Origin of the sequence: Streptomyces sp. NPDC046860 (assembly GCF_040645115.1) — a bacterium.
Taxonomy (GTDB): Bacteria; Actinomycetota; Actinomycetes; order Streptomycetales; family Streptomycetaceae; genus Streptomyces.
The window spans coordinates 294,020-337,557 of the sequence record NZ_JBEYXQ010000006.1; the positions used below are offsets into that span (position 1 = coordinate 294,020).

Genomic DNA, 43,538 nt, shown 5'->3' on the forward strand with positions numbered 1-43,538 from the left:
CACCGCCCGCCGCACCATCGGGTACGACCCCCATTTCCGTGACCCCCGACCCCTAGGGCAGACCCGGATGGGTGCCCCCACGGATGGCGCTCCGCCCCCTCCCCGCACACGCTGGAGCTGACGGGCCCGACGGCCCCCGGCGCCAGGAGGTGAAGGCGCGGTGCCCCTGTTCTGGCGGATCTTCCTGCTCAACGCCGTCGTCCTGGTCGCGGCCGCCGCCCTGCTGCTCGGCCCGGTGACCGTCTCCACCCCGGTCCTGCTCACCGAGGCCGCGATCCTCACCGCCGGGCTGGCCGCCATGCTCGTCGCCAACGCCGTCCTCCTCCGCGTCAACCTCGCCCCGCTGCACCGCCTGAGCCGCGCGATGACCGACGCCGACCTGCTCCGGCCCGGCGTGCGCCCGCCCGTATCCGGCCACGGCGAGATCGCCGAGCTGATCACCGTCTTCAACGCCATGCTCGACCGGCTGGAGGAGGAACGCGCCACCAGCAGCGCCCGCGCCCTCTCCGCACAGGAGGCCGAACGCCACCGCGTCGCCCGCGAACTCCACGACGAGGTCGGCCAGACCCTCACCGCCGTCCTCCTCGAACTGGGCCGCGCCGCGGGCCAGGCCCCGCCCGGACTGCGCGAGGAACTCCACCAGGTGCAGGAGACCACCCGCGCCGGACTCGACGAGGTCCGCCGCATCGCCCGCCGCCTGCGCCCCGGCGTCCTGGACGAACTCGGCCTGCTCAGCGCCCTCAAGGCCCTCACCGCCGAGTTCTCCGGCCCCGGACTGGCCGTCCGCCACCGCCTCGGCACCGACCTGCCCCCGCTCGGCCACGGGACGGAACTCGTCCTCTACCGCGTGGCCCAGGAAGGACTCACCAACATCGCCCGCCACGCCCGCGCCCGGAACGCCGAACTCGCCCTCGCCCGCACCCCGGCCGGGGTCGAACTCCGGCTCGCCGACGACGGCCGGGGCATCGGGGGCGCCCCCGAGGGGTCGGGCCTGCGGGGCATGCGCGAACGCGCCCTGCTCATCGGAGCCGGCCTCACCGTGGGCACCCGGCCCGAGGGCGGCACCGAGATCCGTCTCACCGTCCCCGTCCGGAGCGAGAGCCCATGACCGAGCCGGCCCCCGCCCGTATCCTCCTCGCCGACGACCACGCCCTCGTACGGCGCGGAGTCCGCCTCATCCTGGAGGGCGAACCCGGCCTCACCGTGGTCGCCGAGGCCGACGACGGCGCCGAGGCCCTCGCCCTGGCCCGCGCCCACCGCCCCGACCTGGCCGTCCTCGACATCGCCATGCCCCGGCTCACCGGACTCCAGGCCGCCCGCGAGCTCTCCCGCACCCAGCCCGAGACCCGCATCCTCATCCTGACCATGTACGACAACGAACAGTTCTTCTTCGAGGCCCTCGCCGCCGGAGCCTCCGGCTACGTCCTGAAGTCCGTCGCCGACCGCGACCTCGTCGAAGCCTGCCGCGCCACCCTGCGCGGCGAACCCTTCCTCTACCCCGGTGCCGTGGGCGCCCTCGTCCGCGACTACCTCGACCGGGTGCGCGACGGCCGCGCGCTGCCCTCCCGGCTCATCACCGGCCGCGAGGAGGAGATCCTCAAGCTGGTCGCCGAGGGCCACACCTCGCAGCAGATCGCCGGCCTGCTCGTCATCAGCCCCAAGACGGTCGAACGTCACCGCGCGAACCTCCTGCAGAAACTCGGTCTGAAGGACCGTCTGGAACTCACGCGGTACGCCATCCGGGTGGGGCTGATCGAACCCTGACCTACCGCTTCGCGGGAACCGGCGCCTCCTCGGCGGGAGCCGGAGCCGGGGGCGCCCGGCGGGCCGCCCGCATCACGCGGGCCAGCAGATCGGCACGCTTCGCGATGACCGGCCCGAGGACCGCCAGGACCAGCACGTACCCGGCGACGAACGCGGCGAGCCGCCCGTCCAGCCCCGCGCTCGCCGCCATCGCGCCCAGGATCAGCGCGAACTCCCCGCGCGCCACGAGCGTGGTGGCGATGTCGGCGGCGGGCTCGGGGCCATAGCCGTAGCTGCGGGCGACCAGCAGGCCGGCGACCACGTTCATCACGACGGTCAGCGCCGCCGCCGCGGCCACGGGACCCGCCACCGAGGCGAGCCCCGCCGGGTCCAGCGCCAGCCCGAACGCGAAGAAGAAGATCGCCGCGAACGCGTCGCGCAGCGGATGCACCAGCTCGCGCACGCGCGGCCCCGACGGCGTGCCCGCCAGGATCAGGCCCACCATGAACGCGCCGATCGCGTCCGCCACGCCCAGCAGCTCCGACACCCCGGCCACCAGCACGGCCGCGCCCAGGAAACTGATCACCAGCAGTTCGTCGTCGCGGACCCGGATCAGCCGCCCCACCAGCCGGGTGCCGTACCGGGCGGCGGCGGCCAGCACCAGCAGGAACCCGAACGCCTTCGCCGCCTGCAGCACCGTCTCACCGGCCCCCTCGGCGCCGCCGATCACCGGCTGGAGCGCGGCCAGGTACAGCGCGAGGAACAGGTCCTCCACCACGATCACGCCGAGGATCAGCCGGGTCTCCGGACGGCTGATCCGGCCCAGGTCGATGAGGATCTTGGTGACGATCGCGGAGGAGGAGATGCCGAGGACACCGGCCAGCACCAGCGCCTCCCGCGCGCCCCAGTCCAGGGCGAACCCGAACCCGAGGCCCGCGCCGACGTTCAGCAGCAGATAGATCCCGCCCGCCGTCAGCAGCCGCCGCCCGCCGCTCCTGAGGTCGTCCAGCTTGAACTCCAGGCCCAGGCAGAACAGCAGCAGCACGAGTCCGAGCGCGGACAGCATCTCGAAGTCCCCCGGGTCCGACACCAGGACCAGGCCGGGGGTGTGCGGGCCGAGCAGCAGCCCGGCCAGGATGAACAGCGGGATCGTCGGCACCCCGATCCGGGCGCCGAGGCGGGCGAGGAGAGCGGCGGCCAGGAAGGCGCCGCCCAGGGCGAGCAGGGTGTCGGCATGTCCCACGGGCCACCTTCGCCTTCCTCGCGGACGGGCGAAGAGCCTTCCTCCCGGAGCGGCGCCGGGCGTGAGGCCCCGTGCCGTCGACTGTCCCGGTCCGGTCGCGGGGTTCCCGACACCGTCGCACGCCCGCGCTCCGCCCCGCCATGGAGGCCGGCACCCATTCCGGACGGGGTGCGGCACCCATGCGCGGGCGCGCGGGCCGTACGGCGAACGAACCGTGACGAATTGCCGACCGCCGCCCGCCGTGTTTCGTTGGGTGCTGAGCCGCCCCCGCCCCGGTGGCGGCGCCCGTGCCGGCTGGAGGAACCGTGGCCGAGAAGTTCGTGCAGATCATCGCCTTCGAGACCGACCGCATCGACGAGATGCGCACCCTGGCGATGGACATCGACCGGCGTTTCGGGGGCATCGAGCACGGCCCCACCTACCAGGCCGTCCTCAAGGACAAGAACCAGGACGACCGGTACTACGAGGTGCTGGAGTTCTCCTCCCTGGAGGCGGCCGCCCGCAGCCGCCACGACCCCGAGGCCCGCGCCTTCGCCGAACGCATGGCGGCCCTGTGCACCAGCCCGCCCTCCTTCATCGAGTGCGACCTGCTGGAGGCGTCCCGGCCGAACTGACCGGGACGCCTCGGACGGGCTAGCCGATCCGCCACAGGTGGTCGTCGGTGCCGTTGTCCGCGAACTGCACGACCTGCGCGCTGTTCGCCGTGGACATCCCGTCCACGCCCAGCACCTTGCCGCTGTGCTTGTTCTGCAGCCGGAACCAGCCGTCACCGCTGTCCAGACGCCGCCACAGGTGGTCGTCGGTGCCGTTGTCCTCGTACTGGACGACCAGCGCGCTGTCGGCCGTCGACATGCCGTCCACGCCCAGCACCTTGCCGCTGTGACCGTTGCGGACCAGGAACCAGCCGTCCCCCCGGTCCAGCAGCTGCCACGCGTGGTCGCCGGTCGGCGTGTCGTCGAACTGCACCACGCGGGCGCTGTTGGCCGTGGACATGTTGTCCACGGCGAGCACCTTGCCGCTGTGCTTGTTGCGCACCCTGCGGAACGGCGGCTCCGGGGTCCAGGCCCGCCCGTCCGGCGCCGCGGTCGGGAAGCTGCTGATCCGCAGCCGGGCCGCCCCCATCGGGACCAGAGTGACGGTCTCGACCGGGGCGGCGGACCGGGCCGGGCTCTGCTGGAGCGGCGCGACCACGTGCTCGTCGTCCGCGACCCACTCGGCGATGCGGCGGGCCCGCGCCGTCATCCGTACGGGCGTGTTCTCCAGGGTGAACGGATTGGCGGGCACCGAGCCCGCCGACCGGACGAACTCGGGCACCGCGCCCGGCACCAGCCCGTAGTTCCACGCGGTGGTCGCGTGCACCTCGTACTCGGGGAAGGCGTCGTCGCCCGCGTACCGGACGTAGCGCTCGCCGATCCTCAGCGCGTACGTCAGCGGGCCGTGCGCGACGCTGACCGCGTTCCTGCCGCCCGTCCAGGGGCGTACCGTCGTGCGCTGGGGGAGCTTCAGGGCGATGACGTCGCCGTTCGCCCAGGTGCGGTCCACGGTGACGAAGGCGGGGCCCGGGCGAGCGGCCACCGCCCGGCCGTTGACCGTGAGCACCGGGTCCGTGCACCAGCCCGGCACGCGCAGCCGCAGCGGGAAGCGGACCGCGCGAGGTGCGGACAGGGTGAGCCGGACCGTGTCGCCGAAGGGGTAGTCGGTCTCCTCGGTCAGAGTGACCCGGGTGCCCCCGGCCACGGTGGCCGTCACCTGGCTCGGCGCGTAGAGGGCGGCCGCCAGACCCTGGTCCGGGGTTGCCAGCCACAGTTCCTCGGTGAAACAGGGCCAGCCCATGCCGTAGTTGTGCGGACAGCACCGGTAGTTGTCGATGCCCGGCTGGAACGACTGCATGGCGAAGCCGTTCTGGAACTGCCCCTGCGTCTTCGCCGCGTTGTCCAGGTCGACGCTGTTGGCGCTGGTGATGTAGTGCACCGCCTTGCCCTGCGGATCGAGGGCGGCGGGCAGCATGTTGAACGCCAGCTCCTCGCAGCGGTCCGCCCACACCGGGTCCCCGGTGACCCGGGTCAGCAGCTCGTGGCTGGCCATGAACTCGACGATCCCGCACGTCTCGAAACCCTGCCGGGGATCACCGAATCCGGGCCGCAGGTTCTCGTCACCGGCGAACCCACCACCGGGGAACTGGCCGTAGGAGCCGAGGACTTGGTCGTACGTGCGGTATGTGGCGCCCGTGTCGGAGGCCGAGCCGGAGCGCCGGGCGTACTGGGCCGGCTCCCTGAAGCCCTGGGCGATGTTGACGTTGTGCCCGGTGGGCAGCGGGCCCGTCCAGTCGGCGCCCCAGGTGTGCATCTTGTCGGCGAGGTCCAGCAGGAAGGCGTCGCCGGTCCGGTCGTGCAGCCACAGCGCGATGTCGAGACCGTCGCCCCAGCGGGTGGTGATCCAGCTGTGGTCGAAGGCGCCCTTGCCCTGGGCGTTCATGAAGGTCAGGAAGCGGGTCAGGAACGGGATGATCCGCTGGTCGCCCGCGTACTCCTGCCAGGTGCGCAGCGCCATCAGCAGCGGCAGGAACGGCCAGAAGTCGGGGCCGTCGTCCAGCGAGGTGCGCAAGGACCGCGGGCCGAAGAACCCGTCGGACTGCTGGGTGGCCAGCACCGCGTCGATCCAGCGGCGGGCCCTGGCCAGCGCGTCGGCGTCTCTGGTGGCGATGGCCAGCGGGACGAACCCCCGCAGCCAGTAGGGCAGTTCCTCCCAGCCGGGCTTCTCGGGATGCACCCAGCCGGAGTTGTCGAAGTCCAGGAAGTGCGAGCGCCGGTCATAGTGCCCGCACAATCCGTCGAGCTGAAGCTTGAGTTGGCCGGCCAGCCAGCCGCGTGCGGTGATGCTGCCCGGTGCCAGCCGGGTGAAGGCGTCCGGGGCGAGCGCGCGGGCGGCGCGGCCCGCCGAAGGCGCGGCGTGGGCCAGGGGGCCGGGGAGTGCGGCCGTACCCAGCGCCAGCGCGCCGCCGGCCAGGAAGTGACGTCGGTCGAGGGACATGCGGGCGCTCCTGGGGGTGAGTCCGGCATGGGACACGCGGCCCGCCCCGGCAGGGAGCGGGCCGCGCGGTACTTCAGGAGGTGCAGGTGAGCGTGCCGTTCTCGGCGCCCTTGATCAGCGCCTCGTGCGCGGCGCGCAGCCGCTTCGTGTCGGCCTTGAGCACCTTGCGGTCGTAGGTGAGCAGACCGTTCAGCTCGCCCTCGACGTCCGTGATCTGGGTGTACACGGCGCCGTTGCCGCCCTTGCAGGCCGCGAGCTGCTCGACCTCCTTCAGCCGGTCGAGATAGACGTCGGTGTACGTCTCCGGGGTGACGCCCACGTAGGTCATCTGGACCGGGAAGGCGTGTCCGGGCACGCCCAGACCGAGCCCGCCGTACTCGCCGCTGACCAGCGCCCTGCGGCCGTCGGCCTGCGGGACCTGGGGGCTGGGGTAGCCGTGGGCGTCGGCGATGTCGCCGTTGCCGCCGTCCACCGCGCCGCAGCAGTTCAGGCCGCTCATGTTGTTCACCAGCCGGGTCGGGTCGAGGGACTTGGCATAGTCCGCGATCCGGGCCTGGTCGTACTGGCCCCAGCCCTCGTTGAAGGTGACCCACATGACCACCGAGGGGTGGCTGTCGTGCTGGAGGATCATCTCCTTCAGCTCGTGCTCGTACTCGGTACGGGCCGCCGCCGACGGGTTGACCGTGTTCATCGCCGGCATGTCCTGCCAGACCATCAGGCCCAGCTTGTCCGCCCAGTAGTACCAGCGGTCGGGCTCCACCTTGATGTGCTTGCGCACCGAGTTGTAGCCGAGTTGCTTGTGCACCTTCAGGTCGTAGGCGAGCGCCTCGTCGGTCGGCGCGGTGTGCAGGCCGTCGGGCCAGAAACCCTGGTCCAGCGTGGCCATCAGGTACACCGGCTTGCCGTTGAGCATGGTGCGCTGCTTGCCGTTCACCGTCTTGACCTCGACCGAGCGCATACCGAAGTAGCTCTCCACCCGGTCGGCGCCCGCGCCCCGGCCGACGGTGACCTTCACCTGGTACAGGTGCGGGTCGTCTGGGGTCCACAGATGCGGACGGGGGACGGGGACGGAGAACGCGGCGGCGCCGGTGCCGCTCGCCCGGCCGACCTCGCGGCCGCCGTCGTAGGCGACGGCGGTGACGGGCACGCCGTCGCGCACCCCGCGCACGCTCACCGACACCGAGCGGTTCGCCAGGTCCGGGGTGGTCTTGACGTCCTCGGCACGGTCACGGGCCACCGGCTCCATCCACACCGTCTGCCAGATGCCGGAGCTGGGCGTGTACCAGATGCCACTGGGGTCCAGCCGCTGCTTGCCGATCGGCGGGTTCTCGCCGTCCGACGAGTCGGTCGGGTCGTAGACGCCGACGATCAGCTCCTGAAGGCCGCCGTTCTTCTTCAGCGCGTCGGTGACGTCCAGGCTGAACCGGTCGTAACCGCCCTTGTGCTCACCGACCTTGCGGCCGTTGACGTAGACCACGGCCTGCCAGTCCACCGCGTCGAAGTTGAGCTGGAGGCGGCGCGTGCCGTGCACCTGCCAGTCGGCGGGGACGGTGAAGGTCCGCTTGTACCACATGCGGTCCTCGTGCCGTTCGACCCCCGAGAGCTGGGACTCGACGGGGTAGGGCACCAGGATCTTCTCGCCCAGCTTCTTGCCCGTGGGCGGCTGCTCGCCCGCCTCGGCGCCCGCGAACTCCCAGGTGCCGTTGAGGTTCTTCCACTTGTCGCGGGTCAACTGCGGCCGCGGGTACTCGGGATGGGCGTTGGAGGGACCCACCTTGTCGGCCCAGGGGGTGCGGAGCTGGTAGGTGGAGTGGTTGCTGCCCGTGCTCCAGAAGTCGGAGACCGCGGCGCCGTCGGTGCCGGTCAGGCCGCCCTTGCCGTCGTAGCGCAGGTCCGCGTAGCCGCCGTGGCCGCCGACCACCGGCTCCGTCAGCGGGACGACCAGCTTGCTCGGGTCGGAGGCGTCCAGATGCGCGGCGCCGCGCGGCCAGGCGGAGCCGCCGACATCGATGTCGAGGTGGTCGTCGAACCCGGCCGGGGGAGCCTTGAGCTCCTGGGCGAAGTCCAGCACCAGGGTCTTGCCGTCCGGCTGGATCGCCGAGTCCTGCGGGCCGTTGTAGGTGAACCCGTCCGGCAGGCTGAACGCCGACTGCGGGATCGCCTGCTTGGCACCGCCGGGCGGCGTCCAGCGCACACGCAGGTTGGAGCCGCCGTAATGCTCGAAGTACTCCACCTTGATGTCGTAGGCGTGGCCCGCCTCCAGGGTGACGGGCGCCGAGTTCTGCTCGCGGTCCCAGTCGTCCACCCAGTGGTCGATGACGGCCTTGCCGTCGATCCACAGCCGGAAGCCGTTGTCGCCGGTGATCGAGAAGGTGTGGGCGCCGGTCGTGGCCGGGGTGAGCCGGCCGGTCCAGCGCACGCTCACGTCGTCCTGCTGGCCGGTACGGGCCTTCAGGCGCGGTTCGAGGTCGGCGAAGTCGAGCGAGGGATCGAAGGCGGTCGCCTTCAGTGCGGCGAAGTCGAAGGCGCCGGACGCCGACTGGGTGTAGTACTCACCCTTGAGGCCGTGGGCCTCCGCCTGGCCGTCGGCCACGGGAGATGCCGGGGACGCCTGGGACGCGGCGGCTCCCGAGACGACGAGCGTGAGAGCGGTGAACGCGGAGGCCAGCCAGCGGTGCGGGCCGGACCTGCGGCGAGGGGATGGTGGCACGAGTACCTCCGGGGGAAACGGAGTTGCGGGTGCGTGCTCTGCCCGTGCTCCAGCACATCTTGTATAACGTTGGAAACAAGGGCAGTTGGCATGAGAACACGCCTCCTGCGCTCTGTCCAGGTGTCTGACACGAGGCGTGGGAGGACTGAGGATGCGCGTGAGTCTGAAGGACGTGGCCGAACGTGCGGGGGTCTCGGTGAAGACCGTCTCGAACGTGGTCAACGACTATCCGCACGTCACCCCGGCCATGCGGGCCCGCGTCCAGTCGGCCATCGACGAGCTGGGCTACCGGCCGAATCTGACCGCCCGTCACCTGCGCAAGGGCCGCACCGGAATCATCGGCCTTGCCGTACCCGAACTCGGCAACTCCTACTTCGCCGAACTGGCCGGCGCCGTCATCGACGCCGCCGCCCAGCACGAGTACACCGTCCTGCTCGACCACACCCAGGGCCGGCGCGAACAGGAGATCCTGGTCTGCCAGGGCTTCCGCGCCCGGGTCATGGACGGCCTGATCCTGAGCCCCCTGGAGCTGGAGACCGAGGACCTGGCCGCCCGCCGCGACGACGCACCGCTGGTCCTGCTCGGCGAACGCCGCTACGACCTGCCCTACGACCACATCGTCATCGACAACATCGCCGCCGCCCGCGCCGCCGTACGCCATCTGCTCTCCCTCGGCAGGCGCCGCATCGCCTTCCTCGGCGCCCGCCAGGACCGCTCCCACCAGCCCGCCCACCTGCGGTTCATCGGCTGGCAGGCCGAACTGGCCGCCTCCGGGGTAGTCGTGGACGAACGGCTCGTCGGCACTACGCGCGGCTGGGGCCACGAGGACGGCGCGCGCGCCATGGCCGAGCTGCTGGACTCCGGCGAGCGGCCGGACGCGGTGTTCGCCTACAACGACCTGGTCGCGCTCGGCGCGATGCGGGTGATGTTCGAACGCGGGCTCAGGGTGCCCGAGGACATCGCCGTGGTCGGCTTCGACGACGTCACCGAGTCCCGGTACGCCGCCGTCACCCTGACCACCGTCTCCCCGGACAAGGAGGCCATCGCCCGTCTCGCCGTCGAGTCCGTCGTCGGCCGGCTCAAGGGCGACCAGAACCACGAGACTCCCCGCGCCGCGCGCCTGCTCCAGCCCGGCTTCACCCTCGTGGAGCGCGAGAGCACCCTCGGACGGCGTCCGCACTCGTTCTGACCAGCGTAAATCCCCTTGCGCAAGCCCTAGTTGGTGTCGATATCGGTTCGGAGACGTCCCGCGCGAGGTGTTTACACGGCACTTCCAACGATGTAAAAAGCATCCTGATCTGGTCACCGCCGGACCGGCCTTCCGCAGTCCCGAAGTGGGGTAAATCGCATGAAGCCGCACTCCCGCACCACCACCAGAAACATCCTCGCCGTGGGGCTCGTCGCCGGGCTGGCGCTCGTCACCGGCTGCACCAAGTCCGAGAGCGACAACACCGCCCCCGCGCAGACGAACAGAGCGGGCGACGACGCGGGCAAGCAGGTCGCCGAGAGCGGCGGCGGCAAGACCTGCGCCATCGGCGACTACGGCGCCGACAAGCTCGACCTGAAGAACGCCGTCGTCGGCTTCTCCCAGTCGGAGAAGGAGGCCAACCCGTTCCGCATCGCGGAGACCGCCTCCATCAAGGCCGAGGCGTCCAAGCGGGGCATCAAGCTGCTCACCGCCAACGCCCAGTCGCAGTTCTCCAAGCAGATCAGCGACGTGCAGGACCTCATCGCCAAGGGCGCCAAGCTCCTCGTCATCGCCCCGCTGAACTCCGACGGCTGGGAGCCGGTGCTCCGCTCCGCCCAGGCCAAGAAGATCCCGATCATCACCATCGACCGGCAGATCAACGCCACCCCCTGCAAGGACTACGTCAGCTTCATCGGCTCCGACTTCGTCGCCCAGGGGCGGCGCGCCGCCGACCAGCTGATCGAGGCCACCGGCGGCAAGGGCGAGATCGCCATCCTGCTCGGCGCGGCCGGCAACAACGTCACCACCGAGCGGACCAAGGGCTTCGAGGACCGCGTCAAGGAGAAGGCCCCCGGACTCAAGATCGTCTTCAAGCAGACCGGCGAGTTCACCCGCGAGAAGGGCCAGTCGGTCACCGAGCAGCTCATCCAGTCCAAGCCCGGCATCAAGGCGGTCTACGCCGAGAACGACGAGATGGGCCTCGGCGCGGTCAACGCCCTCAAGGGCGCCGGCAAGAAGCCCGGTGCCGTGAAGATCGTGACCATCGACGGCACCCGCAACGCCGTGCAGGGCATCGCGGACGGCTGGATCAGCGCCGTCATCGAGTCCAACCCGCGCTTCGGGCCGCTCGCCTTCTCCACCCTGGACTCCTTCACCCAGGGCAAGCCGGTCGGCGAGGACATCGTCATCCAGGACAGCCAGTACACCGGCGCCAACGCCAAGACCGACCTGAACAAGGCGTACTGAGCACCCACTCCTACCGGGCGCCGAGAACCCTCCCCGGTTTCTCGGCGCCCCGAGCAGGCACGTCGCCCATGACCCCATGGAGAGCAGCCGTGACCGCACCACCCGACGAAGTCCTCGCCGTCACCGGCTTGACCAAGCGCTTCCCCGGTGTACTGGCCCTGGACGACGTGACGTTCACCCTGCGGGCGGGCCAGACCCACGCCCTGGTCGGCGAGAACGGCGCGGGAAAGTCCACCCTGATCAAGGTCCTCACCGGCGTGTACCGCCCCGACGAGGGCGAACTGCGCCACCGCGGCGAGGCGGTGGCCTTCGCGACCCCGCTCGCCGCCCAGCACGCCGGGATCTCCACGATCTACCAGGAGGTCAACCTCATTCCCCTGATGAGCGTGGCCCGCAACCTCTGCCTGGACCGCGAGCCCCGCACCCGCCTCGGCCTGATCGACTTCGCCCGCATGCACCGCGAGGCCCAGGAGACGATGGCGGAGTACGGCGTCCACGTCGACGTACGCCGGCCCCTGAGGGAACTCGGCGTCGGCGCCCAGCAGATGGTCGCGCTCGCCCGGGCCGTCTCGGTGGACGCCCGCGTGGTCGTCATGGACGAACCCACCTCCTCGCTCGAACCCCGCGAGGTGGAGACCCTGTTCGGCGTCATCCGGCGCCTGCGCGAACAGGGCATCGCCGTGCTGTACGTCAGCCACCGCATGGACGAGCTGTACGCCATCTGCGACACCGTCACCGTGCTGCGCGACGGCCGCCTGGTGCACACCGGCCCGCTCGCCGAGACCGGACGCCTTCAGCTGGTCTCCCTGATGCTGGGCCGCGAGACGAGCGAGGTCCGCGCCGAGGGCGTCACCAAGTTCGCGGGCGGTCACGACGCGGGGAGCGAACCCGTGCTCAGCGCACGCAATCTGACGCAGCGTCATCAGCTGCACGACGTGTCGCTCGACATCCGCCCCGGCGAGGTCGTCGGTCTCGGCGGGCTGCTCGGCTCGGGACGCACCGAGACCGCCAAGGCCATCGCGGGAGCGCTCCCGCTGGGCTCCGGCGAGGTCACCGTCGCCGGCCGGCCGGTGCGGACCGGGTCGGCGGCCGCCGCGATCCGGGCCGGGATCAGCCTGCTGCCCGAGGACCGCAAGTCCGAGGGCATCGTGCCGGGCCTCTCGGTCCGGGAGAACATCGCCCTGGCCGCTCTGCCCCGCATGTCCCGCTTCGGACTCGTCTCCGAGGCCCGCGTCGACGCGGTCGTCGACAGCTTCATGAAGCGGCTGCGGATCAAGGCCGCGAGCCCGCACCAGAAGGTCGGCGAACTCTCCGGCGGCAACCAGCAGAAGGTGCTGCTCGCCCGCTGGCTCGCCATGCACCCCAAGGTGCTCCTGCTGGACGAACCGACACGCGGCATCGACATCGGCGCCAAGGCCGAGGTGCAGAAGCTCATCGACGAACTCGCCGAGAACGGCCTCGGCGTCCTGCTGATCTCCTCCGACGTGGAGGAACTCATCGAAGGGTCCGACCGGGTGGTGGTGCTCCGGGACGGCGCGGTCGTCGGCGAGCTGACCGGGGACGAGGTCGGCGCCGACCAGCTCCTGCGGGCCATCGCCGAGGCCGCCGAGGAGGAGGCGCCCCACCATGACTGAACTGACCCTGGAGGGCCGGACGTTCCCCGACCGGGGCACGGTCGTCGGCTGGCTCCAGAACTACGGCGTCTATCTCGGACTCGCGGTCCTGCTGCTGTTCAACGTCGTCTTCACCGACCACTTCGTCTCCGGCGAGAACTTCCGCACCCAGGCCGTCCAGGTCTCCCCGGTGCTGATCGTCGCCCTCGGCATGGCCCTGGCCATCGGCACCGAGGGCATCGACCTCTCCGTCGGCGCCGTGATGGCCCTGGCCACCTCCGTCACCTCCCTCTACCTCGGCTACGGGCCCGGGCTCGCCCTGGTGGCCGCGCTGATCGGCGGCGCCGTCATCGGCGTGGCCAACGGCTCGCTCATCGCGTTCGTCGGCGTCCAGCCCATCGTGGCCACCCTCGCGCTCATGGTGGGCGGCCGGGGCATCGCCCTGGTGCTGCTGCCCCAGCTCAAGGACGTGCGCGACCCCGCCATGGCCACGCTGGGCTCCGGCAGCGTGGCCGGCATCCCCTACCTCGCGCTGATCGCGGCCGGCCTCGCGCTCATCGTCGGTTTCGTGGTGCGCCGGACCACCTTCGGCCGCCGGCTCCTGGCCATCGGGGACAGCCGCCCCGCCGCCCAGCTCGCCGGACTCCCCGTGCACCGGGTCCTGATCACCGTGTACGTCTGCTCCGGCGTCCTCGCCGCTGTCGCCGGGTTCCTCGCCACGGCCCGGCTCCAGGCCAGCGACCCCAGCTCACTGGGCAACCTGATGGAACTGTCCGCCATCACCGCCGTGGTCGTCGGCGGCACCCCGCTCACCGGCGGACGCGTACGCATCGGCGGCACGGTGGCCGGCGCCGTCCTCATCCAGCTCCTGACGGCCACCCTCATCAAACACGACCTGCCGTCGTCCTGGACGCAGATCGCCCAGGCCGTGGTCATCGTGCTCGCGGTGTACGCGGCACGGGAGAGGGGCAAGCGGTGATGACCAGCACCAAGGAACACCCCACGACCACCGGACGGACCGCACCCGCCCCCGGCGACGCCACCCGGCGCGGCGACCGGGTGGCCGCCCTCGCCCAGCGGCACGGCGCCCTGGTCGCCCTCGTCGTCCTCGCCGCCGTGGCCTCGCTGTCCTTCGACTCCTTCGCCACCGGCGACAACCTCGGCAACATCGCCGTCTCCTCGTCGTTCCTGGCCACCGTCGCCCTCGGCATGACCTTCGTCATCGTCAGCGGCGGCATCGACCTATCCGTCGGCTCCGTCTTCGTCCTCGGCGGCGTCCTCGCCGCCTGGGGCTCGCAGTACGGCACGGTGGTCGCCCTGCTGCTGCCGCTCACCGTGTGCGCCGCGATCGGTCTGGTCAACGGACTGCTGGTGGCCCGGACCGGCCTCGCACCGTTCATCGTCACCCTCGCCTCGATGCTCGCCGCCCGCGGACTCATGCTGGCCATCACCGACGAGGGCGCCGACACCTTCCTCGTCGACCCGGACTCCGCCTTCGCCTCCCTCGGCCAGGGCAAACTGCTCGGCATCGGAACCCCCGTCTGGATCACCGCCGTTCTCTTCCTGGGCGGTGCCGTGCTGCTGCGGAGCACCCGGTTCGGGCAGCGCGTGTACGCCGTCGGCGGCAACGAACAGGCGGCCGCGCTCATGGGCGCCCCGGTCGCCCGCACCAAGATCAGCGTCTACACCCTGTCCGGGCTGCTCGCCGGCCTCGCCGGGGCCCTGAACGCCGCCTACCTCGCCTCCGGCGTCACCATCCTCGGCTACGGCATGGAGCTGGACGCCATCGCCGCCGTCGTCATCGGCGGCACCCTCCTCACCGGCGGGCTCGGCTACGTCAGCGGCTCCCTCGTCGGTGTGCTGCTGCTGAAGGTCATCCAGAACGTCATCAACCAGATCGGCTCCCTCGACTCCGCCTACCAGCAGGTGGTCAGCGGGGCGTTCCTCGTCCTGGTCGTCGTCGCCCAGACCTGGCTGGCCCGGCGGCGCCGCGTCGGCTGAACGCCCCGCCGCCCGCTCACCCGGCCGCGGTGAGCGCGGCCAGCGCGCTCGCCTGGGTCCGCCAGTCCACCTGGTTCCAACTCCCGCCGGCCCAGCGCTGGCCCAGCCGGTTCAGCGGGTCACGGTCCCTGGCCCACACCGAGTCGGCCTGCCGCACCAGATACGCGCGGTAGGCCGACGACCCGGTGGCCGACGCCAGATCGGCCAGATGCCGGACGAACACGCCCTTGAACTGCTTCTGGTTGTCGTCGCAGCTCGCGCCGCCCACGTCGCACGACTCGGTCAGCACCCCGTCACGGGTCAGCGCGGGGGAGGACAGCGCGGCGTCCGCCAGCCGCTTCGCGGCGTCCAGATAGCGGCCGTCCCCGGTCCAGCGCCACAGCTCGGTGAAGCCGCCGATCGCCAGCCCCTGGTTGTAACTCCACACCGTCTGACCGTTGTTGCCGCACGCGGCGGTCAGACCGTCGTTGACCAGACCGGACGCGTTGACCAGCCCGCTGCGCAGGTACCAGTCCCCGGCCGTCACCGCCCGTGCGCCCCACACCGTGTCACCCGCGAGCCGCTGGTGCAGCGCCGACGTCAGCCACAGATACAGCCCGCTGGTCACCGCGTTCTTGTACGTCCGCTCCCGGTCCCACCACACCCCGCCGCCACAGGTACCCGTGTCCCAGAACCCGCGCACGTAGTCGGTGATGGTGACGGCCTCGTCCAGATACCGCCGCTCGCCCGTCCGGTCGTACGCGGCCACCCAGGCGATGGCCCACCATGCCGCGTCGTCCACGGCACGGCTGATGAAATGCCCCTCCACCGGGTCCGAACTGCGCCCGCCCGCGGGGAAGACGCCCTTGTTCTGGTCGAAGGTCCGCGCGATCACCCAGTCGTAGTCGCCCCGCCCCGTGCTCCGCGCAAAGTCGGCCAGCGAGGTCAGCGCCACCGCCGAGTTCCACCAACTGCTGCGCCACCAGCCCTCATCGGTGCGGTACGACGCCATCAGCGCGTCCGCCGCGCCCCGTGCCCTGGTCGCAGCCGGACGCGCCCACGCCGTACAACTCCCGTCCTGGTGCGCCGACTCACGCCCACACGCGCGCACGGCGCCGCCGTACAGCAGCCCCCTCGGGTCCCGCGTGGCGAACATCGCCGTGCGCGCCGAGGCCGCGCCGGACGGCACGCTCGTCCTGCCCAGCGACGACCCCTCCGGCCAGCTCGCACCCTCGTCCCAGGAGCGGTCGAGCCAGATCTCGTCTCCCGCGCCGCCGTTCTCCAGGACACCCCAGGCCGTGCCGTTCGCCTGGTCCATGTGCAGGCTGATCGTGCGCCCGTACAGGGTGGCCGCCGGCACCGGACGCTCGTCGCGGGCCGCCGTCGCCGGGTCGGCGCCGTCGCACGACGTGCCGTCGCACACCCGTGGGCGGAACCAGTCCGTGCAGGCCACCCCGGCCGCGTCCGCGCAGGCCCGGACCCAGCCGCGCCGGTGGCCCACGGGATCGGTGACGTTGTACATCAGCGTCCGGGTGCCGGTCCACGACGCGGGGATGCTCGCCTTCCCCAGCAGCCCGTCCCAGCTCGCCCCCCGGTCCCAGGAGCGGTCCAGCCACACCGCGTCGCCCTGCCTGCCCTGGTCCACACTGGCCCATGCCATGCTGTCCGGTTCGGAGACGTGCAGCCTGAGCAGGCGGCCGTTGACGGTACGGTCCGGCACCGGGAACGACTCCTGGCGCGCCCGGGACGGATCGAGGGTGTCGCAGGAGAGCGCGCACACCGCCGACGCGGCACGAGCGTGCACCGGCAGCGCGAGCACCCCGCCAAGAGCGAGGGCGAGGGCCAGCAGCGCGCCGAGGGCGCGGGAGCCGAGGAAGGAAGGGCGGGGTCCGGGAACCGGCATGGCGAGTCCTCCAACGTTGAACAAGCCCGTCAGTCGCACGACAGCACCGCACGCGGGAGCTGTACAGCGTCAAAAGCAGCCACAGACGGAACCGGACGGAACACGCGTCGCGCGCGCTTCACGCCAACTACCCTGACAACGCTGTCCGTTCCGGATCTGGACACCGGAAAGCGGAGCGTGGTCTCATGCCGGAGAGCCGTGTTTACAACGTTGTATCGCTCTCTCGCACCTGTGCTGCACCCGTCGTCTCCGCATGTCCGTCGCGCTCGCCAGAGCGCCACCGCCCCCTGGAGCGTGTGCCGTGCGACCACCCTTCCCCCGGACCCTCCGCCCGCCGCGCGGACCGGTCATCGCCCTCGTCCTGGCCTGCGCGGGCGTCGCGCTCGCCCCCGTCGGCGCCGACGCCGCGACCCCGGCCGCCAAGGCCCGCGCGGCCACCGTGACCGTGCCGGGCGCCCGGTTCCAGGTGCTGTCCCCGACCCTGATCCGCACCGAGTACGCCGGGGACGACCGCTTCGAGGACAGCGCCAGCTTCAACGCCGTCGGCCGCGGCGCCTTCACCCCGCCCCCCTACACCTCCTCCGTCAAGGACGGCGTCCTCACCGTCACCACCAGCGCCCTGACCCTGCGCTACAAGGTGGGCTCCGGACCCTTCACCGCCGGCAACCTGACCGTCCGGCTGAAGGCCGGGCAGCAGCAGGTGACGGCCTCGCCCTGGCAGCGCCCCGACTGCGCGGCGGGCACCCTGTGCGAGGCCGAGGGCCAGCTCCACGACGGCCCCGGCGTCGCCGTCGACCACACCGGATACACCGGCAAGGGCTTCCTCGCGGGCTTCGGCGTGGCCAACAACTCCCTGACCACGGACGTACGTTCCCCCGAGGCCGGCGCCTACGAGTACGCCGTGCGGTACGCCAACGCGGTCGGCGCCGACGGCCGCCACGAGACCCGCACCCTCAGCCTCAGCGTCGACGGCGGCGCCACCCGGACCTTCAGCCTCCCGGCCACCGCCGACTGGAACACCTGGGGCGTGGCCCGGGTGCCGCTGAGCCTCGGCGCGGGCAACCACACCGTACGGCTCCAGCGCGGCGCCACCGACTCCGGCCAGGTCAACATCGACAGCGCCGCCCTGGTGAAGCCGGGCGCCGACTACCCGGCCCGCGACCGCGGCGCCGTCGCCGGATGCGCGTTCGGCACCGGCTGCGAGGCCGAGGACGCGCTCCTCGCGGGCTCCGCGGTCGTCGCCACCGACCACCGCGGGCACTCCGGCGACGCGTTCGCCGCCGAGCTGAACAAGGACGCCCGCGTCACCCACCGCATCGTCGACGTCCCCCGCGACGGCACCTACCGCCTCCACCTGCGCTACGCCAACGGCACCGGCGGTGACGGCCGCCACGAGCAGCGCACCATGGAGGTCCGCCCCGGCAACGGCACCCCCACCACCCTCACCCTCGACCCCACCGCCGACTGGGACACCTGGCGGACCGCCTCCACCACCGTCGAGCTGAAGGCGGGCGCCGACGACATCGCCCTCGCCTGCCCCGACACCGCGAGCTGCCACGTCAACGTCGACACCCTCGGCGTGACCGCCACGGCCGACCCGGCACCCCAGCCCCACCTCGCCCTCGGCGGCTACCGCCGCAGCCTCGACGGCCTCGACGGCGACCGCGACCCCGACCCGCGTGTCACCCCCGGCCTGCTGCACCGCGACGGCTGGTACCTGCTGGACGACACCCCCTCCGCCGTCTACGACTCCCGTGCGGGCAAGGCCACTTCACGCCCCGGGCACGCCGGCAAGCCCTACCAGGACGGCTACCTCTTCGGCTTCGGCCACGACTACGAGCAGGGCCTCACCGACCTCGCCACCCTGACCGGACCGCCCGCGCTGCTTCCCCGCTGGGCCTACGGCGTCTGGTACTCCGAGTACATCGACCGCACCCAGAAGGACTACCGGGACACCGTGCTGCCCGCCTTCCGCTCCGTCGGCGCACCCCTGGACGTGCTCGTCACCGACACCGACTTCAAGGCACCCAACACCTGGAGCGGCTGGAACTTCGACAGCACCAAGTACCCCGATCCCAAGGGCTTCTTCGACTGGTCCACCGCCGAGGGCCTGCACAACACCCTGAACGTGCACCCCAGCATCCTGGAGTCCGACCCGCAGTACGCGAAGGCCCAGCAGACCGCCAAGGGCAAGCTCGCCAAGGGCGGCTGCGCGGGGTCGGCCGGCTCGGAGTGCCGCACGTTCGACTTCGGCGACCCGGACCAGCTCAAGGCGTACCTCGATCTGCACCGGCCCTTCGACCGCGCCGGGAACGACTTCTGGTGGCTCGACTGGTGCTGCGACGCCTCCCGCTCCTCGCAGCCCGGCGTCACCCCGGACGCCTGGATCAACCAGAAGTACGCCGACCTCACCGCCGAGACCGCCGAGCGCCCCTTCGTGCTCTCCCGCGCCTACGGCTCTCTCCAGGCGGGCGGCTACAGCGGCGGCGTCGGCCTGCCCACCGGCCCCTGGGCCGACAAGCGCACCACGCTCCACTTCTCCGGCGACACCTCCTCCACCTGGGGCACCCTGAGCGCCGAGGTCGGCTACACCCCGGCCGAGTCCGCCGCCACCGGCATGGCCGCCATCAGCCACGACATCGGCGGCCACAACGACGGACACGGCATCCCCGGCGCCGAGACCTACACCACCGACGACGGCCGCACCCACCGCACCACCAAGCTGCCCGACGACCTGTACGCCCGCTGGGTCCAGTTCGGCACCTTCCAGCCCATCGACCGCCTGCACTCCAACCACAGCGACCGGCTGCCCTCGCAGTACGGCGACGCGGCCCGCGACTCCGCCGCCGAGTTCCTCCGGCTGCGCGAGTCCCTCGTCCCGTACACGTACACCCTCGCCCAGCAGGCCGCCACCACCGGCGTCCCCATCGTCCGGCCCCTCTACCTCGACCACCCCGAGGAGGAGAACGCCTACACCAGGGCGGGCAGCGAGTACCTGTACGGCCCCGACATGCTGGTCGCCCCGGTCACCACGCCCGGCACCAGCAGCACCACTTCCGTCTGGTTCCCGCCCGGCACCTGGACCGACTACTTCACCGGCCGCACCTACACCGCCGGCACCGGCGGCGCCACGTACGACGTGACCACCACCCTCGACACCATGCCGGTCTTCCTCCGCGCGGGGGGCATCGTCACCACCCGCCTCGGCGACGCCGCCCACGACGCGGGCACCCCGCTCGACCGGGTCGGCGTCACCGTCGCCACCGGCGCGCCCGGCGCCTTCACCCTCTACGAGGACGACGGCGTCACCACCCCCGCCCGCCACCGCTCGGCCACCACCCGCATCACCCACACCGGCCGCACCCTGCGCATCGCCCCCACCCAGGGCACCTACAAGGGCCTTCCCGCCCGCCGCACCTGGACCGTCACCTTCCAGGGCCTGGCCGGACCCCCGGCCCACGTCACGGCGAACGGCGCCGAACTCGCGCCCTCCGCCTGGCAGTGGGACACCACCACCCGCACCCTGAAGGTCACCACCCCGAGGACCGGCGTCCACCAGCCGGTGTCGGTCACCTACCGGTAGGCCGCACCGCGACACACCGCACCGCGACGCACCGAGCGGGCCCGCGCGACGACCTCGCGCGGGCCTCGCGGGCCGCGTGGCGTCCGAGTGACCCGGCGCCGGAGAGCGGCACGGCCTCCCCGAGCGGTCCGCACCGCCGGGGCAGCCTTGAGGCCATGTCTCATCACCTCAGCGGCCCGGACCTGCGCTCACCCATGGGCGACGCCCGGCTGGACATGACCGACCTGTTCGCGTTCACGGTGCCGGGCGACCGCACCGTACTGATCATGAACGCGCACCCCGCCGTCCCGAAGGAAGGCTCCGCCTTCCACCCCGACGCGGTCTACCGGATCAACGTCGACACCGACGGGGACCACCGCGCGGACATCGCGTTCAGCTTCGTCTTCTCCCCGCCCCGGGACGGGCGGCAGACCGTGAGCGTCCACCGGGCGACCGGACAGCAGGCCCGCGACCACGAGGCGGCCGGCGAGCAGATCATCAGCGACGCCCCCGTCGCCTTCGGCACCGGGCCCGAGGTCGTCACCGCAGGACCGTACCTGTTCTCCGCCGCGCTGCGCAGCGACCCCTTCTTCGCCGACCTCGAAGGCATCGCCAACGAGTTCCAGTGGACCGGCAAGGACTGGGGCGCCGACAAGAACGTCCTCAGCATCGCGCTGGAGATGCCGAGCCAGGAACTGGGCGCCGACCCGGTCATCGGTGTGTGGGGACGCGTGAGCCTGCGCACGGACGGCGAACTGAAGTCGGTCGACCGCGGCGCCCACCCGTCGCTCACCGCATACTTCAACCCCGAGAACAGCGTCAAGACCGCCTACAACGAGGGCGAGCCCGCCGACGACCGCGACACCTACCTGCGGAAGTGGACCGAGGTGCTCCAGCACACCGGCGGTTACGAGGCCGCGGCCGCCGAGGAGACGCTGGCCATGGTCCTGCCCGACGTCCTCCGCTTCGACCGCTCCCGGCCCGCGGCCTACCCCAACGGACGCACCCCCACCGACGACGTCACCTCCGCCCGCCTGACCATGGTCTCCGGCGGGCAGATCACCACCGACCACATCGGCCCGCACACCGACCTCGAAGACCGGTTCCCCTACCTCGGCACCCCCCACGCCGAGCCGGCGAGTCTCTGACCCCGCACCCCAACTCGCCGCACCCCCAAGGGAAGAGGGCCCGCGCGACGGCACCGCGCGGGCCTCCACTACGCTCGGAGACGCCCGAACCCAGGACGCCGACCGAGGGGAAGACCTTGACCGACTACCGCGACGGCGTCGTCGTCTTCTGGCGCCCCCTGTGCCCCTTCTGCATCAAGCTCCGGCTCCGCCTGCGGCTCGCCCGGCTGCCCCGAACCGAGGTCAACATCTGGCGCGACCCCGACGCGGCCGCCTTCGTCCGCCTCGTGGCCGACGGCAACGAGACCGTCCCCACCGTGACCGTGGCGGGCCACGCGATGGTCAACCCGTCGATGCGGCAGATCCGTGAGGCCGTCCGGACGCACGCCCCGCATCTGCTGAAGCCGGGCCGCTGACCCGCTGTTCGCCCGACCCCCGCACGATCAGCCGGGTCGGCACCGTGACCGTACGGGCACGGGAACGGTCACCGTCCAGCCGGGCCAGGGCCGTGGCGGCCGCCGTACGGCCGATCTCGCCCGGGTCCTGGGCCACGACCGTCAACGCCGGCTCCAGCGCCTCCGCGAGCGCCACGTCGTCGAACGCGACCACCGCCACATCCTTGCGGCCGCCGCGGGCCAGCCCCGCGACCACGCCCAGCGCCACGATGTTGTTGCCCGCGAACAGCGCCGTCGGCGGATCGGGCAGCGCCAGCAGCCGCGCCGTCGCCTCGCCCGCGTCGTGCTGGTCGTGGGCGTTGGCGATCAGCGTCCGGTCCTCGGGCAGCCCCGCCTCCCGCAGCGCCTGGCGGTAACCGGCCAGCCGCTCGCGCCGCGTGTAGAGCCGGGTGGGCAGATCCCCGACGAACCCGATCCGCCGGTGCCCGTACGCCGCCAGGTGCGCCACCCCCGCGCGAGCGCCCTCCCGGTTGGAGCTGACCACGCAGTCCGTCGCCAGCCCCGCCCCCGGCCGGTCCACGAACACCACCGGCAGCCCCTCGGCCCGGTGCGGCCGCAGATGCGCGTGGTCCGCCCCGACCGACGGCACCACCAGCAGGACACTGACCCGGCGCGCCAGGAACTTGTCCGTCAGCGCCCGCTCCCGCTCCGGATCGTCGGCCGAGGAACCCATCAGCAGCGTCAGCCCGCGCTCACGCGCCCGGTCCTCGATACTGCCCGCCACCGCCCCGAAGAACGGGTTGCCGAGGTCCGGCACGACCAGCCCGATCGTGGTGTCCGGGCCACCCACGCGGATGTTGCGCGCCATCAGATTGGGCTGGAAGCCCAGCCGCGCCACCGCCGCCAGCACCCGCTCCCGGGTGGCCGCCGAGGCGGGCCCGTCCTCGTTGAGGACACGGGAGACCGTCTTGGCGCTCACCCCGACCTCACGGGCGACATCGGCCAGGGTCGGGCGGCGGTTCGCGGCCATGCGGGACATGTCTCCTGTGCTCGTCGGCTCCGGCCGGGCACCCCGGGCCGGTGAAGTCAGGTGGCCTGGACCCCGGCCGCCTTCGCGGCCTCCGAGTCCGCGACGACCGTACCTCCGCTCTCGTCCACCGTGAGCGCCCCTGTCATGATCGCGACCACCTCCGCCATCGAGTAATCCGACGGCCTGATCACCGCCGCCCGCCGTCCCAGCCGGTGCACGTGCACGCGGTCCGCGATCTCGAAGACGTGCGGCATGTTGTGACTGATCAGCACCACCGGCAGCCCCTTGTCCCGTACCCGCCGGATGAGGTCGAGCACCTGCCCGGACTCCTTCACCCCGAGCGCGGCCGTCGGCTCGTCCATCACCACGACACTGCGCGCCCACGCCACCGACCTGGCCACCGCGACCGCCTGCCGCTGCCCGCCGGACAGCGTCTCCACGGCCTGGGTGAGCGAACGCAGCCCGATCTTCAGATCGGCCATGTGCTCGGCGGCCTCCTGCCGCATCCGCTTCTTGTCCAGCATGCGGAAGACACTGCCCAGCACGCCGGGCCGGCGCAGCTCCCGGCCCAGGAACATGTTGGACGCGATGTCCATCGACGCCGCGACCGCCAGATCCTGATGGACCGTCTCGATGCCGTGCGCGCGGGCGCTCTGCGGCCCGGTGAACCGGATCGGCTCGCCGTTCAGCCGGATCTCGCCCGCGTCCGGCACGACGGCCCCGGTCAGCGCCTTGATGAGGCTCGTCTTCCCGGCGCCGTTGTCCCCGATCACCGCCAGCACCTCACCGGGCAGCAGATCGAAGTCGGCGCCGTCGATGGCGGTCACCTGGCCGTAGCGCTTGACCAGCCCGCGGGCCTGGAGGACGGGCGTGGGGGAGTCGGCGGAGGTCATCGGGCCTTCTTCCGGGAGATCTGGTCGACGGTCACCGCGAGGATCACCAGGACCCCGGTGATCAGCGTCTGGTAGATGGACGCGACCCCCATCAGCTGGAGGCCGTTGCGGAACACACCCACGATGAGCACACCGATGAACGTGCCCAGCACCGAACCGCGCCCGCCGAACAGGGACGTCCCGCCGATGACCACGGCGGTGATGCTGTCGAGGTTGTCCGTCTGCCCGGCCTGCGGATCACCCACGCCGGTACGGGAGATGAGCAGCAGCGCGGCCACCCCGTACAGCAGACCGGCCACCGTGTACACGCCGATGGCGAGCCGCGAGGTGCGTACGCCGTTCAGCCGGGCCGCCTCCACGCTGTTGCCGAGCGCGTACACGTGCCGGCCCCAGCCGGTGCTGCTCAGCGCGTAGGCGAACAGCAGGAACAGGGCGATCGTGACCAGCGAGCCGTAGGTGATGTCGGTGTGCCCCAGCGGGAAGGTGCCGCCGAGCGCGGTCAGCGGGCCGGGCAGCTCGGTGACCGTCTGCTCCTTGGAGTAGATGTGGGTCAGCGCGAACGCCACGTTCAGCATGCCGAGGGTGACGATGAACGGCGGCAGCGGCACCTTCTCCGCCAGCACGCCGTTCAGCAGCCCGAATCCGGCGCAGACCGCCAGCCCCAGACCGATGGCGAGCAGCGGCGGCAGCGACCCCTCGGCCGCCATCCGCGCCATCATGATGCTGCCGAACGCCATCACCGCCCCGCACGACAGGTCGATCCCCGCCGTCAGGATGATCAGGGTCTGCCCGATCGCGAGCGTGCCCACCACCATGACCTGCTGCACGATCAGCGAGAAGTTCCCGCCGGTCAGGAACTGGTCCGTGGAGAAGGAGAAGAAGACACAGGCGATCAGGAGGGCGGCCAGGGGACCGGTGGTGGGTGCCGTGAGCAGACGGCGCGCGGTGCTCGGCGCCGGGAGCCCGGCGTACGGCGTGGTCGTGGCGGTCATACGACGTCCTTGTCGGTGGGCTTTCCGGAGATCGGTCCGGGGGACGCGGGCGGGGTGGGCGGCCGGTCCGGCGGGGGAGTGGCCGGGCCGGCCGCCCGGTCAGGAGGAGCCGGGGATCAGCCCCAGCAGTTGTCCAGGCCGTACGCGGTGTCCTTCGCGTCCACGCCGGACTGCGCCTTGTCGGTGATGAGGGTGACCCCGGTGTCGGTGTAACCGGACGCCTTCTTGCCGTCCTTGGCGTACGACACCACCGCCTTCACTCCCTCGGCGGCCATCTTCAGCGGGTACTGCTGCGAAGTCGCGGCGATCTTCCCGGCCTTGACCGCTCCGGTGCCGGTGCAGCCGCCGTCCACGGAGACGATCAGCACGTCCTTCTCCCGGCCCTTCGCCTTCAGCGCGGTGTAGGCGCCCAGCGCGGCGGGCTCGTTGATCGTGTAGACGACATTGATGCCCGGCTCCTTCTGCAGGCAGTTCTCCATCGCGGTCTGCCCCTTGGACTGGTCACCGGCGGTGTCCTGCGAGCAGACCACGGACGGGTCCTTCGCGCCGACGCCGAAGCCCTTCAGGAACCCGTCGTGCCGCTGCACGCCCACCGTGACACCGGGCGCCAGGTCCAGCGTGGCGATCTTCGCCTTCCTGCCCTTCATCGCCGCCTTGGCGTACGCGCCGATCAGCTCGCCCGCCTTGGTGTTGTCCGTGGCGAACAGCGCGTCGACCGCGCTCTCCGGGTCCGTCGGCGTGTCCAGCGCGATCACCAGCACGCCCTTGGCGCGGGCCTTCGCCAGCGCGGGCACGATCGCCTTGGAGTCGCTCGGCGTGATCAGGATGCCCTTCACCCCGGACGCCACCATGTTCTCGATCGCGGTGACCTGCGAGGCGTTGTCCCCGTCGAACTTGCCGGCCGCGGTCATCAGCCGAGCGCCGTTCTCCTTGGCCGACTTCTCCGCGCCCTCCCTCATCTTCACGAAGAACGGGTTGGTGTCGGTCTTGGTGATCAGCCCGACCTTGATTCCGCCCGAACCCGGCCCGGACGACCCCGCGCCCGAGCCGGAGCCGCACGCCGTGAGGGCCAGGGCCGCGGCGCCCGTGCACGCGGCCACTCTCAGCAGGGACAGGTGCGGGCGAGGATTGCGAGACATGAACGACTCCTGCGGGATTGCGAGCGGCGCGGCCGGCATCGGAGCATGCCGGTCCCGAGGTGTCATCGTTGACTTATGTCATCGTTGACACGGCATGGCGAGGATGATGGACGGCCGCTCAGGGCGGCGTCAATGCCCTGTGCCTGTCACGAATCGGCAACGTACGCGGCTTGTGCGGGACGCCGGGAACCAGCCAACAACCGCTTGCGCGCGAACCGTTGACGCGCACCCGCCCCTGCCGCATCATCGACGCACCCGCTCGCTGTCATCGATGACATGCGTCAACGATGACATCTCCCGCCGACGCCGGTGACGACGGCACCGGCGGCCTGCTCTTCCACCCGGACCCGTGCGCCCCGCGCGTCACGCTCCGCCGCGGGGCCGACCGCAGCACAGGAGATGTCATGAGCTCGCTACGAGCGGCGCGGCACGCCCGCGCCTGGCTGATCGCGGCGTCACTGTCCGCCTGCGCCCTGACGGCGGCGTCCCTCACCCCGCCGGCGGCCGCCGCCGACGCACCGCCCCACACCGAGACCTACCGCCCCCAGTTCCACTTCACCCCCGAGAAGAACTGGATGAACGACCCCAACGGTCTCCTCTACCACCAAGGCGAATACCACCTCTTCTACCAGTACAACCCGGGCGGCAACTCCTGGGGCGACATGTCCTGGGGCCACGCGGTCAGCACGGACCTCGTGCACTGGAAGGAACTCCCGCTCGCCCTGTCCCACGACGACAAGGAGATGGTGTTCTCCGGCAGCGCGGTGATCGACCGGGACAACACCAGCGGCTTCGGCACCCCGGGCAACCCGCCGATGGTCGCCGTCTACACCAGCGCCTTCAAGGACGGCGGCAAGCAGGCCCAGTCCCTCGCCTACAGCACCGACCGCGGCCGCACCTGGACCAAGTACCAGGGCAATCCCGTACTGGACATCGGCTCCACCGACTTCCGCGACCCCAAGGTCCAGTGGTACGCGCCCACGAAGAGCTGGCTGATGACGGTCGCCCTGCCCGCCGAGCGCAAGGTCCGCTTCTACACCTCCCGCGACCTCAAGGACTGGCGGCAGCTCAGCGAGTTCGGCCCGGCGGGCGCGACCGGCGGCGTCTGGGAATGCCCGGACCTCTTCCCCCTCCCCGTCGACGGCGACCCGCGCAAGGTCAAGTGGGTCCTGGTCACCAACGTCAACCCCGGTGCCGTCGCGGGCGGTTCGGGCACCCAGTACTTCACCGGCGACTTCGACGGCACCCGCTTCACCCCGGACGACGACGGCTCGTACACCCCGCCGCCCGGCACGGCGGTCCAGGACTTCGAGGCCCCCGGATTCGGCGACTGGACCGCCACCGGCACCGCCTTCGGCGGCGGACCCGCCTCCGGCGCGGTCGACGGCCAGCAGACGGTCACCGGCTTCGACGGCAAGGGCCTCGCCAACAGCTTCCACGGCGGCGACGCGAGTACCGGCACCCTCACCTCACCCGCCTTCACCGTCACCACCCCGTACCTCAACTTCAAGGCCGGCGGCGGACGCCACCCGCACGAACCCGGCACCGCCGTGGACCGCGGCCCCACCCCCGAGGGAACCGTCCTCGCCGACTTCGAGGGCGGCACGTACGGCGGCTGGACCGCGACCGGCGACGCCTTCGGCACCGCACCCGCCACCGGCACCCTGCCCGACCAGCAGCAGGTCTCCGGCTGGCTGGGCGACGGCCTGGTCAACACCTACCGGGGCGGCGACGCGGCCACCGGCACGCTCACCTCGCCCGAGTTCACCCTCGACAAGGACCACCTCGACTTCCTCGTGGGCGGCGGCAGCCACCCCGCCACCTCCGCCGGCCGCACCGCCGTCGAACTCGTCGTGGACGGCCGCACGGTACGCACCACCACCGGCCGTGACACCGAAGCGCTCGACTGGGCCTCCTGGGACGTACACGACCTCAGGGGCGAACGGGCCCGCATCCGGATCGTGGACGACAACACCGGCCGCTGGGGGCACCTCAACGTCGACCACGTGATCCTCTCCGACACCCGCGCCCGGTCCCTCACCCAGGAGAGCGCCGTCAACCTCCTCGTCGACGGCGAGGTCGTCCGCAGCGTCACCGGCTCCGACAGCGAGGCGATGGACTGGGCCGCCTTCGACCTGCGCCCGTACCAGGGCCGCACCGCCCGCATCCAACTCGTCGACCGCAACACCGGCGGCTGGGGCCACATCATGGCCGACAGCTTCACGGCGGCCCAGGCACCCGCCCGCTCCGCCGTCGACCGCGCCTCCTGGGTCGACCACGGCAAGGACCACTACGCGGCCGTCACCTGGAACGACGCCCCCGACGGCCGACGGTACATGATCGGCTGGATGGCCGGGCTCGACTACGCCGGAGCCACCCCCACCACCCCCTGGCGCAGCGCCCAGACCGTCCCCCGCCGCCTGACCCTGCGCACCGTCGACGGCCGCCCCCGCCTGACCGCCGAACCGGTACCCGCCCTCGCCACCCTGTGGCGGCAGCCCACGACGCTGTCCGGCATCACCGCCACCGGCACCGCGCGCCTCCTCCCGGTCAAGGGCAAGGCCCTCGACATCGAGGCCACCTTCACCCTCCGCGACGCCGACCGCTTCGGCCTCAAGGTCCGCACCGGCGGCGGCCAGGAGACGATCGTCGGCTACGACCGCACGACCGGCGAGATGTACGTCGACCGCACCCGCTCCGGCGTCACGGACTTCAGCTCCTCCTTCCCCGGCGTCCAGCGCGCACCGCTCAAGCCGCGCGACGGCAAGGTCAGGCTCCGGATACTCGTCGACTGGTCCTCCGTGGAGGTCTACGGCGGCGACGGCGAGGCGACCATCACCGACCTGATCTTCCCCGACCCCACCTCCGACGGCCTCCAACTGTTCGCCGACCACGGCTCGGTGACCCTTGAGCGAGCCAAGGTCCGCCAGGTGGGCTCGTACCGCGAGTGAGGGACCGCGGCCGCGACACCGGGCCGGGGTGAGGTTCCGACCTCCGCCGCCGGCCCAGTGCGCCTACGCGTTCACGGCGCCGAACGGCACTACAGGTACGGCCGCGTGAGCAGCTCGATGGCGTGGCCGGCGGGGTCCTTGAAGTAGACGCCCCGGCCGCCGTGCTCGTCGTTGATCTCGCCGGGGCGCCGCATCTGCGGATCGGCCCAGTGCACGACCCCGTTGTCCTTCAGGCGTCGGTAGGCACGGTCGAACAGCTCGTCGTCGACGAGGAATGCGTAGTGCTGCATCTGGATCTCCACCGGCGGCTCGGCGAACTGCAGCAGCACGCCGTCGGCGAGCTGGATGTTGACGAACGGCCCCCAGGACGGCGCCTCGGGGACCTCCAGCAACTCCCGGAAGAACCGGGCGGATTCCTGGCGGTCCTTGGCGGCGATGATGGTGTGGTTGAACGTTGCGGGCATGGGACTGACCTCATGGTGGGTTCGGGCTCGGACGCGTGGTGACGTACGAGTCCCGGAGGTCCGCGGGCCGAAGCCCGCCGCGCCGTCAGCCGTCCACCGGCTGACCGTCCTGTGCGTGGCGTTGAGCCGATCCGGTGTTCACACGGCTCACGTTATCGGTTCGCCCCGCGTTCGGTCAGCCCCGTCCCTCCAGCAGACCCCTGTGAACCGGGTTCACTGCCCCACTCTCCCGTCGACCCGCTCACGCAGCAGGTCCGCGTGGCCGCAGTGCCGGGCGTACTCCTCGATCCGGTGCACCAACAGCTCCCGGACCGCGATGCCCTCCTTGCCGAGCCGCGTGCCCAGATCCTCGTGTCCGGCCAAGGCGGCGTCGGTCGCGGCCTGTTCACGCTCCAGATCGCGGAAAGCGGCGTCCACCACGGCCTGGTCGCCGACGGCGCCGTCGAAGTCCGCGTCGCGCACGCCGTAGATCTTCGGCAGCGGATCGCCCTCGGTGATCCAGTTGCGCCAGTCCCGCTCCACCTCCGCCAGATGCCGGACGAGTCCCAGCAGCGACATGCTGGACGGCGGGACCGACCGCAGCGCCAGCCCGGCCGGGTCGAGCCCCTCGCACTTCATCCGCAGGGTCAGGCGGTAGTTCGTCAGGAAGTCCTGGAGCGTCGCCAACTCGCCGTCCGGAGACGAGTCTTCGGTATTGCGGGGATCGTCGTCCGGGTCCGTCCACATGTCGGGGTACACGGTCGCCTCGGTCCAACGCGCGGGCTGCTCAGTCATGCGGTGCATGCTCGCCGGTAACCGCCCCTGTGCGCCACCGAGTTGTCGGGGGAACATCACCCGCGCCCCTTCCCCCTGGCCGAGGCCGTCCCCGATGATGTCCGCGTGACCACGCGCGTCAGTACCTTGATCTCGGCTTTCGGCGCACTCGTCAGCGTGCTGCTGTTCGCCGGGGCGGTCGGTGAGTACCGTTCCGGCGCCTCCGTCCTCTGGCCCGTGGTCGGAGCCGTCCTCTTCCTGGGCGCGTCAGCCACGCTCGTACGGGACCTGCGGCGGGCGCGCGGCGACGAGCGGAGGCCGTGAGCGCCCCCTAGCGCGGCGGCATCCCGGTGATCTCCACATCACCGAACAGCTCCAGCATTCGCCCCAACACCCTTACACACGAGTCCACTTCGGCTCCGGTGAGGTCGCCTCCGACCTGGCGGAGCAGCGCGTGCTCCCGGTCGACCGCCGCGCCGATCGCGGTGCGCCCCGCCTCCGTGAGCCGGATCAGCGAGGAGCGCTGGTGCGCGGGGTTGGGGATCGTCTCCGTGAAGCCCTGCGCGGCCGTGTCGTTCACCATGCGCTGCACGAACTGCCGGCTCAGCGACTGGGCCCTGCCGAGCTGCGGCACGGTCATCGGGCCGTGCTCGCGGAGCAGGTCGAGCACCGCCCGGGTGCCGACCGAGAGCCCCTGGGCCGGAGCGTCCTGCTCGATCTTGCGCTGGACACGCCGGTAGAGCGGCCCGACGAGCGCGAACACCTCCATCAGCCGCTCGGGCAACTCCTCGGGCGAAAGGGGACGGTCGTCCGGCATCTCGGTCACCCGTCCATCATGACACCTTGGTTGCCATCCTCCGCGAGACATGACACCTTGGTTGTCATGATGAAGGATCTGCCCACGGCACCGCCCGTCCAGACCTACGACTCCGGCGACGGCCCGCTCGCCTACCTCGACACCGGCCCCCGCACCGCCCGGCCACTGGTGCTGCTGCACACCGGATTCACCGACCACACCCAGTTCGCCGGCCTGGTCCCGGCCCTCGCCCGAAGGCACAGGGTGATCGCCCCGGACACCCGGGGCCACGGCCGCTCCGCCAACGCGAGCAGGCCGTTCCGCCAGACCGACGACCTGGCCGCGCTCCTGCGCCATCTCGACCTCGGCGAGCGGGCCGTCCTCGTCGGCGTCTCCATGGGCGCGCTGATCGCCCTCGACACCGTCCTGGAACACCCCGATCTGGTCCGCGCCCTGGTCGTCAGCGGCCGCGGACTGCGCGAACCCGACCTCGGTGACCCCTGGTCCTCGGCCCTCCAGCGGGCCCAGGAGAACGCGCTGCGCTCCGGCGACATCCCGGCCTGGCTGGACGCCTTCGCCCAGTGGATACCGGGCCCCGCCCGCACGCTCGCCGACATGGACGAGGACCTCGTACGGCAGGTGCGGGAGAGCGCCCTGCGCACCCTGATGAAACACACCCCGGACGAGCCCGACCACCTTGTCCCCGTCCCGGACGCCGCCGCCCGCGCGAAGGAGATCACCGTCCCGGTCCTCGCGGTCAACGGCGCGCTCGACGCCCCCGGCCTGCTGGCCACCGTGGACGCCCTGGCCGCCGAGGTGCCCGACGGCCGCACGGCCACGATCGACGGCGTCGGGCACTACGTCACGATGGAGGCGCCGGAGGAGTTCGCCGCCCTGCTGGAGGAATTCCTGCTCGAGATCGACGCCATGGACGGGGACAAGGACGGGGACAGGGGCAGGGACGGACGGCAAGCGACGCAGTAACGATGCGGCTGGCGTCGCCTGCCCGGCCGCTGTTCACTTGAGCGGCAGCCGCACGCGACCGATTGGGGCAGGGCGATGGCCGAGCGACCCTCACTCACCCCGACGCGACCGGGGCCCGCGAACGCACGGGCGGTCGCGGTGGCCCCCCGCCCGGGGCTGCGCGGCAGGCTCGGTGACGCTCTCTTCCGCGGGGTCGCCGGCCCCGGGGGACTCGACAGCAGGCGGCGCGTCCACGGCACGCCGGGCCCCCGCTGGTTCGCCGCCGACCGCCCGATCCGCGTCGTCCACGGCGACGCCTCCATGTTCCCCGGGGGCCTGAGCGCCCTGCTCCTGCAGTCCCTGCACCCCCTGGCGATGACGGCCGTGGCCGACCATTCCGACTACCGCAACGACCCCTGGGGCCGCCTCGCCCGTACCAGCACGTTCCTCGCCTACACCACCTACGGCGCCGCGGACGACGCCCAGCGCGCCGTGGACCGGGTCCGGGCCGTCCACCAGCGCATCCGGGGCCGCACGGCCGAGGGCGAGCCCTACCACGCCGCCGACCCGCACCTGCTGGCCTGGGTGCACAGCGCCGAGGCGTACTGCTTCCTCACCGCCCACCAGCGTTACGGCAAACGCCCGTTGGACCCCGCGGGCTGTGACGCCTACGTCGCCGACATGGCCAGGGTCGCCACCGCCCTCGGCATCGAGAACCCTCCGGGCACGCTGGCGGAACTCCACGAGCGGCTCGACTCCTACCGCCCCGAACTGCGTATCACCCCGCAGACCCGCGAGGCCGTGCGCTACATCCTCCTGCGCCCGCCCATCCCGGCCCCGGTCCTTCCCCCGTACCTCGTCCTCGGCGCGGCGGCCGTGTCCCTGCTCCCCGACTGGTCCCGCGAACGCCTGCGGCTCCCGGTGCTGCCCCGTGCCGAACGCTGGTGCGTGGCCCCGGCCGGCGAGGCGGTGACGGCACTGATCCGCTGGCTGATGCCCCCGCCGCCGGTGCCCCGCGCCTGAACTCCCCGACCGGCCCAGACCGCCCCAGACGGACCGTTCGCCGTGCGCGAGTGACTCGACGTGCCGCCACAGTTCGTCACGCACCTCCGCCGGGTCGTCGTCGGCGCCGATCGGGTACGTGGTGGGGCGGGGGCGGCGGTCGTGCCAGAACAGGCCGTCGCTGTGCGTGGCCTCGGGGGACGAGCCGAGCCAGACGATGGTGTCGGCGCCCTGCGCCGGTGTGCGGATGATCGGCCAGGTCACCGCACGGAAGACCGGCATCCAGGTGCGGACGCCCTTGGTGTCCGCCCACCCCGGATGCATGGCGTGCACATGCACCCCCTGCTCCGCCAGCCGCTCGGCCCACTGCTCGGTGATGACGAGCTGTGCGCGCTTGCTCCGGGCGTAGAACTTCTTCGGACTGTACGACGAATCCTCGGACTCCGGATCACCCGGCGAGAGCTGTTGACTGTACTGTCCGCCCGACGTCACGTTGACGACGACGGACGGCGCCGCGCGTGTGAGCAGTGGTGTCAGCTCCTCGATCAGCACCGACGGCGCCAGCACATGCGTGGCGAACGTCAGCTCGACCCCGTCCACGCTGTACTCCCGCTCGTCCGGCATCACCCCGGCGTTGTTGACCAGCACGTCGAGCCGGTCCTCCTGCTCCCGGAACCGGGTGGTGAAGTCCCGCAGCGCGGCCAGGCTGCTCACGTCGCACGCGACGGCCCGTACGTCGACGTCGTCACCGGCCTGCTCCCGGGTGAGCGCGGCGGCCTCCTCCGCCCGTTCCTCCGTACGGCCCAGAACCCGTACCGAGGCCCCCAGCCGGGCGAAGCCGACGGCGGCGGCGAGGCCCACACCCGAACCGGCGCCGGTGACCAGGACGACCTTGCCGTCCATCCGTCCGGGCCCCTCCGGCCAGCCGGGCAGCGCCCGCCGCACGGCGAGTCCGGGCCATCCGTAACCGAGGACGACGGAACGGTCGAGGGCGGTGTCGATCAGCGAAGTGACGCTCATGGCATCCGCAGTACCCGCACTCACCGGCCTGACACGCCCCGGCGCCCCTCCCCGCACACGGGAAGGGGCGCCGGAGGGAGGTGACTCAGGCCTTGTCCTGCATGCCGCGACGGGCCGGATTACCCTGCTCGTCCGCCTTGGGGTCCTTCTCGTCGGCCTTGGCGCGCACGCCCTCGGCGATGCGCTGGCCGATCTTCGGATCGATGGTCGACCAGTACTGGAAGGCGCGTTCCAGGACGGGCTCGGTGACGCCGTTCAGCAGATGCCCGACGACATTGTCGACCAGACGGTCGCGGGCGTCGTCGTCCATGATCTCCCGCACCAGGGTGCCGGCCTGCCCCCAGTCGTCGTCCTCGGCGTGCTGGACGTAGGCGCTGCGGGTGATCGCACCGTCGGCCTCCCAGCTGGGCGGGCTGCCGAAGCGCGCGGTGTCGGCCGCCGGCCCGCCCTTGGAGTTGGGGGCGTAGACCGGGTCGCTGGTCCTGCGGTAGGCCATCGCGCCGTCCTTGGAGTACGTGTGCACGTCCACGACGGGGGCGTTGACCGGGAGCTGCGCGTAGTTGGCGCCGATACGGTGCCGGTGGGCGTCGGCGTACGAGAAGAGCCGCGCCAGCAGCATGCGGTCGGGGCTGGGGCCGATGCCCGGCACCAGGTTGTTCGGCTGGAAGGCGAGCTGCTCGATCTCGGCGTGGTTGTCGGTGGGGTTGCGGTCCAGCGTCATCCGGCCGACCTCGATCAGCGGGTAGTCGCTGTGCGGCCACACCTTGGTGAGGTCGAACGGGTTGAACCGGTACCCGGCGGCGTCCTCGTACGGCATGACCTGCACATACATGGTCCAGCTCGGGTGTTCGCCGTCGCGGATGTGCTCGAAGAGGTCACGGGTGTGGTAATCCGTGTCGACCGCGGCCATCTGGTCGGCCTCGTTCTGCGTGAAGAACTCGATGCCCTGGTCCGTCTTGAAGTGGTACTTGACCCAGAACCGCTCCCCGGCCTCGTTGATCCACATGTACGTGTGGGAGGTGTAGCCGTTCATGTGGCGCCAGGTGCGCGGGACGCCCCGGTCGCCCATGAGCCAGGTGACCTGGTGGGCGGACTCGGGGGAGAGGGTCCAGAAGTCCCACTGCATGTCATGGTCACGCAGGTTGTTGTCGGCCCGGCGTTTCTGGGACCGGATGAAGTGCTGGAACTTCATCGGGTCCTTGATGAAGAACACGGGCGTGTTGTTGCCGACCATGTCGTAGTTGCCCTCGCTGGTGTAGAACTTCACCGCGAAGCCGCGAGGGTCACGCCAGGTGTCCGGGCTGCCGCGCTCCCCGGCGACGGTGGAGAAACGGGCGACGAGATCGGTACGGGTGCCGGGCTGGAACACGGCGGCCTTGGTGTAGCCGCTGACATCGCCGGTCACCTCGAACCGCCCGAAGGCCCCGCTGCCCTTGGCATGCGGCTGCCGCTCCGGAATCCGCTCCCGGTTGAACTGCGCCATCTGCTCGATGAGGTAGGCGTCCTGCAGCAGCACCGGCCCGGCGGGACCGACGGTCAGCGAGTGCTCGTCGCTCTCGACGGGGGCACCGGAGTCTGTGGTGGTGTAAGGGGTGTCGGTCATACCTGCTCGCTGGTCCTTTCCGCACATCTGCCGCGCCGCCCCCGTGTGTGCCCGGGGGCGCACGGGCCCAGGGTTACCGGGTGACCGGGGTCGGGGGGCGGCAAACGTGGGCGGGGAGAGGATGACCGGGGCGGGTGACGGGAGGGGCCGCCGGGCTGCGGGCGGGGCGGGGCCGTCGGCGCGGGGCGGCGCGACATGCCGGTTCGGCACGTTCAGGGCAGGGACCGGAGGTCGGTGCGCGTACATCTTGGTGCCGTACATGGTGCCCGTACACGGGGAGAAGCCCCGGCGGGCCGGGGTGGTCCCGGTCCGCCGGAGCGTGTCGTCACCAGGTGCGGCGGTGAGGGGTCAGCGGGTGTAGGTGGTCCGCTTCTCCTTCAGGGAGGCGCAGTTGGAGCCGGAGACCTGGACGTACACGTTCTTGATGTGGCCGCCCCAGTCGACGCAGTGACCCTTGCCGTAGACGTAGGTGGGACCGGCGTAGGAGGTGAAGTCGCCGTAGTCGTCGTCGCCCTGCTCGGTGTCGACGATGTACAGCCAGGCGGACATCGAGGTCGCGGTGCCGGGGCTGTTGCGGATGGTGGTGACGCAGTTCTTCCCGTTGGTGGCGTTGTAGGTCAGGTAGACGGTGCCGAGACTGCCGATGGCGGCCGAGTTGACGGTGCGGTAGCTGCTGCCGCACACCTTCTGCGGGGTGGTGTTGGGCGCGGCCGACGCCGGCACCGCCATGGCGGTGGTGGCGGCCAGCGCGAGGGCGGCCAGAGCGCCGATGCCGAGGGCTGTACGGTTGGATCGCATTGTTCCCCCTGTATGGCTGTTGGAGCTTGTTGCTCCTGTCTGGTGTGACTGGCCGCCTGTCCGGATGGTTGTACCGCTCGTCGGGAAATTCTCGGCCGCACGCGGACCGGCCGCCCCGTCAGTGGTCGGCGGTGGCCCACGGGTCGACCTCGCAGTGGTCGATCTGCTCCAGGTCCCAGCTCCGGGCAGCGGGTATCCGAAGGGTCGCCGTGTCCTCGGCGGGCACCTTCACCTGCTCGGACACGTCGTGCAGGACGAGGCCGCGTTCGTCGTGGAAGGTGACCTCCACACTGAACACGCCCTCGCTCCGGTTCGGATTGCTGACCTCGACGGTCGTGTACGGCTTCAGGGCGGTCACGCAGTGGATGAGCACAGCGCTGCCGTCCGCGAGCGCCTGGGCCTTGCCTCCCGAGGATGTCGTCGGCGTGGAGCGGACACCGGGCCGGTAACGGTACGAACCGCTGCCGCCGGAGGAATCGCCGTACGGGTCGACGTCCTCCGGAGCGATGTCGAACGGATCGTCGCCCGAGGTGTCGTCGACACTGGAGGACGAGGAACTGTCGTGATCCTGATGGGAGTTGCTGCACCCGCCCCCGCCGCCCCCGTGACTGCTCCCACTTCCGTGGCCGCGGCCCGAGGAGAAGCCGGTCAGCGCCAGCACCGCCATCGCCGATACCGCCGTGAATCTGAGCCTGCGCCGCGACGTGAACATACCGTCACCCTACCCAGCGTTCTTCATCGCCCGTGCGCGGTCGACCGCCGGGGCGATCGCCTCCGGAACCGCGCCAGAACCGCTGGTCACGCGGCCCGAGTCGCGCTCTCGGACCGGCTGACCGGAGGACGACGTCCAGGACCCGGTCGGGTTCCGCGGCGTAACAGTTGCTGAACCAGGCCATGTTCGCCTCGACGACCGCCCACCGCTTCTCCGCGGGCCGCTCGGGTGTGGTCAGGCGCCCGACGTCCACCACCACCGCGCTGGGCAGAGTGTCGCCGCAGCCGGCCAGGAGTCCCCGCGCGAACTCCAGGACGGCGTGCTCGTCCCGGTGTCCGCGCAGCGGATGGGCGTCGAGGCGGCCGTAGGTGGCGTACTGCGACCCTGTGCGGACCTCACCGTCCAGCACGAACAGCCTGAACTCCGCCGCCCAGGACACCGTCTCGCTGATTTGCACCGGTATGTCCGGCGCCAACTCCGGCCCCACGGGCAGCCTGTTGCCGTCGCTGTAGACGGCGGCCGGGAAGCACTTGTCGCGCGGCGGCTTGACGAACGCCGGACGCGTCAGGGCACGGGCCTGCTCCAGGGTCGCCATGGTGATCCGCCGTCCGGTCCAGGTGCGCGGCAGCGCGACCAGCCAGTCGTCGACGGGCTCCAGCAGCGCCACACCAAGGGCGCCGACGACCCGTTCGGCGAAGCCGGGCCCGCCGTAGTAGTGGGCGCTCCGAGAATCGGCGACGGAGGGCGGGGCACCCTGCGGGGACAGGGCTTCCACCTCCATGCCCCGCCGTCGTGCCGCCGCCGAGAGCAGTTCGGAGGTCGTGGTGTACTGCGGCGCCAGCGCCAGGAAGCCGTGCGGTGTCATGAACTCAGGCTTCCAGGACCGCCGGCTCCAGCAGCGACAGCGTCCGGTTGTCCGCGTCCACCTCCGCGCGGACGCCGAGGGGCAGCGGCAGGTTCGGCGAGGTGTGGCCGAAGTCGACCTGCGCCAGGACCGGGATGTCACGCTCGGCCAGCACATCGAGCACGACATCGCGCAGATCGGCACGACCGGCGCCGTCCTCGTGGGGCGTCACCTCGGTCGGGATGCCGACGACCATGCCCGCGATCCGGTCCAGCACCCCGGACAGCCGCAGGACGTGCAGGTCGTTCCAGATCCGCGAGACCGGCCGGTTCAGCTCCTCCCAGAACAGCACGGCGCCGTCGAACCGCTCGGGTTCCGGCGCGAACGGCGTCGACTGCAGCATGATCAGCCGGTTCAGCAGCCCGCCGTACAGCGGCCCCTCCGCGCGGCCCGGCCGCCAGCTCTCCCATACACCGTGCGCCGGGAGCGCCCCCGGCGCCTCGGCCTTCGTGAGCACACGGGTGTAGAGGTCGACGAGCTCCGCCCGGCGGGCCTCGTCGCCCAGCGTGTACCAGTCGCCGCCGAAACCGTGGGTGGCGATGTCGGCGTGGATGCCGACCAGACCGGTCCGCGCGTGCAACGCCATGTGCAGCAGCGAGATGTCGCTGTAGCCGACGATCGGCTTCGGATCGGCCCGGATCGCGTCGAGGTCGATCAGGTCGAGATAGCCGATGGTCGCCTGCCCGCCGGTGTGCGCGACGACGGCCCGCACCTCCGGGTCCCGGAGCAGACCATTGAGTTCGGCGGCCTGCTCCGCCGGAGTCCCCGACGCCCACCAGCGCTGCCGCGCCGGGTCGACCATCGGGCTGACCCGCACGCGGAACCCCATTCGCTCCAGGATCGCCACACCCCGTGCGAGCAGCGGTTCCTCACCCGGCGCGAGCGCGCCCGAGGGCGCGGTGACAACCACCAGGTCACCGGGACGCAGCGCGCGGGGCCGAAGAGTCGCAGGCATGAGGGTCTCCTCCTTGTTGATCGACAGTGGCGGAGAACACGGCTCGTATCGCCGTTATTTCCGCCTCACCATCGTGATGAGGGCGTCGGCTCCGGTCGTACGCGCGCCCGTCGGCGCCCTGACGGCGGGCCCAGCCACGGAACTCGCCGCACCGCGCGGCATGATGTCCCCCGTGACGAACAGCCCGGACCCGCACCCCGCCCGGATACCCGGATACGAAGGCGGCCCCCTCACCCACCGGACCGCCCTCCTGGACGAGCCCCTGTTCTGGCTGGGGCACCTCTCCTCGTGCGCCCAGGGCGGAGAGGCCGAAGAGCTGCTGTTCGGCGCGGACTACGACGCGGCCGGCGACTTCCAGCGACGCCTGTGGGAACGGGCCGAGTGGCCGACGTTCACCGTCCCCCTCACCGACGGCCACCGCGTCCACATCGTCTACCGCACCCTCGCCGACGACACCGGCATCGACTACCTCCTCCACCACCCCGACTGGGACCGGGCCGAGCCGCTCGCCCGGGACGACGGGCACTTCATGGGACCGGGCCTGTCCTGGCCCGAGCTGGTGGCGGCCGTGGACAACGCGCTGCCCGGCGGCAGCACCACCGACCCCGCCGCCCGCCTCCTGCTGCCCGCGTTCGGTGACGACGAGGTACCCGACGATGCCGCAGACCGCCTGACGGCCGCGCTCCGCGCCCGCACCGGCGTGGAAGACCCTGAGCCCCTCGCCGCCGCTCTCCTGGAGGACCAAGGGGCTCCGGGCCCGGCACGCTGGACGGCCTCCGGGCTCGGCTTCGCCGTCAACGACGGCGAGTACTCCTTCCGCAACCCCGCCAACCGCTTCGCACTGCCTGCCGATCGCCTGGCCCGAGTGGCGGCCGCGCTGAAGCCGTGACCGTCGCCTCGGGACGTCGTGCGGCCGTCTGAAATCGGCGGCCCCGGCTACCTCCGCACTCGTCGGCCCCGGCTACCTCCGCGTCCGCCACGCCCACACCGACGCCGTACCCACGGCGAAGGCGGCGACGGTGACGACCCAGGCCACCACGTCCGGGGCCGCCCATCCCCACAGCGGGACGGAAGCGCTGTCCACCAGCGCGATGAGCACCACAGCCCCGGACGTGAGCGCCACACTCCGCCCGCTGCTCCACCCGTTCGCGCGCAGCGCCCAGCCGAGCCCGTGGCCCACCGCGAGCGCCAGGACGGCCGATACGGTGCGGGCCACCCCTCCTTCGCCGGACGCGACCGACTCGAACAGGAAGCCCGACAGGGCGGCGGCGCCGGCCACCAGTAGCGGGACGAGCAACGACCGTACGGCGAGCGGCAGTTCACCTCCTGCGAAGCCCGCCACGAGGGCCACCCCCGCCGAGATCAGTACGGCGCCGACGAGCCAGTCGGTCGGCCACAGCCCGGCGAAACCGTCCGTGACGGGCTCGTGCAGGAGGAAGGACGCCAGCAGCAGCGCGGCCGGCACCCCGCCCACCACCAGTACTGCTGTCCCGGTCCGGCCCCGGCGCCCGACCGCCCAGGCCGATACGGCCAGCACGGCGGCGAACAGGGCGGTGCCCCACCACGTGTAGCCGGTGGTGAGGGTGTCCGAGCCGGGACGCACGGGCACGACCGCGCGGGGGTCCCCCGGCAGGAGCGCGAGTTGAGCGGCGGCGACGAGAACGGCCGCCCCCGGAACCAGCACCGCGAGCGGGACGCGGGACAGCGAAGGGGCGGTGCCGTTCATGCGGTCCTCCGGACGACAAGGGGGCCCGAGTGAACCACAGCGGAAGGCACGTGAACAGGGCGATTCCTCCGAGCCGCCGCTCAGGCGGAGCCCGCATCGTCATCGAGAAGAGACGCGTCGCACACCAGAGCGCGCGCGGCGGCGGCGAAGTACTCCTCGTCGGCATCGGGAGCCAGGCCGAGGGGGACACCTTGGCCGAGACCGACGAGCAGCGCCCTGAGCGCGGTCGTCAGACGCTCTGCGTGACGGGACGTCACAACACGCTTTTTGTACGGCCGTCCGGTGAACAGCGCGACCAGATGCTGTTCCTGCGCGCGGACGGACGCGGCGAGCTGAGACCCCAACTCCGGGTCGTGCAGGGCCATGTCGAGCAGGGTGATCTGGAGCGACAGACGAGGCAACGCTTCGGGACCGTCGCAACCGCGCCGGTAGTACCGGGCGAAGGCGCCGACCGCTTCCAGCAGATCCAGTCCGGCGGGGACCGCCTCCTCGACCTCCTCGTAGTACGGCCGCAGGTAGTCGGCCACCAGGGCGACCACCAGGCCGTTCTTGCTCCCGAACAGCGAGTAGACGGCGCCCGTGGTCAGTCCCGCGCGCTCGGCGATCTCATCGAGCCTGGCCCGGTACCCGTCCCGCGAGACGACCTGGAACGCGGCGTCCAGCAGGGCCCGGCGATTGCGTTCCTTGGTCTGCGCTCGTGTCATTCTCATAACCTCGTTATTCCCGTAATCTCGTTACGGAAGCAGTCGGGACGAGCTTCAAGGGGGATGCTCATGAACCGAGTTGTGACATCGAGGGTGACCCGCCACACGGCAGGCGTCATCGCCGACGGCGCCTTCAAGACCGTGCTCGCCGCTGTCTGTCTCGCCGGTGCCGCCCCGCTCGGCCGGTCACTCGGCACACCGGTCTGGCTGATGGTCGCCGCGGGTATGGCCCTGCTGACCGGCGGCGGCATCGAGATCGCGTACACGCGCAGCCGCTCGCCGCGCACGTACACGCGGCTCATGATCGCCTACGACACCGGCTGGGTGCTGACGGCCCTGACCGGGTTCCTGTTGGCGCGGCAGGGCAACAGCGCCGGGGGCGAAGTCTACATGGGGTACCAGACCGCCGCCCCGCTCGCCTTCGCCGCTCTGCTGGTCGCCGCGACCCCCGTGGGCACGACTGACTCGCACCACTCACGGGAGCTGCTGTGAATGCCGGAGTCCTCATCACCCTGGCCGCCCTCTCGCCGGTCGTCGTGCCGCTGTGGGGTGTCGCGGCCGGGCTGATCGGCTTCCGTATCGGCCGACGGGCGGAGTCGGCGCGCCTGGGCTGGCTCTTCTTCCTCGTCGTGGGACTGCTCCCGGCCGGGGCGGTGTTCGCCCTGCTCGGCCTGACCCCGCTGGTCTTCGTCGTGGGAATCGTCGCGGGCCTGATCGCCCTCCTGCTGATCCTGGACCGGTTCGGCGACCAGACCTCCGCCATGGACCCCGAAGTACGCGACGAATAGCCCGAGTTGCACAGCGCTCCAGCGCTCTCCCGCGCTGCCGGAAAATCGGGGCGCGACCCGTCCGTACCGTGTGATGATCTTGCCGACACGCCGTGTCTGTCGGTGCGTCAGTCGCGTCACCACACCCTTGGGGGGTAGCAATGAGCAAGCTTTCCGCCGCACGTCCGGTACGGCTCAGATCGGGCGCCGCCGCCGCGGCGGCCCTCGGTCTGCTGACCGTCGGCCTCGCCGCGCCCGCGTTCGCCGCGGACGAGCCGCAGACCGACCAGCTGTGGGTCCATGAGCCGTACGAGCGGACCGTGCCGCTCGGCATCGACGGGGAGCAGCCCGAGTCCCGCACGCTCGGGGTCGGCCTCTACCACGACAACACCAACTTCACGGTGACCGACGGCAAGCTCACCGTCGACATCTCCGGTCTCGCCGGGGTCGCCGAGGTGGCGTGGCCTGACAACTGCGCGCCGAGCGGTACGCGGGCGGTGTGCGACGTCCCCGTGGTGCCCGTGATCGGGGGCGACTTCGAGGACCAGGTGCCCCTCCAGGTGCGCGCGGCCGACGGCGCCGAGGCGGGCGCTCAGGGCAGGATCACCTACGAGGCGACCGCCACCGGCGGCCCCGACGGCACGCTCACCGCGCCGCACGACAGCTTCGAGACCACGGTCACCGTCGGTAGCGGCCCGGACCTGGCCATCGCCCCGATACCGGGCATCGAGCAGGGCCGGCCCGGCGACGAGCGGACCATCCCGTTCAAGGTCACCAACAACGGCAACGAGAGCGCGCACGGATTCACCGTCAAGCTGACCGCCTCGTACGGCCTGACGGACCTGACCCGGTACAGCGCCTGCACCTACACCACCGCCGACGGCGACGACTACGCGCCGATGAAGCACGTGCTCTGCACGTTCGACCGGACGCTGGCGCCGGGGGAGTCCTTCGAGCTGCCCGCTCCGCTGACGGTCCGGCTCGCTCCGCAGGCGCTGAGCGAGCGGCTCGACATCGACGTCGAGCCGGCCGGCGGTGCCGAGGACATCGACTCCCGCAACGGCTACGAGGTCGTGCAGCTCGGTGCCGAGAACACCGCGGACTTCTCCGTGACCGGTGACGCCGTCTCGGGCGGCGCGGGTGACACGGCCACCGTGGACCTCACCTTCAAGAACAACGGCCCGGCCTGGCTCGGCAACCTCGGCTCGGGTGACCCGGTCGCCCAGGTGCGGTTCGTCGTGCCCGACGGCACCAAGGTCACCGGCGTGCCGGACGGCTGCTACCCGCGCACGCTGGACGGCCGCTACTACCCGCAGCAGACCGGCGCCCCGCGCTACGACTGCGAGCTGCCCTACTGGGTGCTGGAGGACACGCGGCGCACCTTCACCTTCTCCGTGCGCATCGACACCGTGGTGCCCGGAGCGACCGGCGCCGTGAGCATCCACCCGCCCTACGGTGAGCGCCCGCTCGGCTTCGACCCGGACCTCACGAACAACACGGCCACCCTGGCCGTGAACTGACCATCCGGGGGTGGGGGGGCGGCCCCCCCCCCGCCCCCGCCCCCCCCCCCCCCCCCCCCCCCCCGGGCCCCCGCCCCCGCCCGGCCCCCGCGCACGCACGGGGACC

General features: G+C 71.7%; 37 protein-coding genes and 1 pseudogene. 19 read left to right on the top strand and 19 right to left on the bottom strand.

What is annotated here, in order from left to right; translation table 11 throughout:
• Positions 1 to 160 precede the first annotated feature (160 nt).
• Both ABZ898_RS12070 and ABZ898_RS12075 read left to right on the top strand, forming a co-directional pair.
• On the top strand, positions 161 to 1,108 hold the full coding sequence (locus tag ABZ898_RS12070; RefSeq protein WP_361656196.1) for a HAMP domain-containing sensor histidine kinase: 948 nt from the start codon (positions 161 to 163) through the stop codon (positions 1,106 to 1,108).
• Positions 1,105 to 1,764: a response regulator transcription factor gene (locus tag ABZ898_RS12075; RefSeq protein ID WP_361656199.1), complete on the top strand. Its 660-nt coding sequence runs from the start codon at positions 1,105 to 1,107 to the stop codon at positions 1,762 to 1,764. The genes ABZ898_RS12070 and ABZ898_RS12075 overlap by 4 nt, the downstream gene beginning before the upstream one ends.
• A 1-nt stretch (position 1,765) precedes the next feature.
• Here ABZ898_RS12075 and ABZ898_RS12080 read toward each other — a convergent pair whose 3' ends face one another.
• Complete coding sequence (locus ABZ898_RS12080) at positions 1,766 to 2,986, bottom strand: cation:proton antiporter (RefSeq protein ID WP_361656201.1); 1,221 nt, start codon at positions 2,984 to 2,986, stop codon at positions 1,766 to 1,768.
• 305 nt (positions 2,987 to 3,291) lie between these two features.
• On the opposite strand from ABZ898_RS12080, the gene ABZ898_RS12085 reads away from it, so the two are divergent.
• Entirely contained in the window at positions 3,292 to 3,600 is a 309-nt protein-coding gene (locus ABZ898_RS12085) for a hypothetical protein (RefSeq protein WP_361656203.1), read from the top strand.
• 19 nt (positions 3,601 to 3,619) lie between these two features.
• Here ABZ898_RS12085 and ABZ898_RS12090 read toward each other — a convergent pair whose 3' ends face one another.
• Together ABZ898_RS12090 and ABZ898_RS12095 are read right to left on the bottom strand one after the other, a co-directional pair.
• Positions 3,620 to 6,016, bottom strand: coding sequence for an RICIN domain-containing protein (locus ABZ898_RS12090; protein ID WP_361656205.1), 2,397 nt, complete (start codon positions 6,014 to 6,016; stop codon positions 3,620 to 3,622).
• A gap of 73 nt (positions 6,017 to 6,089) precedes the next feature.
• Positions 6,090 to 8,609, bottom strand: coding sequence for a PA14 domain-containing protein (locus tag ABZ898_RS12095; RefSeq protein ID WP_361656311.1), 2,520 nt, complete (start codon positions 8,607 to 8,609; stop codon positions 6,090 to 6,092).
• 268 nt (positions 8,610 to 8,877) lie between these two features.
• Here ABZ898_RS12095 and ABZ898_RS12100 point away from each other — a divergent pair, with 268 nt between their 5' ends.
• From ABZ898_RS12100 to ABZ898_RS12120, 5 genes are all read left to right on the top strand, one after another.
• On the top strand, positions 8,878 to 9,915 hold the full coding sequence (locus tag ABZ898_RS12100; RefSeq protein WP_361656208.1) for a LacI family DNA-binding transcriptional regulator: 1,038 nt from the start codon (positions 8,878 to 8,880) through the stop codon (positions 9,913 to 9,915).
• 159 nt (positions 9,916 to 10,074) lie between these two features.
• Positions 10,075 to 11,160, top strand: a complete 1,086-nt coding sequence (locus ABZ898_RS12105) for an ABC transporter substrate-binding protein (protein ID WP_361656210.1) — start codon at positions 10,075 to 10,077, stop codon at positions 11,158 to 11,160.
• A 68-nt stretch (positions 11,161 to 11,228) separates the two neighbouring features.
• Entirely contained in the window at positions 11,229 to 12,794 is a 1,566-nt protein-coding gene (locus ABZ898_RS12110) for a sugar ABC transporter ATP-binding protein (protein WP_361656213.1), read from the top strand.
• On the top strand, positions 12,787 to 13,752 hold the full coding sequence (locus ABZ898_RS12115; protein ID WP_361656216.1) for an ABC transporter permease: 966 nt from the start codon (positions 12,787 to 12,789) through the stop codon (positions 13,750 to 13,752). The genes ABZ898_RS12110 and ABZ898_RS12115 overlap by 8 nt, the downstream gene beginning before the upstream one ends.
• Entirely contained in the window at positions 13,752 to 14,774 is a 1,023-nt protein-coding gene (locus ABZ898_RS12120) for an ABC transporter permease (RefSeq protein ID WP_361656218.1), read from the top strand. The genes ABZ898_RS12115 and ABZ898_RS12120 overlap by 1 nt, the downstream gene beginning before the upstream one ends.
• Before the next feature lie 16 nt (positions 14,775 to 14,790).
• Here ABZ898_RS12120 and ABZ898_RS12125 read toward each other — a convergent pair whose 3' ends face one another.
• Positions 14,791 to 16,656 (bottom strand): glycoside hydrolase family 76 protein, encoded by a 1,866-nt coding sequence (locus ABZ898_RS12125; RefSeq protein WP_361656220.1) that lies wholly within the window; start codon positions 16,654 to 16,656, stop codon positions 14,791 to 14,793.
• A gap of 301 nt (positions 16,657 to 16,957) precedes the next feature.
• Between ABZ898_RS12125 and ABZ898_RS12130 the strand changes: the two genes are divergently transcribed.
• The 3 genes from ABZ898_RS12130 to ABZ898_RS12140 all read left to right on the top strand — a co-directional run bounded on the left by ABZ898_RS12130 (position 16,958) and on the right by ABZ898_RS12140 (position 21,761).
• On the top strand, positions 16,958 to 20,239 hold the full coding sequence (locus tag ABZ898_RS12130; protein ID WP_361656223.1) for a TIM-barrel domain-containing protein: 3,282 nt from the start codon (positions 16,958 to 16,960) through the stop codon (positions 20,237 to 20,239).
• Between the two features lie 155 nt (positions 20,240 to 20,394).
• Positions 20,395 to 21,366: a DUF4331 family protein gene (locus tag ABZ898_RS12135; protein ID WP_361656226.1), complete on the top strand. Its 972-nt coding sequence runs from the start codon at positions 20,395 to 20,397 to the stop codon at positions 21,364 to 21,366.
• 116 nt (positions 21,367 to 21,482) lie between these two features.
• Entirely contained in the window at positions 21,483 to 21,761 is a 279-nt protein-coding gene (locus ABZ898_RS12140) for a glutaredoxin domain-containing protein (RefSeq protein ID WP_361656229.1), read from the top strand.
• Here ABZ898_RS12140 and ABZ898_RS12145 read toward each other — a convergent pair.
• From ABZ898_RS12145 to ABZ898_RS12160, 4 genes are all read right to left on the bottom strand, one after another.
• A complete protein-coding gene (locus ABZ898_RS12145; RefSeq protein ID WP_361656231.1) occupies positions 21,688 to 22,770 on the bottom strand; it encodes a LacI family DNA-binding transcriptional regulator in 1,083 nt (360 codons plus the stop codon). The two genes, ABZ898_RS12140 and ABZ898_RS12145, sit on opposite strands and share 74 nt — an antisense overlap.
• Positions 22,771 to 22,826: 56 nt before the next feature.
• Positions 22,827 to 23,663, bottom strand: a complete 837-nt coding sequence (locus ABZ898_RS12150) for an ATP-binding cassette domain-containing protein (RefSeq protein WP_361656234.1) — start codon at positions 23,661 to 23,663, stop codon at positions 22,827 to 22,829.
• The gene (locus ABZ898_RS12155; RefSeq protein ID WP_361656237.1) at positions 23,660 to 24,655 is read right to left on the bottom strand and encodes an ABC transporter permease; all 996 of its coding nucleotides are present in this window, start codon (positions 24,653 to 24,655) and stop codon (positions 23,660 to 23,662) included. The genes ABZ898_RS12150 and ABZ898_RS12155 overlap by 4 nt, the downstream gene beginning before the upstream one ends.
• A 116-nt stretch (positions 24,656 to 24,771) precedes the next feature.
• Positions 24,772 to 25,794, bottom strand: coding sequence for a sugar ABC transporter substrate-binding protein (locus tag ABZ898_RS12160; protein ID WP_361656239.1), 1,023 nt, complete (start codon positions 25,792 to 25,794; stop codon positions 24,772 to 24,774).
• A 404-nt stretch (positions 25,795 to 26,198) separates the two neighbouring features.
• Here ABZ898_RS12160 and ABZ898_RS12165 point away from each other — a divergent pair, with 404 nt between their 5' ends.
• Positions 26,199 to 28,745, top strand: a complete 2,547-nt coding sequence (locus ABZ898_RS12165; RefSeq protein ID WP_361656241.1) for a GH32 C-terminal domain-containing protein — start codon at positions 26,199 to 26,201, stop codon at positions 28,743 to 28,745.
• 89 nt (positions 28,746 to 28,834) lie between these two features.
• On the opposite strand, the gene ABZ898_RS12170 is transcribed toward ABZ898_RS12165, so the two are convergent.
• Together ABZ898_RS12170 and ABZ898_RS12175 are read right to left on the bottom strand one after the other, a co-directional pair.
• Positions 28,835 to 29,209, bottom strand: coding sequence for a VOC family protein (locus ABZ898_RS12170; protein ID WP_361656243.1), 375 nt, complete (start codon positions 29,207 to 29,209; stop codon positions 28,835 to 28,837).
• Positions 29,210 to 29,422: 213 nt separating this feature from the next.
• Entirely contained in the window at positions 29,423 to 29,992 is a 570-nt protein-coding gene (locus tag ABZ898_RS12175) for a DinB family protein (protein WP_361656246.1), read from the bottom strand.
• A gap of 96 nt (positions 29,993 to 30,088) precedes the next feature.
• On the opposite strand from ABZ898_RS12175, the gene ABZ898_RS12180 reads away from it, so the two are divergent.
• Complete coding sequence (locus ABZ898_RS12180) at positions 30,089 to 30,286, top strand: hypothetical protein (RefSeq protein ID WP_361656248.1); 198 nt, start codon at positions 30,089 to 30,091, stop codon at positions 30,284 to 30,286.
• A gap of 7 nt (positions 30,287 to 30,293) precedes the next feature.
• Here the strand turns inward: ABZ898_RS12180 and ABZ898_RS12185 are convergent, their stop codons facing one another.
• On the bottom strand, positions 30,294 to 30,779 hold the full coding sequence (locus tag ABZ898_RS12185) for a MarR family transcriptional regulator (protein ID WP_361656314.1): 486 nt from the start codon (positions 30,777 to 30,779) through the stop codon (positions 30,294 to 30,296).
• 69 nt (positions 30,780 to 30,848) lie between these two features.
• Here ABZ898_RS12185 and ABZ898_RS12190 point away from each other — a divergent pair, with 69 nt between their 5' ends.
• Together ABZ898_RS12190 and ABZ898_RS12195 are read left to right on the top strand one after the other, a co-directional pair.
• Positions 30,849 to 31,742, top strand: a complete 894-nt coding sequence (locus ABZ898_RS12190; protein ID WP_361656317.1) for an alpha/beta hydrolase — start codon at positions 30,849 to 30,851, stop codon at positions 31,740 to 31,742.
• A gap of 138 nt (positions 31,743 to 31,880) precedes the next feature.
• Positions 31,881 to 32,744, top strand: a complete 864-nt coding sequence (locus tag ABZ898_RS12195) for an oxygenase MpaB family protein (RefSeq protein ID WP_361656251.1) — start codon at positions 31,881 to 31,883, stop codon at positions 32,742 to 32,744.
• Positions 32,745 to 33,023: 279 nt separating this feature from the next.
• On the opposite strand, the pseudogene ABZ898_RS12200 reads toward ABZ898_RS12195, so the two are convergent.
• The 6 genes and pseudogenes from ABZ898_RS12200 to ABZ898_RS12225 all read right to left on the bottom strand — a co-directional run.
• A pseudogene (locus ABZ898_RS12200) lies at positions 33,024 to 33,743 on the bottom strand (SDR family NAD(P)-dependent oxidoreductase); the annotation flags it as partial.
• A gap of 85 nt (positions 33,744 to 33,828) precedes the next feature.
• Complete coding sequence (locus tag ABZ898_RS12205) at positions 33,829 to 35,346, bottom strand: catalase (RefSeq protein ID WP_361656253.1); 1,518 nt, start codon at positions 35,344 to 35,346, stop codon at positions 33,829 to 33,831.
• Between the two features lie 348 nt (positions 35,347 to 35,694).
• A complete protein-coding gene (locus tag ABZ898_RS12210) occupies positions 35,695 to 36,144 on the bottom strand; it encodes a spore-associated protein (protein WP_361656256.1) in 450 nt (149 codons plus the stop codon).
• Between the two features lie 118 nt (positions 36,145 to 36,262).
• Positions 36,263 to 36,856 (bottom strand): hypothetical protein, encoded by a 594-nt coding sequence (locus ABZ898_RS12215; RefSeq protein ID WP_361656259.1) that lies wholly within the window; start codon positions 36,854 to 36,856, stop codon positions 36,263 to 36,265.
• A gap of 4 nt (positions 36,857 to 36,860) precedes the next feature.
• Positions 36,861 to 37,721: an ATP-grasp domain-containing protein gene (locus ABZ898_RS12220; protein WP_361656262.1), complete on the bottom strand. Its 861-nt coding sequence runs from the start codon at positions 37,719 to 37,721 to the stop codon at positions 36,861 to 36,863.
• A gap of 4 nt (positions 37,722 to 37,725) precedes the next feature.
• Positions 37,726 to 38,715, bottom strand: coding sequence for a S66 peptidase family protein (locus ABZ898_RS12225; protein WP_361656264.1), 990 nt, complete (start codon positions 38,713 to 38,715; stop codon positions 37,726 to 37,728).
• A gap of 172 nt (positions 38,716 to 38,887) precedes the next feature.
• Between ABZ898_RS12225 and ABZ898_RS12230 the strand changes: the two genes are divergently transcribed.
• Positions 38,888 to 39,604 carry a hypothetical protein gene (locus tag ABZ898_RS12230; RefSeq protein WP_361656267.1) on the top strand — a complete coding sequence of 239 codons (717 nt, stop codon included), beginning with the start codon at positions 38,888 to 38,890 and terminating at the stop codon, positions 39,602 to 39,604.
• Between the two features lie 72 nt (positions 39,605 to 39,676).
• Here ABZ898_RS12230 and ABZ898_RS12235 read toward each other — a convergent pair whose 3' ends face one another.
• A complete protein-coding gene (locus ABZ898_RS12235) occupies positions 39,677 to 40,441 on the bottom strand; it encodes a hypothetical protein (protein ID WP_361656269.1) in 765 nt (254 codons plus the stop codon).
• 80 nt (positions 40,442 to 40,521) lie between these two features.
• Positions 40,522 to 41,145, bottom strand: coding sequence for a TetR/AcrR family transcriptional regulator (locus ABZ898_RS12240; RefSeq protein WP_361656272.1), 624 nt, complete (start codon positions 41,143 to 41,145; stop codon positions 40,522 to 40,524).
• Positions 41,146 to 41,214: 69 nt separating this feature from the next.
• Between ABZ898_RS12240 and ABZ898_RS12245 the strand changes: the two genes are divergently transcribed.
• From ABZ898_RS12245 to ABZ898_RS12255, 3 genes are all read left to right on the top strand, one after another.
• On the top strand, positions 41,215 to 41,637 hold the full coding sequence (locus ABZ898_RS12245) for a hypothetical protein (RefSeq protein ID WP_361656274.1): 423 nt from the start codon (positions 41,215 to 41,217) through the stop codon (positions 41,635 to 41,637).
• Entirely contained in the window at positions 41,634 to 41,933 is a 300-nt protein-coding gene (locus ABZ898_RS12250; protein WP_361656277.1) for a hypothetical protein, read from the top strand. The genes ABZ898_RS12245 and ABZ898_RS12250 overlap by 4 nt, the downstream gene beginning before the upstream one ends.
• 140 nt (positions 41,934 to 42,073) lie before the next feature.
• The gene (locus ABZ898_RS12255; RefSeq protein WP_361656279.1) at positions 42,074 to 43,432 is read left to right on the top strand and encodes a hypothetical protein; all 1,359 of its coding nucleotides are present in this window, start codon (positions 42,074 to 42,076) and stop codon (positions 43,430 to 43,432) included.
• Positions 43,433 to 43,538 lie beyond the last annotated feature (106 nt).

Bases quoted from the DNA above. Each gene is read 5' to 3' on its own strand.
- ABZ898_RS12225 (WP_361656264.1), bottom strand. From the start codon at position 38,715: ATGCCTGCGACTCTTCGGCCCCGCGCGCTGCGTCCCGGTGACCTGGTG.
- ABZ898_RS12210 (WP_361656256.1), bottom strand. From the start codon at position 36,144: ATGCGATCCAACCGTACAGCCCTCGGCATCGGCGCTCTGGCCGCCCTC.
- ABZ898_RS12115 (WP_361656216.1), top strand. From the start codon at position 12,787: ATGACTGAACTGACCCTGGAGGGCCGGACGTTCCCCGACCGGGGCACG.
- ABZ898_RS12165 (WP_361656241.1), top strand. From the start codon at position 26,199: ATGAGCTCGCTACGAGCGGCGCGGCACGCCCGCGCCTGGCTGATCGCG.
- ABZ898_RS12105 (WP_361656210.1), top strand. From the start codon at position 10,075: ATGAAGCCGCACTCCCGCACCACCACCAGAAACATCCTCGCCGTGGGG.
- ABZ898_RS12075 (WP_361656199.1), top strand. From the start codon at position 1,105: ATGACCGAGCCGGCCCCCGCCCGTATCCTCCTCGCCGACGACCACGCC.
- ABZ898_RS12190 (WP_361656317.1), top strand. From the start codon at position 30,849: ATGAAGGATCTGCCCACGGCACCGCCCGTCCAGACCTACGACTCCGGC.
- ABZ898_RS12215 (WP_361656259.1), bottom strand. From the start codon at position 36,856: ATGTTCACGTCGCGGCGCAGGCTCAGATTCACGGCGGTATCGGCGATG.
- ABZ898_RS12135 (WP_361656226.1), top strand. From the start codon at position 20,395: ATGTCTCATCACCTCAGCGGCCCGGACCTGCGCTCACCCATGGGCGAC.
- ABZ898_RS12175 (WP_361656246.1), bottom strand. From the start codon at position 29,992: ATGCACCGCATGACTGAGCAGCCCGCGCGTTGGACCGAGGCGACCGTG.
- ABZ898_RS12245 (WP_361656274.1), top strand. From the start codon at position 41,215: ATGAACCGAGTTGTGACATCGAGGGTGACCCGCCACACGGCAGGCGTC.
- ABZ898_RS12155 (WP_361656237.1), bottom strand. From the start codon at position 24,655: ATGACCGCCACGACCACGCCGTACGCCGGGCTCCCGGCGCCGAGCACC.
- ABZ898_RS12205 (WP_361656253.1), bottom strand. From the start codon at position 35,346: ATGACCGACACCCCTTACACCACCACAGACTCCGGTGCCCCCGTCGAG.
- ABZ898_RS12150 (WP_361656234.1), bottom strand. From the start codon at position 23,663: ATGACCTCCGCCGACTCCCCCACGCCCGTCCTCCAGGCCCGCGGGCTG.
- ABZ898_RS12090 (WP_361656205.1), bottom strand. From the start codon at position 6,016: ATGTCCCTCGACCGACGTCACTTCCTGGCCGGCGGCGCGCTGGCGCTG.
- ABZ898_RS12160 (WP_361656239.1), bottom strand. From the start codon at position 25,794: ATGTCTCGCAATCCTCGCCCGCACCTGTCCCTGCTGAGAGTGGCCGCG.
- ABZ898_RS12110 (WP_361656213.1), top strand. From the start codon at position 11,229: ATGACCCCATGGAGAGCAGCCGTGACCGCACCACCCGACGAAGTCCTC.
- ABZ898_RS12235 (WP_361656269.1), bottom strand. From the start codon at position 40,441: ATGAACGGCACCGCCCCTTCGCTGTCCCGCGTCCCGCTCGCGGTGCTG.
- ABZ898_RS12145 (WP_361656231.1), bottom strand. From the start codon at position 22,770: ATGGCCGCGAACCGCCGCCCGACCCTGGCCGATGTCGCCCGTGAGGTC.
- ABZ898_RS12170 (WP_361656243.1), bottom strand. From the start codon at position 29,209: ATGCCCGCAACGTTCAACCACACCATCATCGCCGCCAAGGACCGCCAG.
- ABZ898_RS12100 (WP_361656208.1), top strand. From the start codon at position 8,878: ATGCGCGTGAGTCTGAAGGACGTGGCCGAACGTGCGGGGGTCTCGGTG.
- ABZ898_RS12220 (WP_361656262.1), bottom strand. From the start codon at position 37,721: ATGACACCGCACGGCTTCCTGGCGCTGGCGCCGCAGTACACCACGACC.
- ABZ898_RS12255 (WP_361656279.1), top strand. From the start codon at position 42,074: ATGAGCAAGCTTTCCGCCGCACGTCCGGTACGGCTCAGATCGGGCGCC.
- ABZ898_RS12125 (WP_361656220.1), bottom strand. From the start codon at position 16,656: ATGCCGGTTCCCGGACCCCGCCCTTCCTTCCTCGGCTCCCGCGCCCTC.
- ABZ898_RS12120 (WP_361656218.1), top strand. From the start codon at position 13,752: ATGACCAGCACCAAGGAACACCCCACGACCACCGGACGGACCGCACCC.
- ABZ898_RS12185 (WP_361656314.1), bottom strand. From the start codon at position 30,779: ATGCCGGACGACCGTCCCCTTTCGCCCGAGGAGTTGCCCGAGCGGCTG.
- ABZ898_RS12240 (WP_361656272.1), bottom strand. From the start codon at position 41,145: ATGACACGAGCGCAGACCAAGGAACGCAATCGCCGGGCCCTGCTGGAC.